A 50,291-nucleotide genomic window follows, 5' to 3' on the forward strand; every position below is an offset into this window, starting at 1 on the left:
GTTGGTTTACCAATCCCTTTATCCAAAGTAACACAGCAGTGGTGGATACTCTTCAAAACGACTTGGCAGCTGGCAATGCCGAAGGTTATGCAAGTTGTTGTGAAGCTTTGGCTAAAGCGGACCTGCGTGAACAGTTAAAAGAGATTACTGTTCCTGTTCTTATTGTGGCCGGAATCCAAGATCCTGTGACGACAGTAGCAGATGGTCAATTTATGTTAGATCGTATTCCAAATGCGAAGATGTTTGAAATTAATGCATCGCATATTTCAAATATCGAATGTCCAAATGAGTTTATACATGCTTTACATACTACTTTTAATTAGTTGAGTATTCCTCTTTAGATGCAATACTAGCGTATTGCATCTTTTTTAAGTATTAAATTTATATTTTAAAAGCATTATCAAATACAAAAAATAAGCAAAATATAGTAAATCATAAACGCCTATTTGCTGTAAATATTCAAAATACCGCCAATTTTAATGACATTTACTTTAAAACCATTTCAATCAAAATTAAAAGCTTTTTGATACTCTATCTTTTCAACGTGCTCCACACATTTTTCTAACCATTGCATTAAAGAATTTATTGGCAAATCCGCTGTCACGAATCAGCAATGCCGTTAAATCTGTGCATTTTTGCTTAACATCTTCACTGAGCGGAAAATCTTCCCCTCTCAAAGCATCTGCTTGGCATTGAATTTCAGCAGCACGCTGTACAGTCCACAGTAAAAAAAATGCTTTTTCAATACTGCTTTCTCCTACAGCAATTCCATGATTTCGCAAAACTAAAATATGCTTATCTGCAAGATGCTGAATCATCCGCTGTTTTTCTTCTTGAAACAAAGTGATGCCTTCGAAAGTATGATAAGCAACTCGGCCATATAACTGCGCGCCATAGAAGCTGTCATAAGTAAAGCCATTTTTTTTCTGTACCACTGCACTAATCGGTGTTGTATGGGTATGAATCAAACAGCGTATATCATGCCTAGCCCCATGAACAGCACTATGTAAAGCAAACCCTGCAGGGTTCGCATCATATTCAGAAGGTTCTACTTTATTTCCCTCTAAACCGACTTTCAATAAATTTTCTGGTGTCACTTCACTATAATTCAGCCCGAAAGGATTAACTAAATAATAGTTTTCTTCACCTGGCAACCTCGCGGAAATATGATTAAAAATTGTTTCAGTCCAGCCAAAATAATCGACTAAATGATAGCAATCCGCCAGCTTCACACGTAATTCCCATTCCTGCTGCCCGATATTCAAAGGTTGAATACTTGCGTTCATAAAAATCCTTTTTAAATCTTCAATGATTGTTCACTTAAATATGCCGTTAAATTACAAATATGCTTCGTAACTGGCATAGGACAATTAAATTGCTCGGCCAGTTCAAAAACAGCTTCTGCTATTCCTGTCATTTCTAAGGGCTGTTTCTTTTGGTAGTCATGCCACATCGATGTATGCACATTGCCCATATTTGTCCCTAGCTGTAAAAAAGTCACTGGATCAATAGTAATACGCGCACCATAACTGGCGGCCACTTGTCGGACTTCTTGGGTAATTTGCAACGCCATTTCATGTAAGCGCGGATGTGCATAGACATCTTTTAAAGTAGCGCCTGTTACAACAGAAAGTGGGTTCGAACTTAAATTGGCAATTACTTTGGTCCAAATCTGATCCCGAATCTGGTCGGTAACCCTTAACTCAATCCCTGTATCTACAAAAAGGCTTTGAATTGTTTCTAAGCGCTTCGTCACTTGATTATTTGGCTCACCTAAAATCAGCAAATATGGATTATCTGACTCTACTTTTCCATATCCCTTCAGTCTTGCTGTGATAAACACCACAGCGCCGATTAAATGTGCTAGAGGAAAGTGCTTAATCAATTGCCTATTTTCGTCTAAACATTGAATGGCCTGTATATCATCAGTGCTTTGCCCTTGATAAAAATACCAAAATGGAATGCCGTTCATGAGTGGAATAACCACAGTTTCAGCATGCAATACAGGCCGAATAAATGCGGCCACTTGATGAAGCGCATTTGATTTTGTCGCAATAAAAATAATATCTTGTGGCTCAAGTTCTGCGATATCTTGCACAACCTGATAGGGTATCAACTGATATTCGCCGGTTAAATCCTTCAGCTGAATACCTTTACTGGACAGCGCCTGATAATTTTCACCGCGTGCAATTAGGCTGACACATTCACAGCCTGACAAAATGAGTCTAGCGGCTAATGTACAGCCAATGGCTCCAGCGCCTAAAATAGCAATTTTGGCATTTTTTCCCATCATGCACTCCTGCTTAAATGCAACATTAAATAGAAAGAATGTCCTGATGCTTACTGTTAATCCCTAAATAACTTTCAATAATTCTTGGGTCTTCCACAAGATCTTGACCCGTCCCTTGCATAGACAATTCGCCCATTTCTAGCACATAGGCATAGTCAGCCAGCTTCAAGGCTGCGCGCGCATTTTGCTCTACCAATAAAATAGACACACCTTGACCACGTAGCTGATCAATAATTTTAAAAATCTCTCGGGTAATTAAAGGCGCTAAACCAAGACTCGGTTCATCTAGCATCAACAGTTTAGGCTTTGCCATAAGCGCACGCCCCACAGCCAGCATTTGCCGCTCGCCACCTGATAACGTGCCTGCTTCTTGAATCCGCCGTTCTTTTAAACGCGGGAAAATACTATAAACTTCATCCAGCGTTTCTTTTAAACTGCGGTCACCTTGCCTATAACGTTGAAATCCGCCCAGCATGAGATTATCTTCAATGCTCATGCTGCTGAACAATTCCCTTTTTTCAGGTACTAAGCCTAGTCCGCGTACGACCATTCGCTCTATCGGCGGACATTGCTCGACACTGCCGTCAAATTCAACATCCCCTTTTGAAGCAAGAACTCCCATAATTGCAGAAAGTAATGTGGTCTTCCCTGCACCATTTGGACCAACAACAGACACAATCTGCCCCTCATTCACCCTCATATTAAAATTCATCAACGCATCAACTTTGCCATAGGCAACGCTTAAATTACTGACTTCTAATAAGCATTTCCCTTGCGTATTTTCTATTATCACACTCACGCTGCGCCTCCTAAATAGGCTTCTAGAACAGCTTCGTTCTTTTGCACATCCTCTGGCAAGCCTTCTGCTATTTTTTCACCAAACTCCATCACTACCACTTGATCGACCAAATTCATCACAAAATCCATGTCGTGTTCTACCAATAACGTTGCCATGCCTTCTGCTTTCAGTTTCATTAATAGCTCAGTCAAAGCCTGCTTTTCTTTCAAACGCAGACCCGCAGCAGGTTCATCCAATAACAATAAGCTTGGCTGCGCACATAAAGCGCGAGCAATTTCAAGAATCCGCTGCTGTCCTAATGCCAAATTCCCAGCTTCGGTATAGAGATAATCTCCTAACCCGACTCGCTTTAATTGAAGCTTTGCTTCATTCAATAAATTATTTTCTTCTTCACGGTCTAACCTGAATAGCGAAGCCCAAACGCCTTTTTTACCGCGTAAATGCGCGCCAATTACTACATTTTCCAACACCGTCATTTCAGGTAAAATTTTGACGTGCTGAAAGGTTCGACTCAATCCTTTTTTAGCAATATCACGTGAGAGCATGCCATTGATTTTTTCACCTAAAAAGATCACTTCACCGCTGGTTGGAACATCAACACCGGACAGCTGATTAAACATGGTGCTCTTTCCTGCGCCATTCGGGCCAATAAGCGCCAGAATTTCACCTGCATGAATTTTTAGATTCATGTTGTTGTTGGCGACTAAACCGCCAAATTTTTTCGTCACATTTTTCGCTTCTAAAATCAGCGTACCTTTTGGGGGAAATTCCAGAGTAGGAAGCGTTTGAGTAGGTGCTGTTAATTCTGTATGCATATCATTTGCTCTAAACCGTGACGGTATGAGCTTAACAATCATTGGCCATAAACCAGATGGAGCTTTTTGCATCAACAAGACAATCATTAAGCCAAAAATAATGGTTTCATACTGACCATCATTGCCAAAAATAATCGGCATTAAGTCTTGCAGCCATTGGCGCAGCATCGTGAATATGCCTGCTCCAAATATTGCGCCCCAAATACTCCCAACACCTCCAAGCAAGGCCATGAACAAATAATCAATCCCCATTTGTAAACCAAAAGGTGTAGGATTAATAAATGATTGGTTATGCGCATATAACCAGCCTGAAATAGAGGCAAAAACTGAAGATATAACGAATACTACCATTTTGGATCTAAAGGTATTTACCCCCATAGACTCGGCCATGACTTGTCCGCCTTTTAACGCCCGTATCGCACGGCCTTCTCTAGAATTCAAAATATTTTTGGTCAAAATAATGGCCACAAATAAAATTAGCCAAATGAGATAAAACATTTTATTGCTAGTATCTAAAGCATATCCAGCAATAGAAATGCTCGGAATATTAGAAATACCAGAATGTCCGCCTAAACTTTCAATGGTTGAGAAAAAGTAATAGAGTGATATACCCCAAGCAATGGTCCCTAAAGGCAAGTAGTGTCCAGACAGTTTTAACGTCAAGCCTCCCACAATAAATGCCGAGAAAACTGTCAAAACAATCCCTAAAAGCAGCCCCGCCCATGGACTGCCGCCCGTCCACATTAAAAACTGTGGCAGCTGTTCTGTTACTGTTAAATAAGCTGTCGAATAAGCGCCAATTCCAACCAAAGCTGCTTGACCGAAACTGGTCATGCCGCCAACCCCAGTCAAAAGTACTAAGCCTAAAACGACTAGAGCATTCAGCCCGATATAATTAAGAAGGGTGACCTGATATGCAGGTAAAATGAACGGGCTAAGAACCATAAGTGCAGCAAAGCCTGCAAATAAATATTTAGACTTCATTCATGGTCCTCCTCAATGTGACGAGACGTTAAAGATTTCCAAAGCAAAAATGGAATAATGAGAGTAAAGACAATGATTTCTTTATAATCGCTGGCCCAAAACATAGAAAATGCTTCAATAATGCCAACGGCAATAGAACCTGCTGCCGCCACTGGAAAACTTGCTAAGCCACCAATAATTGCACCAACAAAACCTTTGAGGCTAATAATAAAACCAGAGTCATAATACAACGTGGTAATAGGCGCAATTAAAATACCCGCAAATGCCCCCATAAAAGCCGCCATTGCAAAGGTAATTTTGCCTGCAAAAATAGGAGAAATTCCCATTAACTGTGCCCCAACCCGATTCACCGCAGTAGCTCTTAATGCTTTGCCATAAAGTGTCTTTCCAAAGAAATACCACAGCACAAAAATCATGCTAAAAAATGCAGCAATAATATAAAGGGTTTGACTGCTGACAGCTAAGCTTCCAAATTGATATACAGCATCACTGAATGGCCTAGTCTGTGCACCATCTGGACCAAAAATTAACAAGCCAACACCAACTAAAGCCACATGTACAGCAATAGAAACAATGAGTAGCACTAATGATTTAGCAGCCACTAAAGGCTGAAAAAACAAACGATAAATTTGTGGCCCAAGCGGTGTAATGACAGCCAAAGCAAGTAAAACTTGAATAAACATTGGCAGGCTCGCCAATGGCAGCAAATACATTGCCCCAACAATTAGCGTAATGTAAACAGCCCAGAGACTGTGGCTTCTTAAATTAAATGGAATCTTATTTTTAAAACTTGCATAAAAATCCAGAAGTAACTGAACAGCAAAAAATATGACCAATAGCCAGACAATCCTGCTTGGTGTTCCGGCTTGAATAGACGCAAGTGTCAGTGCACCAAAAACACTGAATTCACCTAAAGGTATGAGTAAAATTCGGGTGACAGTAAAAACCAATAAGATGCATAAGGCGAGCAATGCATAAATTGCCCCACTCGTGATCCCATCCTGCCCAAGAATTAATGCGATATCTAAATCCATGACCGCCTGATCCTTGCTATTTTTCAGAAACAAATGCTCTCTAAGTGCAATTGCACTCTGAATTGAATAGCAGATTAATTAATTTAAAAATTTATTACTTCAACAATTTCCATTGCCCATTTTTTACAGTGACCATGACCCGACCACGCTTATCAAAACCGCTATGATCCATTGGCGTCATGTTATAAACACCTTGTGTCCCTGCTAATTCTTTGGTTTGTTCCAATGCTGTGCGCAATGCTTCGCGGAATTGAATACTTCCCGGTTTCGCCTGCTTTAACGCTACTGGAATCGCTTTTTCTAAAAGCAGCCCCGCATCATAGACATTCGCACCAAATGTCGCTGGGTATTCACCATACATTTTTTTGTAATTATTCATGTATTTCAAAGCAACTGGCTTAGAAGGATGCGTATTATCAATTTCATTAATGACAAGCATCAAGCTAGCAGCCAAAATAGTGTTATCCACTTTTTTCCCGCCCAATTTTAGAAACTGATCTAAAGCTGCACCATGAGTTTGATAAATTTGCCCACGATAGCCACGATCATATAAAGCAGCTTGTGGAGTAACTGCAGCACTTCCCGGAGCTGCAATTAAAATGGCTTGTGGTTTACTCGCAATAAGTTTCAGCGCTTGACCAGTTAATGATGTATCTTGACGCTGAAAAGATTCCTTCTGTGTAATTTTAATACCTTTGCTCGCTGCTAAATTAGCAACGACTTTACTCCAGTTCTCTCCATACGGATCGGCTGTACCAATAAATCCTAACGTCTTAATTTTACGTTTAACCATATCATCGACTAAAGCCTGAGCAATAAGATCATCATTTTGTGTGGTCTTAAATACCCATTTTTTTTGTGGATTCATCGGCAACACAACAGTGGATGTACCAACAGGTGCAAGCAAAGGAACTTGTGCTTTGGCAATTATTCCAATGACTGCACTGGCATTTGGTGATCCAGACGGGCCAATAATGGCATCTACATTGCTTTCACTGATCAATTTGTTAATTGCTTTTACGCTTGCTGTCGGATCACTCGCATCATCCAAGGAAATATAAGTGACTTTTTCACCGCCAATCGATTTAGGCAGCAACGCAACTGTATTTTTCTGCGGAATTCCCACCATTGCTACGGGGCCAGTAGATGAGGTGACAACACCTATACGCACTTCTGCATGAGCAGTTACAGAACCCGTTGCTAAAGCAGAAACAAGCAATATTTTATTGATTTCCATATGACAAACTCCATTTATCATTCATTAAAGAGTCTCACGACTGCATTTTTTATAACATAAATACATGTAATTTTCTTGTTAATTTTAAAAAATATCATTTATCTTAAAGTTAATTCTTCAGAATACATTCACTCAAAAATATCTAAACTAAAATGGTTTTTGCAGAAAAACCTTCTATAGCATTTATACACCTTAAATAAAAACAAATTATAATACAGAATCTTATGTTATTTAACACTATATTTTAATTCATAAATGAAGCATAAAAGTATTTTTAAATTAGAGAAAGTATAACTTTATACCTATTCAATAGTGGAAAATTACATGGATAAGTAATAATTTAAAATAATGAACAAGGCATGTTCATAGGTGAATTTAGCCACTTTGTATAAATGGCTACAGCTTAGTTGATTCACTTCTAAATTATAATGAAAGCAAGGATCTTTAAATTGAAAAATCATATGCTGAATGATCAGCCTCCTTATAGAAATATTTTAATTCGATACGGAATTTTAGGCTTAAGTTGTATACTTCTCGCAGGATGTAACTCCTCTTCAACTTTAGATCCAGCATCTGCTCCAAAACAGGTCACCATTAAGCGCGATAACTTTGGAACCCCGCATATCTATGCAGACAATACATTCGGACTGTTTTATGGATATGGATATGCTGTCGCCACAGATCGGCTATTTCAGATGGAAATGTCTAAACGGACAGGTAAAGGGACAGTAGCCGAAGTCTTAGGTCCAGACTACTTGCAATATGATATTGCGACTCATAGCCGATTTAACCCTGAAAACATTAAACAGCAGCTCGCTCAACTGTCTCCAGAAGACCGCGCAATTTTTGAAGGCTATGCAGCCGGCTTTAATAAAAGAATCAAAGAGATTCTAGAAAACCCCGAGCTCATGCCAAAAGAATTCATCGATTATGATTTCAAGCCATCAGCATGGCAACCCGAAGATATTGCAATGATTTGGGTGGGATTGATTTTGAACCGTTTTTTTGCATCTAGTTCAGAAATATCTAATTTAGATCTGCTCACTCAGTTGCAAAAAGAAAAGGGACAAGATGAGGGTTTAAAAGTTTATCAGCAATTACGCTGGCTGGATGATCCGAGTGCTCCGACAATTATTCAGTCAGGGCAAAAAACTCAGCTTTCAGCACACCAGAAGCAAGCCTTCACAAAAGTTCAGCCTATCTCAAAACAAGCAGCAGAAAATTATTTAACTCAAGCACGTATTGCTTTAGGCAAAGGGGTCATTGATGGTGTACCCACTGCAAGCAATGCATGGGTTCTAAAGGCTGATAAAACATTGGAGGGACAAGCTGTTTTATATAACGGCCCTCAGCAAGGATGGTATACCCCTGCTATTACCTACAGTATTGGCTTACATGGTGCCGGTTATAATTTAACAGGCATAACTCCTGTCGGCCTGCCTGCTATTTTATTTGGGACCAATGGCAAAATTGCATGGGGTTCAACTGTCGGCTCACTAGATACCAACGATTTTTACCAGCTAAAAATCAATCCAAATAATCCCAAAGAATACCTATACCAAGGAGCATACATTCCTTTTGAACATCATCAAGTCAAAATTAAAGTACGAGCACAAGCAGACTATGACTTAGATGTTTATAAGAGCAAACAAGGTTTTGTTAATGCTTGGGATGAAAAAAATCAAATTGCTTATGCGCAAAAACGTAGCTGGGAAGGTGTTGAGGTTGAAACATTATTGGGTTGGGCAAATGCAGCCAAAGCCACCAATTGGGAGGGATTTTTAAAACAAGCCAACCGTGTTGCAGCTTCCATCACGTGGTTCTACGCTGATACAGATAATAATATTGGTGTTGCTGCATTAGGCCGTTTGCCTATCCGTCCAGAAAATCAGCATCCTCAGCTTCCTGCTCAGGGCGATGGCTCAATGGAATGGCAAGGTTTCTATGATTTCACTCATAATCCGAAAGAATATAACCCTGAAAAAGGCTATATTGCCAGTTGGAACAATAAAGCTTATGCAGGTTTACGCTCAGACTCATCTAATTTTTCTCACGTAGACCGTGTCAATGAGTTATTAGAACCCCTCGAAAGTAAACAAAAGCTGAGTCAGCAAGAGATTTGGGACATTAATAAAACTGGCGCATGGGCTGATCTCAACGCACGCTACTTTATTCCTTCTATGATTAAAGCGACACAGAATCCGAAAGCATCTGAGGCTGCAAAAAAAATAGCACCTTTACTAGCCTCTTGGGATTACAAACTTCGTCCAGATCAAAATGCCAAATATTATGAAGGCGCAGCTCCTGCTATTATGCGTATGTGGCTTAATCAAATGATTGAGTTAGTACTAAAGCCCAATTTATCAGAAAGTATTTACAGTCGTTATACCGATACGCTTTATCCTGTTAATTTAGATCCGCGCAGTACTCAGCCCGCTGGTGCATCCAAATTAATTTGGAACGCACTTCAAGGAAAACAATCAGGTGTTCCTCAACAAATTGACTTCTTAAAGGGGCAATCTCCTGATGATGTTATTTTAAATGCTCTTGAAAATACATTAACAACACTATCTAAACAATACAAATCTGCAGATCCAAATGATTGGAAACTTCCTGTTGCGACCATGGGTTTCTCCAGCAAAAATTCAGTCGGCATTCCGTGGGCGGATCTGGCGCATCAGCAAAAATTGAGTACTTACGGAAATACAGGCAGTGCCTCTTTTAGAGTGGTACTAAATCCAAATCAAGTTAGTATGTGTTCAATTCTAGCACCTGGTCAAAGTGGATTTATTCATCGCAATGGAAAGACCGATGTACACTTTGCTGATCAGCTCCCATTATTTGAAAACTATCAATGTAAGGATGATGCGGTAAGCCAAAAGCAAATTGATCAAGTGACACAACAAAGTATGACTTTAACCTATTAATTTTTAGTTCTAAAACGCCCAATATATAGATATATTGGGCTGTTTAGATTTTAAAGTTTATCCAATCCATCATTTATCAAAATGATGTACATACCGGAAAATCATGCCGGTCCCTTGTGGTCGATTTTCTGCATCTTGTTCAAAATAAGCATTTGCAACAAGATGGTCATGGGGAGAAAAACTATACATCGCCCCTGGACCGATCGCCCAGACCTGTTCACGTCGTCCTTTGACATTTTCACCATCCACCTGTGTATCGGTGATTTGATTGAGCCAATATCCATTTATTCCTAACCGAAGCTGTGGTGTGACTGCATAACTACTTTCAAAGTTGGCATGTAATGCTTGCCCAGCCTGTATGTCTTCAGCATTCCCAAAACTATAATTTGGATCATTATTCTTAAAGTTATAAAGATAGTGTAAGCGTGTCGAAAGTGTCCATTTGGGATTCAGCCAATAGGTTGCAGCCCAGTATGGATCAAGTGACACTGCATTGGCACCAGGGTTTATATCCTTATTATGATCGTATTCACCTGTAGGTAAATTGATTTGAAATTCAAAACGATGGGGAAACTTAGGCCCGTCTTGCCCCATCACTGGATCAAATTGGATAAAAGGGCCGATAATAATGTCGCCCAATCCCTTATTTGCTTTAATGGCTTGATTATTGAGGCCATCATCCACATCTACATGTGCCAAGCACAGGAATCACCATATTTAAGCCAAGATTACCACTGCCCAATTTGATATCTGACATATAACTGATTTGCTGAACAATCGATTGATACTCAATCTCTGACTGAGGGAGTGCGATTTTGTTGCCATGTGTATCGCGAATACTATCCGCGCGATAATTCTGAAAATAGGTTTGTGCATACCAACCACTACCTGCTGGAACTGCACCGTCTACAAAACTCGATAGACCTAAATTCACAGTTGGCAGATCACTGGCAAAACTTGTATGCGTAATAAAAATCAGACCCAGTATTTTCTTATTCATCTTCAATATCCTTATTGTTGAGGTAAAATCCTCCTACAGGTAGCAATTGATGCTGCTACCTTTTTCTAACTAGATTTGCCTGTTTAAATAATATTGTGCATTTTTAATAACGGATCATCACTGACTTTAATTCAGTGTAATCCTCAATAAATGCGTCTGAAAATTCACGACCCAGACCAGATGCTTTGACTCCACCAAAAGGAACGGCAGGATCAAGGAATGTGTGCATATTCACCCAGACTGAGCCTGCTTCAATTTGCGGAATGAGTCGCAAAGCTTTCGCCAAATCATTGGTCCATATACTTGCAGTTAAACCAAAACGAGAATGATTCATCATTGAAATTAACTCTTCATCACTTTCAAAAGCAATCACATCCACCACAGGTCCAAATGTTTCCTCAATAAATAATGGATCATCCATACCCCGCACTGTTAATAAAGTTGGCTCTACAAAATAGCCTGTTCCTGCAACGACTTTACCACCACAAATGATTTGATTATTTTGATGAGCAAGATCCAGATAATGTTTAACCTTCTCAAAATGTGGCTTATTTGAAAGTGGACCAAACATAGAGGATTCATCCAGCGGTGAACCTATTTTAAATTGCTGAAGAGCTACGGCTGCTTTTTGAATAAACTCTTCATATTTAGAACGATGCACAAAAAAACGTTCTGGTGCTGCACACACTTGACCTTGATGGACAAAACTGGCTTGTAAAAGTGTTGGTAAAATTTCATCTATTTGAGTATCCGCTAAAATCGCAGCTGCATTTTTTCCGCCTAGTTCTAAGCTGACACGGGTTAAATCGTTATGCATCGCTTGTTTGCCAATCGCAATTCCTGTGGGTACAGAACCTGTAAACGAAACTTTTTTAATCTTTTTAGAGTCAATTAAATATTGGCCAGTTTCTCCTGTGCCTGTGACAATATTAATCACACCTGCGGGGATGCCTGCTTCTATTGCAAGCTCGGCTAAACGTAATAATGAAAGTGTTGTGAACTCACTAGGTTTAAGCACGATTGTACAACCCGTTGTCAATGCCGAACCAATCTTCCAACATCCGATCATCAAGGAAAAATTCCACGGCACGATCCCTGCCACAACCCCAACAGGTTGACGCACCGTATAAGCTGTATATTTTTCACCATTGGCTGAGGGAATAGAAGGTTGCATGGTTTGACCATGAATTTTGGTGGCCCAACCAGCAAAATATCTTAAAAACACGACAGTCTGAGCAACTTCTAAGTGTCGAGAAAGATTAATCAACTTGCCTGTAGTCAAAGTTTCTAGTTGTGCTAGTTCCTCCGTATGCTGTTCAACCAGATCAGCAAGCTTATTCAGCTTTTGCCCGCGCTCATAAGGTGATGTATTGGCCCAAACATTTAGAAAAGCATCTTGCGCACTGTTTACAGCGGCCTCAACATCGGATTTAGTCCCAATCGTAATACTTGAAACAGCCTGTTCCGTTGCTGGGTTAATCAGCTCAATTCGAGTACGCGTATCATCGAATTCAATATGTTGGCCATGAATAAAATGACCGTGTTGACGTTGCAAAAAAGTTTGGACACTCGCTAAAATTTGTACTTGGTTCATCTTATTATCCTGTGTTCTATATAAAAATCTTGGCAATTTAAGTTCAGCAATTTCTATGAGATTCAGTTATGCATTTAGAATAAAGTCAGCACCGCGCTCACCAATCATGATGGCAATGGCGTTGGTATTTCCACTTGGTACTTGTGGGCAAATGGAACAGTCAATCACGCGTAAATTTTGAAAACCATACACTTTAAGGGTTTGGTCAGTAACGGAGTCTTGTGAAAAATTGCCCATTTTACAGCTGCCTGCGGGATGGTAGACCGTTTTAATATTTTGACGCATCCACAGATCAATCGCAGCAATGTCATCGGGATCGATATTTGCTGGTTCAATAATGTCTTTGACTATAGATTTTAATACAGGCTGTTGTAGTAAACGCAGCCCTGCCTGAACCGCGCGGATATTGGCATCAATATCTTCTTGATGACCTAAATAGTTTGGATCAATGGTCGGCAAAGCATTTGGGTCTTTACTGCTTAAACGTAAACTGCCTCGTGCTTTGGGTTGTACATGTCCAACCTTAATGGTGAGACCATGTTCTTGTGCCACTGCTTTTTCACCTGGCGTATTATCAAAATTATCCAGTACTGGCAAGAAATGGAACTGTACATCAGGTCGGCCATGGTTATTGGTATCAATAAAGCCACCGCCTTCTAAAATATTAGACGTTAATAAACCAGAACGGGTAAAGCGCCATTGTAAAAAGTGCCGTAGTGCTTTTAAACCTTGATCTTCCCCAAGCAAGCTATTCTTGGTTTTAACAGTTGCATTCACTGACATATGTAAATGATCATGAAAATTCTCACCCACAGGTAAGTCTTGAATACATTCAATACCCAGTTCATTTAAATGCTGTTTTGGGCCAATCCCTGAGAGTAATAAAACTTTTGGACTACCAATTGCACCAGCACTGACAATAATTTCTTTGCTTGCGTGTACAGTAACAGCGGATTTTCCAGCAATGCTATAGGTTACGCCTGTCGCCCGACCGGCATGTGTTTCGATTTTATGAACCAGTGCATCGGTCACCACAGTAAGATCTGCAAGATGTTCAACCGCTTTTAAATAGGTCTTTGCAGTACTGGCTCTTTCACCACGCAAGGTTGTGGTTTGATAAAAGCCGACACCTGCTTGATCCCATCCATTGAGATCATTGACATATTTCATCCCCATTTGCTGACCTGCTTGAATACAGACAAGTGTTAAAGGATGACGATAACGATTTTCACTGACAGGTAAAATACCCTCTTGTCCGTGATACTCATCCGCAAGGCTTTCATTCTTTTCAGCTTTTTTAAAAAATGGAAGCACCTTTTGATAAGACCAATTGTTACAGCCCCATTCAGATGCCCATAGATCATAATCCTGACGTTGTCCACGACAGTACACCATGCCATTGACAGAGCTACCTCCGCCAAGAACTTTTCCTTGTGCAAGAATCATTTCACGGTGATTACAATGTTTTTGTGGAACCGTCATATACGGCCATGATTTTTGTTGAAACACTTTGATCACTGTTGCAGGGATCGTATGGAACATACTATTGTCCTTCGTCCCCGCCTCTAAAACCAGCACTCGTCCTGCTTTTGCTTGTAATAATCGTGCTGCGACCACACAGCCTGCCGACCCTGCCCCAATAATAATATAGTCATATTCTGCTTGCATCATGCTTGCCTACTCATTCAATTCCTTGAATAAGATTTCACCATGATTACAGCGGATGTTCTTGTTTAAACGTGACTCACTTTATGTGAAATTGTGACATTAACAGGAGATCTAAAAATTCATTCACTACACTTTTAAGCGATATTGTTTCGGTGAAAGCCCTATCATCTTACGAAATAATTTTGAGAAATGAGCACTGTCACCAAATCCCCACTTCAAAGCAATTTCAGTAATCGATAGACTTTTATTTTTGCCATCTTTTAATTCATACTGAATTTTTTCGATACGGTGCATTTGAATAAACTTGTGTACAGATTGCTGTTGATGTTCAAATAATCGGTGTAAATGCCGAAGTGAAATCCCTAAATGATTTGCGATCATTTGTGCATTCAAACTTTGCTGATTGAGATGTTCAAAAATAAATCGCTCTGCTTTTATTTTGAGATGACTGGAAATTTCAATATTTTTATAGTTAATTGTCGGTTTGATTAAAGCAATCAAGGCATCTTCAAAAGCATTGCCATCCTCTTTTGCATACCAAAGCTCAATCTTTTCAGGTGATAGATTTTGCAACATACTTTTCAGCAAATGCCCACTCATATTGGAAGTGTTTAATTTGCCAAAATGATCGACTGTAATGCCTTGCCTGAATAATTTCTCACGCGACAAATGCACTGAAACATGACTAAATAAACCTTGTGGATACATATCAATCGTTTCTTCAGGATCAAGTAAGGTAATGTCTCCTTCATTTAAATCAATATTTTGATCTTTATAAACAATCCGCATCTTACCTGTGTACTGAATCACCAAAAAACAGAAACGATCTTTCACTCGATCGGGCATACCACTTTTTCTACAAATATGACTGGCATTACTTTTTATAAAAGCAACCTCTGTCTCACCTAATAAAAAAAATTTTACTTCACCAATAAATAAATTATTATGCTTATGAAAGGTCGTTTCAAAGTCACCACAGATCTTTTGAATAGATTGCTTCCACTGCACAATTTCATTTTCTTTAGCTTGATTCATATCCATTCCCCTTGGACAGATCGATTCAATAGTTTGAGTAGCTTTGCTTTATCTTTTCCAACACCATTAAAAATTCTATCTCAATAAATCCAAATAACCGACAAATTCATCTAGATATTTGTCGGTCAGTTGATGTTTATGCAATCCCAGCAATATCCCGTAAAATTTTAATAAAACTGTCTTTTTCACTGTCCGAATATTTATTCAATACTTCATTTTGATGACTGTCTGCGATATCAAATAAATAATGCGCGGTTTTCTTACCCTTCTCTGTCAATTTATAGAAGCCGTTCGTCTCAATCAACAGGCCATCTTTTTCCAGAATTGCAGCAGATTGTTCTACTTCCTGCATTGGCATGGCAATATCACGCGGTAAATCCGCTTTGCTTGAAGCCGTACCACTACCTAAAACCAGTAGAAGCCGTGCTTCACTGGTACGGAAACCCGTTACCAACTGCTTAGGAATATAATCATTTTGATAGAATTTAAAGGCACGACTCATCAAATAGCAGACATTACCATGCAAATGTCCCTGATGCATCGCCCCTACATCTTCAACTTCAGCAGACTCTCTCACCTGCAATAAAGGATGCGGTGTCACACCTGAATAAGCCCCTTGATGGTAAACCAATGGACTACGGCCTTCATCATGAAAATTTACCACTTTGCCGATAATAATCCAGTGATCTCCACCTTCAATAATCTGATGGCGCTCACATTCAAAAACAGCCGAGCAGTGGTCTAAAACTGGTGCTAATCCTACTCCCTCCTGAAAACTAGTACCTTCATATTTATCGATATTACGGCGTGAAAACTTATTAGAAAGTTCAATTTGAGAACCTGATAAAATATTGACTGCAAAATGTGTTGCTTGCTCAAAAACATGAAAACTTGAAGAATTTTTATCAATACTCCACAAAATTAAAGCAGGGTCTAAAGAAACAGAATTAAAACTATTTGCTGTGACTCCTACCTTTTCGCCATGTTCATTTTGCGCAGTCATAATGGTGACGCCTGTAGCAAAATTGCCTAATGCGCGTCTAAATTTCATTGGATCAACTTTTACAGTATCTATTGTATGTAATGCGTTCATGCTTCTCTCCTGAATTTTACAGTCCTATTCCTGTGCGGACTCAATACTTTGCAATTCCAATTTGAATTGTAGTTACTTAAATATCTAAAACCAGACGGGCAGATTTAGATCGAGAACAACACACTAGTATTTGATCATTGCTGGCTTTCTCTTCATCGGTAAAATATACATCGCGGTGATCCGGCTCACCTTCAATCACATCGCACATGCATGTACCGCAAACGCCCTGCTCACATGACATTTCTATCTCAATGCCTTCACGTGCCAATGCCTGTAAAATAGTTTCCTCAGCATCGACTATAATGATTTTACCGCTGCGTTCAGCCACGACTTCAAAAGCATCACCACTCGTTTCCACATCTACTTGAAAATACTCTTTATGAATCTGATTTTCGGGAAAGTTCTGAGTCAGCGCTAGATTAATGATCCAATCCATAAATCCATTTGGACCACAAGTATAAATATGGCTATCTACATCAATATTTTGAATAGCTGATTGAAAAAAGTCACGATGATTCGCACCTTCTGATTTAAAATGAAGGGTTGTGAATTGAGCCAGTTCACCGTTTTTAATCTCGTCTACAAAGGCACAGCTCTCTGGACTTGCGCCGCAATAATGCAATTCAAAAGACTCACCTTGATGCGCCAACTGATATGCCATCGTAATCAGTGGAGTAATGCCAATCCCCCCACCAATCAACACAGAATGTTTAGCTTCCACCAAAGAAAAAAGATTTTTTGGCTCGCTGACTTGAATATGCATACCATCTTTTAAATCGTCGAAAGCAGATACAGAGCCACCTCTAGATTCAGGATCACGTAAAATTCCTAAACGGAAAATACCTGTTTCATCTGGATTTTGGCAAAGTGAATACTGGCGTACCATACCATTCGGCAGGTGCACATCAATATGTGCACCTGCGTCAATTTTAGGTAAGGCTGTAGATGTTGCGGATTCAAATTCCATGACTGCAACATTTTCGCCTTCTACATGGCGGTTTTTGACAACAACATTATAAAGTTCAGTCATAATGAATCTCCTCTTTATGCATTAAACCCAAGGCTTAACGCATAAATAATCCGCCGTTAATATCCCATGTTGCACCTGTCACGAAACTGGCATTTGGACTTGCCAATAACGCGCACGTTTCAGCAATAAACTCCATACTGCCCAAAGCTTTGACAGGGATATTCTGAATAAATTGTGCCATTTTTTCATCAGATACCACGCTATGCACAATCGGTGATTCCATTGGCCCTGGTGCAACTGCATTGACCGTGACACCTTTCGCAGCAAATTCTTTGGCAAAAATTTTGGTCAGGGTTACAATGGCACCTTTCGTTGCTGCATAGTGCGCGCCCGTTGCTGTTCCGCCATTTTGACCTGCTAAAGACGCCATATTGACAATACGGCCATAGCCTTTATCTGCCATATATTTACCAATAATCTGACACGACTGAAATGTACCGCGCTGATTGACTTGTGTGATCCAATCAAAATCAGCCGCGGTAATCTCTAAAACAGGCGTTGCTTTGGTGACCGTCGCGTTATTGATCAGTACATCAAGTTTTGAAAACTTCTCTTCAATCCACTGCACAGCGGCATGAAAATCTGCTTCAACAGAAATATCCAGCTTCAGAGAAAACATATTATTCGCATTTACACTGCGTACTTTAGCCGCTTCAGCTTTTTCCAGTGTGCTTGCAGATAAAATAACTTGATGACCTTGGCTAGCAAGGTATTCTGCAACCACATTGCCTAAACCTGATGCTGCACCAGTCACTAAAACAACCTGTTTCATTTTCTTCTCCTAAAGAATGTAACTGATACCCGCCAAAGTATCGGTAGAATTGACCAAGTTAATAATTTTACGATTGATTTTAAAACCTTGTTCAGCATCACGAATCAAGTGAAATGTGACATCCGCAGTATAATGTTTTAAATTTTCTTTACGGAATTCACGCAGATTTTGCGCACAGCGTAAAATAATTTCACCATCTTCATCTTTGATAATACGCACACGGGATACACTGCGTACTGTATTGGCTTTTGGAGATGTTGAAATGGCTTCACCGTTATCCAAACGATTCACACGCAATTGACGCATGTGATGATTGTCATAGGCATAATTCAAATTATTTTCATAATCCGTTAAAGCAGGATCAATCGGAATAATATATACACCCGTTTCATTCCAAAGTTTTAACCATGCTTCATGTTCGTAATGATCGAGCATGTCTGCTTCAGCCCAAATAAAAGCTGTCGCTTCATTCAATAAATTTAAATCGATTTTCATTGCTCTCTCCTTAAGCCGTCATCAACTTTTTCCACTGCTGATACGCAGCTCGCATGCCCGTTTCAGCACTTACATCACTTTTTAAGCCATCTTCAGTTTCCACTTCGCCTGGTAAACCGCGGTTGAGCATGATCCATAAATCATTGCCTGCATCTGCACCCTTTTGTACACGCTCCCAAGCTTCCGCATCATCTGGTGTACCAAAACCAAATGGGCCTTGGAAATGCTCATGCAAACGTAAGCGGTACTGATTGGCAATTTGAGGACCACCGTCCATGGTAATCACTGAGTGATGAATTTCTGTTTTATCTACAGAGATTGGCTGCATAACACGGAAGAATGCCATTGAACATGCAATATTCGGGAATAAGTTTAAGTTAAATCCCGAACCACCTACAGCGCGGACAATACGGCGTACTTCTAATTCTGCATGACCTTCATCACGCAATGCCTGAGCAAGATCTTCAAAACGTTCTTGAATTGGACGTTCCATCAATTCTTCTTCAAGATCGACAAGTTCTGGAATCATCACCATGACACTATGGCCATTGCCTAAGTCTTCGACATAACCAGGCTGATTATCAAAGTTAAATAATTCTTCAGTTTTTTCATCAACTGAGCTTAAGAATGATTTATGTACCAGCGGAAAGTGGTAGGCATCAGTGGTATTTTCCAACTGGATTTTCCAGTTGCCCGGGAACGTAAAGCGATGCTCACCCAAAACTTTCACTGGATAACCCGCACCCTGTTTCATGAATAGGTCAATCCATTTTTTCGCCGCACCAAGAAAATCTTCTAACGGTTCAACATGATGGTTAAAAGAGGCGAAAATCATACCGTTATATTCTTCAACACGCAGGCTAATTAAAGGAAGTTCAGATTTATCTAGGCATTCACCATAGCTTTCAGGAGATGGCACACCACGCAGGCTACCATCCAAAGCATAGCTCCAGCCATGATAAGGACATACAAAACTGTTGGTTTTGCCTTTTTTATGTTCACAGAGTGTTGCAGCACGGTGACGGCAACGGTTAAGCAGCACATGAACTTTCTTTTTACGGTCACGTACTACAACCACGGGCTGCTTTCCGATATTTATGGTTTTATAGTTACCGCCTTCTGGAATTTCGCTAGCATGCGCCACCCAGACCCAATTACTGTAATAAATTTTTTCCATTTCATCTTCAAATATTTTTTCATCTTTATACAAAGAAGTATGTGCACGGTCCGATTGCACTAGCTCATTGTAGTCAATATCAATATTTTGTATTGGGATGATACTGTTCATGTCAATTATCCTTTTAAATTTATCCTTGAGTTATTTCTGAGACGGTACTGGCAATTCCGCTGTACTGTTCCAATGAGAAACTGGACGGCTGAAAATATTTTCTGTTTGAAAATGCTTAATTTTCCAAGACCCGTCCTGCTGCTGTTTAAATGCCACTGTGAGTTTGGCTGCATTTAAATGGCTGCGACTATCTCTAAATGCTGAGGTTTGCAGCATCAGCCAAGAGGCTTTTGCTTGCGTATCCTCAACATAAATTTGTTCTGAACTCACAAAATGCGCATTCATCACAAAATGCGAATCTTTCTGGGTATACCCCTTAAACATGTCGTGAATCGCTTGCCGTGAGCTGAAGTGACCAAAAGACTGCGCATATTTCTCACCTATGCCCTCCCAAATACTGTCTTCATCAAATAAATTTATTAATTCATTCAAGTCAGTATTGGCATCTAAAGCATCACAAATTTCCATGTAGCGGTTAATGCAGTTTCGAATTGCAGCTTGCGCTTCCAGCCGTTCTAGACGCTGTAAAATTGCGCTGAAATCCATTTTGTCATTCATTCTTAATACTCGCGTATGAAATCAATCTGCTTATAAATAGCCCGGTGCCGGTTTTAAGCCAAAGCTGATTAAACCTGCATTCTGCAATGTTGCATCCCCCATAAAGGCATGCTGTGTCACCACATGGGTATCGTTCACAAAGCGGCTGAACACATTGTTGGTATAAATAGCTGTCATACCTGCCAGCATTTGCATTTTGCGGGCAACGCGGGCAGTAACTCTGGTAGCATGAGTACAAGACAGACGCATATCACTGATTTGTTCTGCTGTCGGTGTACGACCTGCAACCACTTCACTCCAAACGATATCCATCGTTTCATAAAACCATGTACGCGCTGCTTTAAACTCTGCTTCAGCTTGTGCAAATTCATATTGTGTCACTGGACGATTTGCAATTTCGGAACCACCAGTAATAGAAGCCTTGCCTGGAGCAAGTTTTTTGAACTCTTCTAAAGCTGCTGCAGCTACGCCTATGCCCACTACTGTCAAGACTTGTGTTGCAAGTGATAAAGAGGGATATTTAAAAAAAGGCTCTGAAAGCTTTGACGGCTCTCCACGTACAAATGTCCACTCTTTAGGGACCAAAACATCCTCAACGACTAAATCATGACTTCCCGTTCCTTTTAGGCCCACTGTATCCCAAGTCATTTCAATTTTTACTTTTTTTGCAGGCATGACTGCCATACGTGGCAAGCCTTGCGCTTCATTATCCTTTTGTGGTGCAATACCGACGCCAACAATATCTGCCCCCATGCAGCCGCTGGAAAATTTCCAGCGTCCTTTAACAACAACACCATCTTCAGTAATTTCTGCTGGCTGTGGAGGGAAAATACCGCCGGCAAAAACAATATCAGGAGAATCCTTGTAAAGTTCTTTGAGTGTTTCTTCTGGCAAGCTACCTAAATAAGCTGGGCTCATACCAAAACTTGCTACCCATCCCACTGAGCCATCTGCCATTGATAGTTTTTCAATCAGCTCACAAAATTCGCGTGGTGAAACTTCAGAACCACCAAAACGCTTCGGAACAAATGCCCGATATACACCTATTTTTTTTAATTTTTCAATAATATCCTGACTGACATATGCCTGATTATCAAATTCACCCGTACATGCGCGTTCACGGATTTCCTGATACAAGGCCTTCAAATCTACTGCTGTATTATCCATGACAAAATCCTTTGTAGATAAATCATTCATTTGTTAACTCCTTGTAACTTATTGCGCCGCCTTCACGACAAATTCAGCAATTGCACAAAGCTGTTCATCCGCATTTTTTTTGGCAACAATTTGCAATCCAACGGGTAAGCCCTGTTTTGTCTCTAATGGTACTGAGATTGCAGGATGCCCAGACAGATTAAATGGACGAACCAGCCCCGTTAAATTCAAAAATGCAACTGTATTTTCTGCATCTACAACTTGTGGCGGAATTTGTGGCAACGTTGGTAACAGCAATGCATCATATTGATTCAGTAAAGCATCTACTTCTTGGGTGAAACGTTCTTTCACATGTTCAGCTTCTGTAACCTGCTGGCATGTAGTTTCTGAGGCTTTCAGTAAACGTGCATTGACATCTGAGCCCAAAAGTCCCGTTTCAGTTAAAGCGCCATACGCCTGCCAATTCTCAAAATTGATAATTTGCATACCTGCATGGAATGCGTCATCAAAAGATGCAATGTCTACATGTGTCAAAACCAGCCCAGCTTTTTCAAAGTATTCATTAATACATTCATTTACTTCATCACTCGCCTGTACATTCAGCACTGCAAGCTTAGGCGCTTGCTCTAGAGCTTTTGCAGTATTAAAACTTGGATCAATAATCTGCATGGCTGTTTCAATCATGCTAACTGAATTTGCAAATGGTCCGATACAATCCAATGAACTGTTTTCAGGATGTACGCCTTCACGACTTACACGACCAAAAGTAGGCTTTAAGCCAAAAATTCCACAACAGGCAGCAGGCATGCGGATTGAACCGCCTGTGTCTGTTCCTAATGTAAAATCGGCTAGTTTGGCAGCAACAGCTGCAGCTGATCCGCTTGATGATCCGCCTGGAATCAGTGCAGGGTATTTAGGATTAAGCGCTGTACCGAATGCACGATTAATGCCTGTAATGCCAAAAGCCAATTCATGCAAATTTGTTTTTGCGGTAATTTGACAATCTGCAGCCAAAATACGCTCTACCACAAAGGCATTTTGTTCTGCGACAGGAATAGTCTCTAACGCTTTACTTCCTGTGAGGGTTTGAAAACCTTGAATATCGATAGAGTCTTTCACCATCACGATGAGTTTTCCTGACCCTAAATGAACATTCTTTGCCACAATATTCATTCACTTTTCCATGTATTTTTATTACTAATACTAATATCTGAAAAAGCAATGTAATTGTCAAGTATTTTCATTGCAGAGAGTAAAGAAAATATTTTTAATTTTTGTATAATAGGGTATCAATTTTTACAAAGTCATCACTTTGCCATGCTTACTCATTTAGAAAATTTTCTGCCTAACAATGAACCTAGCAGCCTACAAAGCTATCCTTTTTTTTGGATCTCCCAAGTCAATGGAAAATATACTCAAATAATTGAAAAATCTATAAAAAAATTAGGAATAGACAATACACGACGCAAAATCATTTTAAGCACCAACGCCTTGGGACAAGCCAGCATTACTGAAATTGCAAACCTATCAACACTCAAATTGACCACTGCAACCAAAGCTATTTACCGCTTAGTTGAAGATGAAATTGTTCAGGTTTTTTCTTCGGAATTTGACGAACGTATTTCTATGGTCAAGTTAACAAATAAAGGTAAAAAACTGGTAGAACAGATCAATCAGATCAGTCAAGTTACACTTTCAGGAATTCTGAATGCTTTTGAAGATGAAGAGTTAATTCAGCTAAATGCGCAGATGAAAAAAATATTTGAGCTAATGCCATCCAGCTAACCGCTTAAAATAGCAATTAAACAAAAAGCCCATACATGATGATGGGCTTTTTTTACTGGCTTTTTTTTAAACTATGGAAGAAACAATATTCAACTTAGGTTTTAAACCGGATGTCTCAATTCTATTCAAAAATGTTTGAAGTACTTGCTTCTTGTAAGCAGGAATATCCACTCCCTCATATTGATAAAAACCCTGCTGTTCTCTTAGACCATTTCGGCCATTTTGCATATTTTCTTTAATAATATCAGGCGTACTATACCTTTCGCCCAGCTCTCGCTCCAAATACTGTGATGCATAATACAGAATATCACCACCGCCCCAATCAATAAACTCAAGTAAACCTAAGACAGAGAAGCGTAAGCCAAAACCGGTGCGAATTGCAATATCAATATCTTCTGCAGATGCAACACCCTCTTCTACCATTCGGGCTGCTTCATTCATAGCCAATGCTTGAATTCTGGGTACGATATAGCCTGCTTTAGCATTACACACCACTGCGACTTTCCCGATACTGGTCAAAAATGATTTAAGCGCCAACACGTTTTTATCTGAAGTTTGCTCTGAGCGACTTAATTCGACTAATGGCATTAAATAAGCAGGGTTGAGCCAATGTGCATTCACCACTCGTTCAGGATGAGAAAGCATCTTGGCAATATCTGTCACTAAAAAGGTAGAGGTCGTAGAAGCGACTATACAATCTGATGCAACATGCTGATCCAGCCATGTAAAAATATCCTGCTTCACCTGTATTTTCTCAGGCACGCCTTCCAGAACTAAATCACATTGATTTAGATATTGAATAGAGGTAGATTTTGAAAGTACTTCTATATTGGCTTGAATTGATGAAATTTGCGCAGTTTGTATAAGTTGAATTTGGCTTAAGAGTAGCAATTCCTGCGTAATATCCTGTTCCACTTGTTGTTGATATTGCACAAAGTCTTCACATGAACGTTCTTTGGCATCAATCAATTTTACTTGCAGGCCAGCATAAGCAAAAGCAATAGCAATGGCTTTACCCATTCGCCCTGCCCCCACCACGGCTGTGTGCTGAATATTGGACATCTTAAACTCCATACTGCAAGATTTGTTGCAATTCCTGCTTTGATTTATCCGCTAAACCTAAGCTTTCTAATGTTCTTCCTTCAGCATATAAATCTTTTCCGGCAACGGCTGAGGCAATATTCAGTAAACCTTCAGCTACAGGGGTTTTAATGCCAGCCCAACGTCCCATAGAAACAATGAAAGATAAACCTAAACGGGTATCTTCAAGCATATAGCGATGTGACTGCAAATCAATATCCTCACGCCAGTCACCACTGTCTGTGAGCTTGCCATGAGCACCTCGCCCATACATCCACTCATCTCCTTCATCTGTTTTATTATAATGATCAGCCAAAGGGAAATGCGGTGCAGAATACCCTAAGGCTTCACGCAGATGCATACGTTCGGCATCCAATTGAGATGTGACACGGCGAATAGATGGCTGTGTGCCTTCATTATGAATATCCCATGCTTCGAAGTGTTCCAAAGGACCTGCATTCATTATAATCAACGGTGGATGAATAATTGGACCAGCATTCATCAACGCCCCACTTAAACTGTCTTCTATTGGTTCTACACTCGGATAGGCCTGCTGCAGAATCTTAAATGCATGTCCAGATAAATGACTTGGGAATACACCTGTAGGTAGGCGGGTCGCATAACCGCTCACGACAATGTGGTTTAGCCCATGCTTACGCACCAAGTATGGCAATGTACCCGTTTCAGCAAAAGCTACCTGCGCATGATTACCTGCATCTTTCATAGCTTTAGCAAAAACAAAGCTACCAAAGGTGCCTGGCGGTAAATAGACCACTTGTCCATCTTTAAAATAAGTCGCCGCTTGCTGCGCTAATTTTAGGTGCGTGGTGGCAGGCAAAGGAATAATAATCAGTTCAGCGCTGACGATCGCTTGCTCTAAAGATTCTTGTAAATTGATCTGACTATTGTCAAGGCCAACCGTTACTGAACGCTCACCCTGATAATCCAAAATAAACAGTTCACCGGTTTCTGCCAATTTTTTTAATGCGTTGGCATCTCTGCGCCATAACACTACATCATGACCTTTTTCCGCCATCTCCACTGCTGCCGCATAACATCCATGACCACCGCCAAGTACTGTAACTTTCATCTTGAATCCTCCTCATTAAGTAAATTAACCTTAGAAGATTAAAATGAAGTTCACCCCCCTATATACGAATAGTCTATTCAATATACGAATATTTTTCATATTTACATCACTTTTTTATACCACTTTCATTTTTAAAGTTTGTGATGGCAGGCAACCATAGCGTTTTTTATACATACTGGAAAAACGACCAAAACTTTGTATGCCATTTTGCAACAGAATATCTGTCACTGTATCACTGGAATGACTGTTCAATAATGCTTGATGCACCCATTGCATACGCTGATCCCGAATATATTCAATCGGTGTTTGCTGACAGTACTGATTAAAACCTTTTTGTAAAGTACGACTAGAAACGCCGCAAAAAATGCTTAGCTCTGCAAGTGAAATCTGCATTTGAAAATGCTGTTGAATATATTGCTGTGCTTTTCTCATGTAACTTGGCAATACTTTTTGTCTGCGTTCATTGAGCTGTTGGCTGTAATTACTGGAAACTTTTAACAAAATCAATTCAATTAAATACTGGTTGAAACTAGCTGAAATAAAGCTCCAGTTCTGAATATGATAATAAGCATGACAAAGATAATTCAGTGTTTCAATAATAGCGTTCAAACCTTCTGCGGTACATGATAGTCCATTATCAAATAATACAGGTTCAGCACTGGTATAGCCCAGCATTTTACACAGCTGTGTTTCCACATCCTGCTGTGTCAGTTTAAGAATAATATTACGGCAACAGTGATTGGTCATAATGCGGTTTTGAGTATACGGATGTGTCACCGTCATAATGCCATATGACTGTAACACCTGATTTTGCGCATGCTCAAATTTACATTGCCCTTCAAGATTAATACGAAACAGATAATACGGTGAGGTTTCATCTATAGTGATTGCGACGGCAGCACTATATTTCAAATCATATAAAGCTGAATTTCCAAAACTGAAACCATTTAAGCGAGTATTCAAACTCGAATCTGTATCCACATTAAACTCATGCGGGCACAAATAATGACTGATTTTATCTTTAATAGTCTGATAGTCATCTGAATTAAACAGTAAAAACTCATCCAGATAATGCAAATGGCTCAAATTTAAAAATTGACTCATGTCTGCACTCCGTTGATTTCGTTATTCTAAATTAGAATAACAGCAAAAGCCCATTAAATATAAATGAGCTTTTCCCGTATCTTGAATTTCTAAATAATTGGCTTAAACTGGATGTTCTTGCTGCATACTAGCACTAAATGCTTTGCATCCTTTCTTCAATAAAATAAAGGCTAATACACATGCGCAAGTACCCACAATAGACAGTGACATACCTACCATCTGTGGGTTTCCAAAAACTTTATCAGTAATTAAGGCCACTAGAGTCGTGCCAATTCCGACCGCGACTAAATTGCTGATCAGCAAAAAGACCGCTGAAATCTGTGCACGCAGCTGGTTAGGCGCAAGCATTTGCATTGCCGTTGTTGAAATTGGCATTGGAAAAGATGCAAAAAACATGGCTGGAACCAATAAAGCCACAGACAGCCAAAGTTCAGATACTTGGGTAAAAACAATCATCGGAATGATTAAACCTACAATACCAATCACACCTGTAATCATTGGTGCATCTGTTCGGCCTTTTTGAATAAACCAATCATTTAACCAACCTGCACAGAATACGCCTAATGTATTTGCCACAAGCATAACCGTACCCAGCATATACCCAGCTTCTGTCGGCGTCAGTCCATATTGACGCATATAAAATGCGGGTGTCCAACTAATAAGGCAATACAGCGCCATAGCATAGAAGGTAAAGCCGAAATAATGACAACCAAAAGTAGTACTGTGTTTTTTAATAAACTTAAATGCTTTTTTCATGCTGGTCTTTTCGACTTGACCTTGTGCATTCAAACGCTGGCCTTTCCGTTGTGGATCTCGTACTGTTAGAATAAACAGCAGGCCAATAAAAATACCTGGTAAACCAACTAGAATGAAAGCCATTTGCCAAGCTTTGATTGCCCCTAAAAGCGGTATCTCAATCAAGCTCATATTCTTCAATAAGCCAATCACATAGCCACCAACCAAAAAGGCAATACCACCTCCGACAAAGGATCCACTGGAATAAACTGCGACAGCACGCCCTAATTTTTCCTTAGTGAACATATCACTGAACATAGAGTAAGCAGCTGGAGATAATGCAGCTTCCCCAACACCAACTCCCATCCGGCTAAAGAAAAGCTGAAAGAAACTTTTGCTTAAACCACATAGAGCAGTTGCAATACTCCAAAAAACAATACCAACCGCAATAATTTTAGGACGCGAAAAACGATCAGCCAAATAAGCCAGAGGCAATCCCATAAAGGCATAAAATAGTGAAAAGGCCAAACCATGTAATAAGCTGAACTGAGTATCTGATAAATTTAAATCAGCTTTAATTGGCTCAATCATCAATGCTAAAATTTGGCGATCTATAAATGAAAAGATATAAGCTAGCATGCACAGAAGCACGACATACCATGCATATGCATTTGATTTTTTACTGACTGCTGGGGTTTGATCACTGATAGAACTATTCATGTCACTAAATCCTTGTATGACAACTTATTTTCCGTACAAATCCATATTTCTTACTTTGCATTGGGAAAATATTTCTTAACCAACCGCATCATAAATTGGTTATTGATTCCCCAAACTTACTTCCATACAAATTTATTTTTCGGTTAAATCATTCAAAATTATTACATCAAGAGTTTAATTATATTTACTTTTATATGTAATATTCCATATCTTTTTGAGTATAAAGTTATACCTTATAAAAATACTGCTTCTCCCCCTAAATAGCTTCATGCCTCACTAATTAGAACTATTCTTCTTAAAATATAAATTAATCAAATATATAGATCTTCATATGAATCTAAATATCAAAGATGATCGTAAAAAAACAGTCCTTTTCCAACTTTGGTTTCATAGTTACAATATCCATCTAAAAGTCCAACTCCTTAAAGCTAACAGACACGATTGCATTTACTGTCTTACATACCTGTGGTTTAGTTGCTCTATTAATTGGTCTATTTCAGATTTTACTGAATATGCGATCAAACTATGTACTAGGATCAACTAAATGCTAGTCTTTATTTTTATTTTCACGAATGGAGCCTAAGTGAAAATTTAGTTATCTGCTGCTCAGGTTTCCCCATCACAAAAAAGGATCAAAGCGAAAAAATATTGATTACTTCGATCTTTCTCTGTGGGTAAATTCAAAAACTTCAAACTGAAGCTGATGTATTTTAAATATGATTAAACAGCATCAGCTGATACTGTTTAAATAAATGGGATTGAAGCACTGTTATCCTGTAAATGTTTCCTGTAGAAAACGCCAAAACATTTTGCCTTGAATTTCCTCAATCAGTGCACAAGAACGGCGGATTAATACACCAGATTCTTTGATATGCTTCTCTGTATAAGTCAAAAAAATTGATTGTTCATTTTGTGAAATAATATCTTCATCATAGATCTCAATTTGGATATCCGGCATTTTCCCCTGATTATTCGCAAACAATTGTTTTACTTCTTCAAATTTAAACTTTTTACCCGCGGCACCAACCATTTCAAAATTTTCAGAAAAATGTGCAATCAATAATGCTAAGTCTTGCTTACTGTGAGTACCACTGAAAATTTTTGCAATCAGCACATGCATGGTATGAATGCTTTCTATTGCTTTATCTGCAGAAAGTGCCATATCTATTTCCTTATATTCAATGTTGAACCATACAATAAAACAAAATTACATGTAAAATTCAATATTATTTATTTTAATTTGAAAAATAATTTTCGAATTAATAGTGGCAGTCCAGTTAGTTAAAAGACAAAGCTCCTTATTGAATATTTATGCTTCTTTCGCCATTGATTGCATATCAATCACAAAACAATATTTCAAATCACTTTTTAACATACGCTGGCTTTGTTGCATAAAGCCTTAAAAGATAGAGTTTTCCTGAGTACCTTAAATTTAAGTGGTAACTTGGGTATGGGGTTGGCCTAACTCCGTAAATTTATTCAGAACTTGAGCAGTGCTACTGCGAAAGGTGCATGAGTTTTATTGATCTGACTATCAAAATTACGGGCAATGAGTTTATCTCCCAATGATTTAATACAATGCATCTTAGTTTCCACCAGACTGCGTCGATGATAACCAGACCACTTTTTTCAAATCGTTCTGCCCAAACGTTTGACTGTTCTTAATAATTCATTTCTTTCTAAAAAGCTCAATTTCTTATCTTTCCATGGCTTTGCATTTTTCCTAGATGGAATTACAGCATGTGCTTGATGAGCTGAAATCACCTGTCTGCAATATTTAGTGTTATAGGCTCCATTGGTATAGACTGAATCAATTCGCTCATCAAGCGGGATTTGATTCAGTAAATCACTAAGGACTTGTGAATCACTGATATTATTTGTTGTTAACTGCACAACCCTTATTTGAAAGGTCTTAGCATCAACGTCGATATGAAGTTTACGCCATTGGCGACGGTATTCAGGCTGATGTTTCTTACGCTTCCATTCACCTTCACCTAAAAACTTTAAGCCTGTTGAATCGACGAGTAGATGTAGTCCATTACAACTCTTTTCATAGCTAATTTGAATATCAATATGCTTTTATCTGCGGCTGAGAGTGGAGTAATCTGACGCTATCCAATCTAATCTGCAAAGTTTAATCAAGCTTTATACAAAGCCCGTGACCATACGTAAAGAGAGTCGAAATAAGGATTTAATCATTAAATGACATTGAATCGCTGTATCTGAGTAAGTTTGATTTCTTCCATGCTTACCTTGAGACTGAGCATACCACTGAGTTTTAGGATCAAACCAAATGGCAATATTTCCACGATTAATGAGAGCTCGATTATATGAGGACCAATTGGTTGTACGTTAAATTTTAGGTGCTGGCTTCTTCACTCGGAAATTATATTGCTAAAGATGGCTTTAAGAATAGGGTTGTACAACAAAGCCCAATTGAATCCAAAATTTTATGTGGGTTACAATGTGGGACCAAAATACAAGCAAGAAAAAAGCCCTTGTGATTACAAGGGCTTAAATCAATATTTGGCGGAAGCGGTGTCCGCATAACAGCAGTCCTATACAGTCCAAACAAATACTATAAAAACATATTATTCAATTAGATATAACACAACCAATCCAACGACATCTTGACCAATCCAGTCAATTCCAGTATTTTATGAGGGGTAGGTTGTGGGGTAAATTAATAGCATGCCAAAGAAATCTAAAGAGCTATCTGCACTCAGTGTAGCAAAAATTAAAGAGACTGGTCGATATTCCGTAGGTGGCGTTGATGGCTTATGTCTAAATATCGAAGGTAGTTCTCGGGTCTGGATTTTGCGTGCTGTTGTGGGCAAACGTCTGGATAAAGATGGGAAGTTAAAACCTCATCGCCGTGATATTGGTATTGGTCCCTACCCTGAAGTTTCTTTAGCTGAAGCTCGTGCTAAAGCCACTGAATTAAGATTACAAATACGAAATGGCATTGATCCGATTGCTCATAAACAAGTACAACTTGAAAAGCTACATATTCAGAAACTTCGGGATAGATCATTCCGTGAATGTGCAGAAGTGGTTATAGCAAATAAAACCCGTGAACTGAAGAATCAAAAACATATTGGTCAATGGGCCACAACACTAGAAACTTATATTTTTCCTATTTTAGGTGATCGTGTGATTAGCTCAATCACCAAAGTAGATATTGCTAAGATTTTAGAGCCAATTTGGACTACAAAAAATGAGACGGCTAAACGACTTCGTGGTCGCTTAGAGACTATTTTCGATTACGCCAAGGCTATGGAATATTTTGAAGGTGACAACCCTGCTGAATGGAAAGGTAATCTTGAACCTATTCTAGGTAATTTAAAACAAATATCACGCCCTCACCCTTCTTTACCTTACGATCAAGTAGCTGAATTTGTTCAACACCTTCGTCAGAAAGATGGTATTTCACCCAAAGCTCTAGAATTTTCAATTTTAACAGCATGTCGCTCTGGTGAAATCTTTGGAGCCAAATGGCAAGAGATCGATTTTGAATCTAAGGTATGGATTATTCCGAAAGAACGCATGAAAGCTGAAAAAGAACATCGAGTTCCACTTTCAGAACCAGCAATTCAATTATTGAAATCCATTCAGGTTCATACAGAATCACAAGGCTATATTTTTCCTGCACCTCGTGGTGGCGGCATGCTTTCAGATATGTCATTAACTGCTTTAATCAAGCGTATGCATGAACAGAAATTTAAGGAAAATGGCTTAGGCTATATTGACCCAAAACAAAATCGTGTTGTAACTACTCATGGCTTTCGTTCAACTTTCCGTGACTGGTCTGCTGATATGACCGATTATCCTCGTGAAGTTTGTGAGCATGTTCTTGCTCATAAACTCCCAGATGAAGTCGAAGCCGCTTATTTACGTGGAGCTTACCTTGAAAAACGTAAAGGATTAATGATTAAGTGGGCTAATTTTTGTCAGAATAATATCGATTAGGTCTATAATCCAATGTTTTATAATTAAAAGTGCAGGCATGATTCTAAAGGTCAACATTCTCCATTAGATTATGAAAGGACCCATCAAACGATGGTTAGGTGTGTCTAGAATTTTGGTGGCTATTCAATTTATTAGATTGTAAAGAAAGCCCATATGGGCCTTCTTTGGTAATTCTTTAATTAAATAGGAGTACGTCTAACAAATCTCTCATGCATTTCCTTGGTTCTTTGTTGCTCTAGACGTTTCCGTTTTATTTCATTGTCAGTTTTCTTATCTGCAATATCACGTTCTAAATCCCTATAGCTTTTAAACCTTAGCTCAGCCTCTAATAAATCTCTCAACTGTGCATCGTTAAAAGATGGATTTTCTCTTTTCACTTCTGCATACGCGTCTTTAGCAGCGGTCTCTGCTGCTTCGCGAAGTCCTTCGTTTATCTTGATTTCTATTTCTTGTTTTGCAATATCATTCCACATATCAGCTCTACTTTCAGGAGTTAATGGGGAGGCATTGTATTGAATTTCCATTACTCTTGTCATTTCTATGCCAGTGTTGGTGTCTACAAGAGATTGGGCGTTCATCTCTTTTAATTTTTTTTCCACTTTAGAATCAACACGTCTTTCTCTTAATAAGGATAAAATTGCTACCGCAGTCGAGCCTCCTGCAATAATTCCGCCCACTATTAAAAAAGCCAAATTTACAATCGTGGATTTATCCCACTCACTTTGTGAAGAATCTGAATCTTCTTGGTCTTCTTTTTTTTCAACGGCGCAAAAATTGATTTTTGAAATTTTATCTAAATCTGAGGTATATGTGCCTTTAATTAATCTATCTATTTTGGAATTTCTCTTTTGCGCTGAATCGACCTGCAAACTAAGACCAAACTCAAGGAGTAAATACTTCTTTTGAGACTCTATGTATATGAATAAGCCTGTAAATCCCCATCGTCCATATTTACCTTGCTCAAAAGCATTAATGTATTCATTGGTTACACTGGTTTCTTCACCGTTGATCTTAATCTTCGTATTATTATTTGTGGATTTTACTTCGAGGTGGACTTGTTCGAATTTTGAGTCTATTTCATTGTATAAGGCAACCAAGTATGTGCCATTAAAATATTCCAAGGCATTTTGTCTTAGTCTGATTGCATTAAAAATTGATTTATTATCTACGGCGTCCAATGCTGTTAAGGTTGCCCCTATGCAATCACCCGCAATATCTCCAAAAATAGAATATTTTAGCGTGCCTCTCACTACCTTTGCATGCCTAAAGGACTTTGCTTCATTTTCGGCAACTTGGAATGTAAGTTCACCGCCCTCCCATGTAACTTTGAAATTTTCTGGATCGTAGTCGTAATTGAAAATGGCAACACCATTAATATTTATGGAATCATCACTGACCACCATTAAGTAGTAGCTATTATTTACCCATAGGGTATATTCGCCTTTCCAAAAGGATAAAGAGTCCATAAACGTATTTACCGCATCGTCTAAGCTGACTTGAGCAACGGTATAGCCCTTTTCAGAAAACCAGTTGCGTTTCACATCATCACTGACATCTTCATCATCCCAGTTTATCCTTTGGAGTAGGTAATCTGACGCAATAAGTCTGCTAGAGGCTGTATCTGCTACAAATTGTTGTTCGCTGTTTAACATGTTTATTTCCCTTATCTATAAATGACTGGCAATTCGATAGCGATTTTTTTAATTAAGTCCGGGGAGAAGTTTAAATTCGCCCCATTTTCTTGGGAAACTTTAATTTCCCATTCCGCATATACCCCCATATCTCGATATTCAACTTGAAGTGGATCTTTGTCTGCAGTGTTCGCTGCGAGTGTATTCGCTGTCCGTAAAACTTCGTTATACAGTGGGAAGTCTATAGCTTGTATTAATTCAAATTTCAGTGCTTTGCCGCTTTTGTCATAAATAGTATCGAAGCGCTTATGACGAAGATGGGCTGAAACAGAAGCAACTTCACTTCCTGATTCCATTTCGATATGGAGTTTAATTCTTGAGATTTTTTGACTAATTCTTACATCATAAAACAGGGCGAGCTCTGGCAAGAAGTACTCGCCAAATTTCTGACATTCATGGTCTGAGCGTACGATTTTAAAAGGAAGCTTAAATACTTTGAACGATAAATCGTTATCCCCGAATTTTTCTTCTACGATAAAGCCAAAATTTGAATCCTCATTTTTCTTAAGATCTAGGAAAATACCCTTTCCATCTTGTGTTGCTGGAACCGGGGTTGGTGGGATGGTTTGGTCAACTAGAAAACTTCTGTATTTTTCCTCAAGCAAATTAACATACGATTTCATGTTCTGCGGTGATGACATGTATGTAACTGAACTATCTCCCCATAAAGAGATATTCAAATATCGATCTATTTCGACAGACGTTAGATCATTCAGAGAAATATACCGATAGGCTTTGATTAGTTCGAAAAGATGTTTCAAGCATAGGTCATTTAGGTCAGAGTACCTTTTCTTCATTGAAGCCATTATGTAATCGATCAACGGATCTTCACTGTCATTCAACTGATCGGCATTCTTGGCATCATCAGCTTTTATTTCTTTGATTTTATAGTCGCACAGATATATATCACTCAGTTTCTGATTGTATGAAAGGATCAATTCACTGCGACTTCGAATGATTTCAAACAAAGCGGTACTGGTTTTGTGCGCAGCTTTGGCTGATGGAATAGACTTAAAGTTATTGATAACTTCATCTAGGTTTTTTAAGTCTGCCAAAACCCTTGGTGTACCCTCACACACTTGAGTTATATCTAATGTGGTATTTGAGATGAAGTTTTTAAAATCTTCCTTAAAACTTCCATTGAATTGTGAAATATCATCCAAAACAAAAGTCTTATTTACGCTGATTCCATTGTCATCAATGACTTCATTAATTCCTTTATACAGCAAATTGAATCCTTCTACAGCGGCTAAAGGCTTGGCAAAGACAGTCATCGTCATTGCATTAACGAGTTGATCTATTGATGGAAACTGAAATGCGTTGACAGAATCTATAAAATCATCCACGTCATTAAGCAGCTTATATTTCAGCTCTATCATTTTTGTCGTGAGCGCACTTATTTCCTTAAACATTTCAGGAATTTCAGCAATATTTTTCTTTTTTTCATTATCTAAATTGTCAATTAGCATGCCATTTATCGCTTTCTTTTCGGAATAAAGCGCTTTACTTCTGCTAATAAAATTCGTCTCCTCTTTTAATTTGTTAAATATTATCTCTTGATCAGCTAGCCTTTGTACTAACTGATCTAAATATACTTTGACGCTATTAAAGCTAACGTTAGGGATTTTAGGAGCGAGAATATCACCTCCGAATGGTGAGATACCGCGTTTTAGATTTAATAACAGAGCCGATGCGAGTTTGTTTATATCTTGCAACTCTTCAAATTTTAGAGTTTGCTTAAACTTGTCATCACAACCATTCGTTTGACTGTAGTTTTCAACTAATTCTAGGGTATTCATTGCCCCTTGCATGATCTCTAAAAAACGATCTAAGGAGTTGTTTACAGGATCTACTTTTAGAATATTAAAAAAGATTTCTGACTTTGCGCTCTCAAACAACATATTTAAATAGGTCGTTGATATGAGGTCGTAGATTGGGGCCTCTCTTTTAAGTGTACCTTCAGGACCAGCGCTGCTTTCTTTTTGATTATTAGGAATAGGTGTCTTGTTTGGATTGTTAAGCAATTCAAGTTTTTTGTCTTCTTGATATTCTTTTCTGGTTTCCTTATCGCAATTGTATTTAACTCTTCGTGGCAATCTCTTCCCGTATGGATCACTAAAATCACTTTCAACGTCATCGAATGTGACCTTTAGTCCTTCAACTGCTTTAGCTTCAATTGTACTAAAACCATTATTCCCTAACTTCCCATCAATGCCTTTCGTACCAGATTTTCCTCCTTTGTAGTCAAACGATACATTTTCATTTATGTGAGGAGATACAAATACAATAGATCCTCCCTTTCCTCCGTTTCCACCTTGTCCACCTTCACCACCTCGCCCACCAACTCCCCCAAAGCCTAAATGATATAAGTAATTCGTCTTTTTAGAGAAAAAGCCACCACTTTTTTTAGTGAAAACTCGATAGAAGCCATCACCACCATCTCCTCCATCTTGACCTTGCTGTCCCTGTCCACCATCTCCACCATTTACATTGATGATTAAGCTTTTAGCCTGATTTATAAAGGATATTTTTTTTGCGTAAACTTGAACCGTACCGCCAACTCCCCCATCTCCACCTTGTTTAGCTATTTTTGGAGCATCATCACCGCTGTGACCATCCTGTTCTTCTTCCTTACATTTATTTGAGTCTCCAGATGCAAACTTCCAAAAGTCTAATCTGCTTTCATTACTATAACCATCTTTATGCCAATAGCTTTGGCTATGCTTACCATGCTTTGTATCCCTAGTCTGAGGCGCAATTCCAGCAGGCTCAACCTTATCTTCCCCTTTTTTTCCTAAACTTGTAATTTGAAATATATTGTCTCCTTCTTTCATTTTGCTTAACACTAATTCTTCCGTAAAAAGGAGCAAACTTATCTTAGAATCTAGAATTAAATTTTCATTTATTCTAATTTTAGGCGCATAGATATAATGGTTTTTATCTTTACTGAGTAATATTGAATTCCCTTTAATGGATGTGGTTTCAAAACTTATTTCAAGCTCAGAAAGAGTGGAGCAAATATAGACATTAGAACCTTGCTCAAATCTCTTGTACGGCACATTATTTGGTGTATTGTCTACAAGTGGCATTTTATTCTCCGTTATTAATTTATCGTTTGTATCGGTTACAATTGTTTAAACAACATACTCAAAATAGATTTATTTTGTTTTAATTTTTTTGTGAATACTACTCAGAAAACTGCTGAGACCTAAGAACCTGATTAAATAAATTGTCCAACTTCCTACCGTTGGCTATGTCTTCTTAATTACCTTTATTTTTTTCTATAATATATCGTATATACAATAGGCTTTGTTGCACAAAGCTGTTCTTAAAGGCTTCTTTAGCAATATAATTTCAATATGAAGAAGCCAGCATCGAAAACTTATCATACGACCAATTGGTCTTCTTATAACCGAGCATTAATAAATCGAGGAAATATCTCGATTTGGTTTGATCCTAGGACTCAATGGTATGCTCACCCACAAGGCAAACACGGACGAAATCAAACTTATTCTGACGCAGCCATCCAATGCTGCTTAATGATTAAATCTCTATTTAGATTGTCTTTGCGAATGGTCACTGGCTTTGTCCAAAGTCTGATTAAGCTTTGCGGATTAGATTGGATAGCGCCAGATTATTCCACACTGTGCAGAAGACAAAGGCATATCGATATTGTGATTGGCTATCAAAAAAGTAGTGATGGACTACATCTATTGGTAGACTCAACTGGCCTTAAGTTTTTAGGTGAAGGTGAATGGAAACGCAAGAAACATCAGCCTGAATATCGTCGCCAATGGCGTAAACTCCATATTGGTATAGATGCTGAAACCCTGCAAATACGAGCTGTTCAGCTCACGACGAACAATGTGAGTGATTCACAGGTACTTAGTGATTTACTTGATCAAATTTCACTTGATGAGCAAATAGACTCTGTCTATACCGATGGAGCTTATGACACAAAAAGATGCCGTCCAGTCATTGCGGATCGACAAGCGCATGCGGTGATTCCACTCAGAAAAAATGCAAGATCTTGGAAAGATACAAAAGCACATTCTCAGGAGCGAAATGAATTACTTTGAACAGTTAAACGTTTAGGCAGGACACTATGGAAAAAATGGTCAGGCTATCATCGTCGAAGCTTGGTTGAAACCAAGATGCATTGCATCAAATTATTGGGAGATAAATTAACATCAAGGAGTTTCCCTAGTCAGGTGAATGAGATTCATGCACGTGTAGCAGTCTTGAATAAATTCACGGAATTAGGTCGCCCTCATACCCAAGTTGTCACTTAAATTTGAGTCGCTTAGGGGAGTTCTACTTTTAAAATCTTTGTGCAACAAAGCCATTACTGATCTAAAGCATAGGCAATCACATAATCACCATGGTCAGGAGATTGGCGTGCACCACCCGCAGAAATAACAACATACTGTTTTCCAGTTTTAGGCGAAATATAACTCATAGGTGTACCTTGGCTACCAACAGGTAAGCGCGATTTCCAAAGTTCTTGACCATTTGAAGAGTTAAATGCTCTTAAGTAGTAATCTTGCGTTGCTGCAAAAAATACTAAACCACCTTGAGTTGCCATTGGGCCACCAATCGTTGGCATACCAATAGGTGCTTTCAAACCCATTTTTATTCCCATTGGACCCGTATCTTGTACTGTACCTAAAGGAACTTGCCATGCAATTTGACGCGTCGTCATATCAATTGCTGTCATTGTTCCAAATGGCGGTTTTTGACATGGAATACCCAAGACAGACATAAAACGGTTTTTGTTTACTTTATATGGCGTATCTTTCATGGGTACAGCACCCATACCTGTATTTACTTTTTCTCCACCATTGGCTTCAACTTGAAGGTCTTCTGGAGTCTGTTTAATCAGTTGTATCCACAAGCCTAAACGCATGTCATTAACAAACATATAACGGTGCGTTGGATCAAAGGCTATGCTACCCCAGTTCATACCCCCCAATGAGCCTGGAAAACTCAGTGAGATATCTTTACCGGGTGCTGTAAATAAACCATCATAGCGCATTGATTTAAAGTTAATACGACACATCAATTGATCAAATGGTGTCGTGCCCCACATATCAGATTCAGTTAAAGTTTGATTACCAATTTGTGGCATTTCAACTGAACGTGGTTGTGTCTTACTGTATTGTTCATCTGGAATATCTGCTGCTTTTACAGCTTGCTCAACAACTTTGGTTAATGGCTTTCCTGTCACACGGTCAAGTACAAAAAACTGCCCAGACTTTGTACCAATGACAACAGCTGGTTTTGTTGATCCATCTTTCATAGGAAAATCAACCAAGCTTGGCTGCATCGGTAAATCAAAGTCCCAAAGATCATTATGTACGGTTTGATAAACCCACTTTTCTTTACCTGTCGTCGCATCTAATGCAAGGACAGAAGTATTGTATTTGTGGTCAACTGGTTGACGGTTTCCACCCCACACATCGACAGAAGAACTACCCATTGGTAAAAAGACGGTATTCATTTGCGGATCATAAGACATTGCAGCCCAAGAGTTCGCAGAACTACGCTTGTAAATTTCGCCAGCTTTAAGGACATAGTTAGGATCTGGATTACGTGGATCAAATACCCAACGTAACTTACCTGTAATGACATCGTATGCACGAATAACACCACCCGGCATATCCGCAGCAACATTATCGGCAATACGGCTACCAATCACGATAGTTGTACCTGCAATAGTCGGTGCTGATGTCACCTCAAAGCGTGGTGCTTTGGTTCCATCCCCTAAGCCTAGAAGTAAATCTACAGTTCCATCGATACCAAAGTCTTTACAGCGTTCACCTGTATCCGCATTGACTGCAACTAAGCGTCCATCGGGTGTATTGGTATAGACTCGACGTGGACATGCCGTATTTGTCGCGACTGTTGTTACAGGAGTCGCACCCGCTAAAGTTGGTTGTACCAAGGGGTGCGTAGCATCAAAATATGCAACGCCACGGCAACGCTCCCATGCATCCGCTGTTGAATTAACTTCAGCTTTCCAAATTTGTTTACCCGTATCGGCATTCAGTGCAAAAATATTATTGTGTGGTGTACAAACAAATACCTTGTCACCTACTTGTAAAGGTGTGCTTTGATCTTCGGCTCCATTACCAGAACCTGTCGTCAAATCACCTGTTTGAAAACGCCAAACTTCTTTTAAATCTTTAACATTATTACGGTTAATTTGGTCTAATGCTGCAAAGCGACTACCACCCGTATCATTACCATAATGCTGCCAATTGACTTGCTGTTTATCTACATCGACTGGAATGAGCGGTAATTCTTGACCCGAAGCAGCCACAGTCGGATGAGGTTGAAACATCTGATAAAAAGCAATCAACATACCAATAACAACAACTGTTGCACCTGTATAGGCGGGTACAACCAAGCTACTTTGTGCTTGATAACGACGAATCGCGGGTAAAGTAAATAATAAAGCGGCAAAGGCAGCCGCAGGGAACATCAAGCGAGAAAATAAAGCCCAAAAATCCCAGCCTGCATCAAACCATGCCCAAATAAGGGTACCTACAAATACGAGCGTAAATAACCACACACCGAGTGATTTTTTTCTAAAAACAAAAATTGCTGATGCTGTAGTCAGCAATCCAGCAATAAAGAAATACCATGACCCCCCCAAACTAATGAGTTTTCCACCACCAATTAAATAAAATAAGCCCGTTAATAACAAGGCGAATCCAAGTATAAAACACCATATTTTGAATATGGGTTGAGGCTTAGAATGAGGTTGAGACATAGATCTTACTCCAAGTATTGTGAGCTTAAATGATCACTTCTTCTGCTTTGAGCATCATTTTCAATCACGGATAATGTGTTGCTTTCGCAATAGATTTGCTTGAGCAATTTAAAAAATGTTTAAATCCAAAGTGCTTTATTATTTGTATTTTAATCACTTTGAATTTTAGGTACTGTTAAAAATTGACGCGCATACTTAATCCTGCAACCCATGCATCATCGACTTCTTTAACACCCGCAGGTTGATGGATATATTGAAGATTTGGACGTAACATGACTGCTGGAGACCATTGGTAGGTATAGTTTAATTCAACGTTTAATTCATCTCGTTGAATGGGTATATAGTCGCTGGCAAATGCGTCATAGCGGTCATAACCTCGGCTTTGATTGGTGGCAATTTGTCGGTCTTGCATACGTTCATTCACCACATAATTCGCCAAACCAAAACCGACAGAATCATTTGGACGATTCTCTAATGGCCCCTTGTACCAAAGTGCGATTTGTTGAGTACTTTGGACTGTCGTGGTGGCTTTATCATTAATTACACCATTAAAGCTGACATATAAACCGCGTTTTGGATCTGTACCTTGTTGAGTTAATTGTTGCTGAGCATTTAGCCAAAAGCTTTGCTTACCGTCATGGACTTTACCTACTGTTTTGACATCTTTGGCTTCAGCTGTTGAATATAATGCACCGAGTTTATATTCCCCTGGTAAACCACCAAACAAGGTCAGTTTGGGTTTCCATGCCAGTTCGACTGGAATCGTGGCACCTTCAACATTATTCATATCAAGGTTAAAACCGTCGCTGTCTGATTGAGTTTTTACGTTGTCTGGATTGACTTCATAAACGCCTAATCCTAATGTCCATTCTGGTGCAAATTGATATTTCACATTTGCACCCCATAACCCGACAGGCCAGTTGTACCAAATTGAACCAATTGATTTACCTAACTGACCGCCACAAAGCAGTAAATTTTGAAATTCACACTGTGAACTATTGAAGTCATCAGACATGCCCATACGTCCAATTTTGAACTGAACCGTATTTTCCGCAAATCCTGTTTTGACCCAAGCCTGTGTTAAACGCCAAATTTTTCCACGCCCATAAATTTCTTGGCTATTGCCTAATGCACTTGAACGTGGATCCTTAATTCGCTCTAAGGTTAAGGCATTGCCATCACGCTTGGTGATCATAATTGCTGCAGTCGTGTTTTCCAACCCCGCAATTTTGTTCAAGTCAAAAGTCGCACCAAGCGTTAACTGCCCTGCATTTTCCAAAGTATTGTCATCGTTATAACCACCTGCCAAATTGGTTGCAGCCTGACTCATAATGGATGCCGTAAATTTATAACCCTGATCTTCAAGTTGCTTACGCTCACCATTCCAGTCACCGAGTAACCACTGACGATCTTGTGACCAAAATTCATTTGCACTGGCAAATTGACTCCCCAACAGAGCGACAGACAAAAGGCTTAATTTAAAAAAGTGTTGCATAACGAAATATCCCTTTCTGTTTGGAAAACTCACACCATATGAGTTTTCCACGTTTTAATTGTTTTATTTAATGCGTACTGCCGGACTCAATTCAGAAGTTGCACCTAAGTGATTGGTCAAAGTCGCAGTCATTGTTGCTAAGCCAGTAACAGGCTTCCAAGATGCCTGCGCTTTTCCTTCAGCATTGGTGGTAATTACTTGTGAGCCAAGATATTGTTCAGCTTCTTGAGCATTCGATTGGCTGTTCGCAAAGAATTCTAATTGATAGCGTTGGTTCGGCTGAGCCTTGATCTCTGCAATCACTTGTCCCTGACTGAAACTTAATATAGGAGCTTGTATCGCTTGATTTGGAATGGCATTGCAGCCTTGTTCATTGGGTTGAGTACAAGTTTTTTGCAGTTTTTCTGCTTCAATGACTACACCACCACCACGAGAACCGACAAAGTCCGCATGTTCAAGTGCAGGAACCCCAAAAATGATTGCACCTAAGCGCTGATTCGGCACACAAGAACCACCTGCCTCACAACGTTTAATATCTTTGCCATTATTCCAAATTAAATTTTTGGTTAATGTCGTACGTGCATTGGCATCTTTTTCGGAACGAATCGCAATACCAATGCGATTGCCGTGTACTTTATTACTATCAAAAATATTACCATCACCAGTTAAGTTAAAACCGAGCGAATTATTAGTCAGTTCGTTATAGGCAATGTAATTACGTTTACCCCAATTAATTTGCAAACCATCTGAATAATTTTCAAATTTATTACCCACAACTGCATTGTCGTTGCCCCATAAAATTTCAATGCCTTGTGAGGGTTCTGGATTGGCTTTCGTTGAGGTAAAAAGATTATTTGCAACCAGATTAAATGCAGCACCACGTGTTAGTTCTAAACCATCACCATTATCAATAAAAATATTATTCAGCACTTTATTGTTGTTGGTCGTGGTTGATGTTGGATTACCTTTACCATCGTCACCCGTCAGCATGACGCCTGAACCACCATAGTTATTACTAATACGGTTATGCTGAATTAGGTTGTTGCTTGAACGATTAACAAGAACACCAATACAGAAGCGGTGAATATCCAAACCTTTTAAGGTCACACCATTAACGTCTTGTAGTACCAAACCCGGTAAAGTCGTAGTACGTACATTGGTTCCATACTGCTCAGGGTTTGCCCCTGGACAAGCTTTAGCACCTTCGCCTTTAATATAATTTGAACCATCAATGGCAATAAACTCACCTGTTTTGTCCCATTCTGTGCCGATAATTTTGACCGATGATTTAATAGGTGGTAATGGCTTGTCTGCCTTAATAATGTATGGTGCTTTACCCACAGCTTGAATTAAGATTTCATTTTCTTGCGCTGCATTGGCATTTGACTGTTCAATTGCCCAACGTAATGAACCTTTGGTGCTATCATCTTGATAACGATCGACAATATAGGTTTCTGCGGCTGCAAATCCAGAACTTACCAATCCTAAAGTCAGTGCTGTTAAACGTCGTGAAGCTAATTTCATGGCGATATCCTTGTCCAAAAATTAAGGGGTCGGTTGAACTATTTTTAAAAATTGTTTTAACTGTGCGACATCAATTTGACCGGGTGCAGAGGCTTCACCAATCATGCCAAAACTCATACTGCCGCCCATATTTGCTGTTGCAATACGAGAAATCGTGCCTAAGCGTCCCATCGACATGGTCAATAAAGGCTTTTTACTTTTCTGACTGACATTGAGTGTTGCATTCATTAGGGTAAGTACATCTTGTTTAGACTTCGGCATCACTGCAATTTTGAGGATGTCTGCACCCATTTGATCTTGTTTTAATAAACGTTGTTCAATATCTTGTTGAGTTGGGGTTTTATCAAAATCGTGATTTGACATAATCACCAAGACATTTTTTTGATGTGCGCGTTGGGTGAGTTGTTCTACGCGCGCTTGATCACGAAACATTTCTATATCTAAAAACTGCATAAATGGTTGCTTTAAATATTCGGTATAGGTGCTCTCATAATCTGCATCAGATATTTTCAGTTGCCCACCTTCATTGGCTGTTCGAATTGTGGCAATTAATGGTTTATTTTTTAGAACTTGATTGAGTTCTTTACCTAGCTTGATCACAGCTTTAGTGTCTGATGCAAAATCCAGTAAATCAATACGAAATTCAGCCATATCTGCATTTGGATTTTCAGCAATAATTTTTGCTTGTTCTAAGGCTTGTTGTTTAGTTTTTGCAGTAATCGGTACAATCGTTTTGACGGGTAATTCGCCAATATTCAAATTTTTAACATGATAAATTGCAGGAGAAAGCTCTTTACTTAAGGGCTCTGCCTGTGCCACCGAAAAAACCCATGAAATAGAAACGGCTAAACATAATTGTTTTACAAACTGATTTAAATTCATCATTATTCTTCCCTGTGATTCGGCAGTGTTCATACATGGACTGCCGAATATCATGAATATATGTTCTAAATTAGATATCTAGAAAAACTGTCTCTTTATCGCCTTGAATATAAATATCAAAACGATAAATCACTTCACCATCACGCTCTTCACGTTTGGCAATTAATGTTTGACGACGTGGCTCCCATTCAATGCTGTTGAGTACTGGGTCATTCGCATTCGCCTTACTTTCATCTTCAAAATACACACGGGTGTTTAAACCGGTGTTAATACCACGAGCGAAAATAATCAAGTTAATGTGTGGTGCTTGAGTGGATGCCTTACGACCCGGAACCGTACCCGGTTTAATGGTGTCAAAATGCCAAATTCCAGTCTTAAAATCAGCACCTGTACGCCCCCAACCATGGAAATTAACATCTGCGACTTTGTCTTGGAAATCCGCTTGGCTTGGGTAAATGCCATTGGCATCGGCTTGCCAAATTTCAACTAAAACATCACGTAAAGGCACGCCAATACCATCAAAAACTTGACCTTCTAAACGAATACGCTGACCTTGTGGGTTGTTTTTAACCAGATCGTTATTAAAGTTATTTTCAAAAACGTCAATCCCTGCCTGTTTAGGCAATAAACCAATATGTACATAAGGCCCACCTGTTTGTGATGGTGTCTCATGTAATTCTTCAAAATTCCAACCTTTCATTTTTTATACTCCATCCATTAATGTAGTTCGTTTTCGAAGTAAGTCGCTCGACGACCACGTAAGGTAATGTCAAAACGATAACAGCGACTATCTGCCTCAATAAAATTGCTTTTATCTTCTAAAGCAATGAGTGCGCGACGTTGTTCTTCTGATGGAATGGTTTTCAAGATTGGACATGAATCAATTAGAGTGTCACCTTCAAAATAGAACTGTGAAATTAAGCGTTGTGCCCAACCATCAGCTATCAGTGAAAAGTGAATATGTGCAGGTCGCCATTCATTAATACGGTTACGCCAAGGATACGGTCCAGGCTTAATTGTACGGAAAATATAAAATCCATTCTCATCAGTCATCATGCGACCACAACCACCAAAATTAGGATCTAATGAACCGACATATTGGTCATTAGGATGGCGATAACGTCCTGAAGCATTGGCTTGCCACACCTCGAGTAATGCATTTTTAACAGGGCGACCAAACTGATCACGAACATAACCATGTACGATTACACGCTCGCCTACAGGCAAACCTTCTTTAGCACAGTTTAAAATTAAATCATTATCTTTCGGCCCAAATTGGTCAGCCGAAAAATGTGGTGCAGTGACTTCTGAAACGGTTTCACCTATTGCAATAAGTGCATTTTTCGGTGAACGTAACACACTGGTTTTATAGCCTGGCGCATATGCTGGCGGATGGTCGTCGGTATTACGCTGTGCGTAAGCTCCCCATAAAATTTGAGACATTCGATCTCTCCCTTAAATACCTTATTGGTCTTCTACAAGTTTTCTAGGCACAATACCCATTTCTTCAAAAATCTCTTCAGCCATATGCATGGCCGCATTGGCAGCAGGTAAACCTGCATATAAAGAAGAATGAATAAAGAGTTCTTTTAAATCGTCTTTGGTCACGCCATTGTTGAAACATGCACGTATATGCATACGTAATTCATCGTTACGCCCAAGTGCGAGTAAAATAGCAATCGTCACTAAACTACGGGTATGACGTGGCATACCTGGGCGTGACCAGACTTCACCCCAAGCAAAACGACTAATAAAATTTTGAAAATCTTCATTAAAATCATTTAAATTTTCTAAAGATCGCCCGACATGTTTTTCGCCTAATACTTCAGTCCGAACTTGTATACCTTGTGTATAACGTTCTTCGTCATTCATGATGAATACCTCTTAAGTTGCGTCTGTATGGGCAACAAATGATTTAATAAGAATGGCCAATGCAGCAGCTGTCGCTGGAATCAGGAGCATGCTTAAAATAGAGCTGAACGACCAGTTGTTACCTAGCAGTACTGCACCAATCCAAGCACCGAAGACAGCACCAAAACGGCCTATACCAGACATCCATGCCACGCCTGTTGCACGGCATTGCGTTGGATAAAAACGTGTACTCAGCACTGGCATTGCAGATTGCGCACCGTTTACAGCCATACCCGCACATAGAATAAAGATGGCTAGCAAAGTTGGACTACCTAAACTTTGGCTAACAATAAAAGCAAAAATACCTGCTGCAAAATAGAATCCAGCAATCACTCGGTTTGGATTAAAACGATCCATTGCCCAACCCACAAATAATGCGCTAAGCACACCACCGAATTGGAATAACCCACCAATAAATGCAGCGCGTTCCATTGTGGCACCAGTTTCACGCATCAACGTTGGTAACCAACTGGTGAGTAAATAAATAATGACTAGACCCATAAAATAGGTAAACCACAATAAGAAGGTTCCTTTGGCATACTGTTTTGAAAATAGGATGCCAAACACACCTTTTTTAGCCGTAGTTTCGTTCTTTTCTTCGGGTACATAAAATTCTGTTATATGTGCGGCTTGCTCAGGCGCAATACGCATTAGAATATTTTTAACTTGGGTTGCTTTATTGCCTTTTAAAATAAGGTAACGGTACGATTCGGGTAAAAAGAAAACCACGACCAACATTAAAATAAGTGGTGCCCATCCGCCAACTAAAAATAGGCTATGCCAACCATAGTTTGGAATTAGCCAACTACTGAAAAAACCACCCACAGCCATGCCTAAGTTATAACCACAAAACATACAGGTCACTAACAATGAACGGCTACGTGCAGGACAATATTCAGAAAATAAAGTGGTTGCATTTGGCATTGCAGCACCTAAGCCAATCCCTGTTAAAAAGCGAAAAATAACTAAGCTATCTAAATCACTTGCATAAGCACAGGCTAAGGTAAAACCACCAAAAATTAGCATCGAAATTGCTAAGATAATTTTTCGCCCAAAACGATCAGCCATTGGACCTGAAAATAAGGCACCGAAGATCATCCCGCCTAAAGCTGCACTCATCACTGGACCTAGCTGTGAACGATCGATGCCCCAATCTTGAGCAAGTGCAGGTGCAATAAAACCCATTGCTGCTGTATCAATACCATCGACAAAAACAATCAGAAAACAGACTGCTGCAATAAGCCATTGATATTTGCTTATTGGCGCTTGATTAATTAATGCTTGCGCATCCATTCCTGATTTATGCGTATAACTATCCTGAGACGCCATTGTTGCCTCCTTAAGGCCAAATCCTTTTTATCAATTACTTTATTGATTTTTCTCGATAAATACTTCTAGCATTTGGTTAAATTCATCGGAGCATTCAATATTCGATAAATGAGATGCTGCTAAAATTGCAATCTCACCCTTCAGTATATGTTCTTTAATGAATTCACCATCTTCCACTGTCGTTACAGGGTCTTTCGAACCACAAATAATTAAAGTTGGAATTTTCAGTTGAGGTAATTCATATAGAACATCTGCATCTGCTAAAGCTCGACAAGCATTTGCATATCCTTTTGCTTCGGTGGTCGCTAGGCTTTGAATCGTTTTTTGCGCCAAAGCATTATGCTGATAATCAAATGTGTCACTAAACCAGCGGCTATGTGTTATTTTAACTAAATCAGCTAAGCCATTTTTTTCAACGATATCCGCACGGCTAATCCATGCATCAGCTTGGCCAATTTTTGCAGCAGAATTTGCAACTGTAATGCTATTAAAACGATGAGCCGCATTTAAACCTAACCACAGCGCCGTGATTCCTCCCATAGAAATGCCACAAAAATGGGCTTTTTCTATATTTAAAGCATCCATAATATCGATCACATCTTCGCCTAAATTAGCTAGCGTCGTGTCATCCATCACATCACTTTTGCCATGACCACGCGTGTCATAACGTACAACTTTGTATTTATCTTTAAAGTATGTTGCTTGCGGATCCCACATCCCTTTATCTGTACCTAAAGAATTAGATAAAATAATGACAGGCAAATTTTCAGATCCATCAACTTGTATAGATAAAGTTTTTCCTTGTCGGTTGATAATAGTGTTATTCACTTTGCCTCTCCTTTTGCTTCTTTAAGCACAGCATCGATCTGATCCTGAATATTGCCTAAATAAGATTCAGGTTTAAAAATCAGTCGTAATTCTTCCAAATTAAAATACTGTTGCACTTCATCCACTTCACTGACTACATCATATAAATGGCACTGTTCAGCTACAGCTTGTTTACAGGCTTTTTCAACCAAATGATGTGCATTTAAACGCCCCATTTTCGGTGCAAGAGCCATCATGACGGCTTCGGCCATAATTAAGCCGTTCGTGCATTCAATATTGCGCTGTATATTCTTACTATTGACTTCTAAACCTTGCAGTACTTCAACTGTACGTTGTAATGCGCCTGCACAAAGCTGAAAAATCTCAGGTAAAGCCAACCATTCTGCATGCCAAGAACCGAGACTACGTTCATGTTCTTGCACCATACTTTGATAGATACTCGACATCAGTGCGGGCACACGATTTGCTGCTGCTAGAATAGATGCTGCGGCCACTGGATTACGTTTATGTGGCATCGTGGACGAACCACCACGACCTTTTGCATTTGGTTCAAACACTTCTGCAATTTCAGTTTGCATCATCAGCGACCAATCACGTGCCATTTTCCCCGTATTCCCTACCACAATGGCCAGAAAGCCTGCAATCTCGATAATACGATCTCGTTCTGCATGCCAAGTACAGGTTGGAACACTCAGGTTTAGTTGTGCAGCATAAGCTTCAACAACCTTAGACCCTTGATCCAGCAGCGATGCCAATGAACCCACTGCACCACCTAATTGGACTGTAAGTACACGTGCTTTCATTTGTTCTAATCGGTCTAAATCACGTTTAAAACTACTTGCCCAACGAGCCGCTTTATGACCAAAAGTAATCGGTAATGCTTGTTGTAACCAAGTACGCCCTATCATCACTTCAGCGCGATATTTTTCTGTAAGCTCAAGTGATGCTACATATGCTTGTCGCAATTGAAATTCCACAATATCTAAAGCATCTCGAGCTTGTAAAATACACGCTGTATCAAGAATATCTTGACTGGTTGCCCCCCAATGCACATAACGGGAAGCATCTTCATCAACGGCTTTTACTGCTGCTGTAAACTGCTTTACAAATGGAATTGCGATATTTCCAGCAAGCCCTGTCGCTACTGCAAGGTTTTCAAAATCAATCGCTTGAATACCTTGAGTATTTGCAACATTTGCAATGATTGTGGCAGCAGACTCAGGAATTACACCAATCTGAGCTTGTGCTTTCGCCAAAGCCACTTCAGCCTGAATCATGTACTTGAGCAAAGCATGATCACTGAAAATTTCAGTCATATCGGTTTGGTAAAATAAACTCGCATATAAGTGACTCATAAGACGACAATCCTTTGACTTAAACCCGTTGAATAATGATTGCGATCCCTTGCCCGACACCGATACACATTGAGCAAAGGGCATATTCTCCACCTGTTGCTTCAAGTTGATTCAGTGCCGTGGTAATCAGACGTGCACCCGATGCACCCAGTGGATGACCAATCGCAATCGCACCACCATTGGGATTGACTTTTTCGCTGCCATCCGCAATACCTAAATCACGTGTCACTGCCAAAGCTTGTGC

The 50,291-nt window shown here is 39.3% G+C and carries 37 protein-coding genes and 5 pseudogenes; 5 read left to right on the forward strand and 37 right to left on the reverse strand.

Going from position 1 to position 50,291, the window contains the following annotated elements; translation table 11 throughout:
• Nucleotides 1-323, forward strand: a pseudogene (locus tag B9T35_RS16775) (3-oxoadipate enol-lactonase); the annotation flags it as partial.
• A 216-nt stretch (nt 324-539) separates the two neighbouring features.
• On the opposite strand, the gene B9T35_RS16780 reads toward B9T35_RS16775, so the two are convergent.
• From B9T35_RS16780 to B9T35_RS16805, 6 genes are all read right to left on the reverse strand, one after another.
• Nucleotides 540-1,286 (reverse strand): class II aldolase/adducin family protein, encoded by a 747-nt coding sequence (locus B9T35_RS16780; protein WP_086192274.1) that lies wholly within the window; start codon nt 1,284-1,286, stop codon nt 540-542.
• An 11-nt stretch (nt 1,287-1,297) separates the two neighbouring features.
• Complete coding sequence (locus tag B9T35_RS16785; protein WP_086192275.1) at nt 1,298-2,290, reverse strand: ketopantoate reductase family protein; 993 nt, start codon at nt 2,288-2,290, stop codon at nt 1,298-1,300.
• A gap of 25 nt (nt 2,291-2,315) precedes the next feature.
• A complete protein-coding gene (locus tag B9T35_RS16790) occupies nt 2,316-3,002 on the reverse strand; it encodes an ABC transporter ATP-binding protein (protein WP_086192331.1) in 687 nt (228 codons plus the stop codon).
• 83 nt (nt 3,003-3,085) lie between these two features.
• The gene (locus B9T35_RS16795) at nt 3,086-4,888 is read right to left on the reverse strand and encodes an ABC transporter permease subunit (protein WP_086192277.1); all 1,803 of its coding nucleotides are present in this window, start codon (nt 4,886-4,888) and stop codon (nt 3,086-3,088) included.
• Nucleotides 4,885-5,922 (reverse strand): branched-chain amino acid ABC transporter permease, encoded by a 1,038-nt coding sequence (locus B9T35_RS16800; protein ID WP_086192279.1) that lies wholly within the window; start codon nt 5,920-5,922, stop codon nt 4,885-4,887. Before B9T35_RS16800 ends, B9T35_RS16795 begins: the two co-directional genes overlap by 4 nt.
• A 94-nt stretch (nt 5,923-6,016) precedes the next feature.
• On the reverse strand, nt 6,017-7,159 hold the full coding sequence (locus tag B9T35_RS16805) for an ABC transporter substrate-binding protein (RefSeq protein WP_086192280.1): 1,143 nt from the start codon (nt 7,157-7,159) through the stop codon (nt 6,017-6,019).
• A 461-nt stretch (nt 7,160-7,620) separates the two neighbouring features.
• On the opposite strand from B9T35_RS16805, the gene B9T35_RS16810 reads away from it, so the two are divergent.
• Nucleotides 7,621-10,086 (forward strand): penicillin acylase family protein, encoded by a 2,466-nt coding sequence (locus B9T35_RS16810; RefSeq protein WP_086192282.1) that lies wholly within the window; start codon nt 7,621-7,623, stop codon nt 10,084-10,086.
• 69 nt (nt 10,087-10,155) lie between these two features.
• Here B9T35_RS16810 and B9T35_RS16815 read toward each other — a convergent pair.
• From B9T35_RS16815 to B9T35_RS16870, 12 genes and pseudogenes are all read right to left on the reverse strand, one after another.
• Nucleotides 10,156-11,086: pseudogene (locus B9T35_RS16815) on the reverse strand (transporter).
• A 103-nt stretch (nt 11,087-11,189) separates the two neighbouring features.
• A complete protein-coding gene (locus B9T35_RS16820; RefSeq protein ID WP_086192283.1) occupies nt 11,190-12,680 on the reverse strand; it encodes an aldehyde dehydrogenase family protein in 1,491 nt (496 codons plus the stop codon).
• A gap of 66 nt (nt 12,681-12,746) precedes the next feature.
• On the reverse strand, nt 12,747-14,348 hold the full coding sequence (locus tag B9T35_RS16825) for a GMC family oxidoreductase (RefSeq protein ID WP_086192333.1): 1,602 nt from the start codon (nt 14,346-14,348) through the stop codon (nt 12,747-12,749).
• 126 nt (nt 14,349-14,474) lie between these two features.
• The gene (gene feaR, locus B9T35_RS16830) at nt 14,475-15,383 is read right to left on the reverse strand and encodes a transcriptional regulator FeaR (RefSeq protein WP_086192285.1); all 909 of its coding nucleotides are present in this window, start codon (nt 15,381-15,383) and stop codon (nt 14,475-14,477) included.
• Nucleotides 15,384-15,519: 136 nt separating this feature from the next.
• The gene (locus B9T35_RS16835; RefSeq protein ID WP_086192287.1) at nt 15,520-16,476 is read right to left on the reverse strand and encodes a p-hydroxyphenylacetate 3-hydroxylase reductase component; all 957 of its coding nucleotides are present in this window, start codon (nt 16,474-16,476) and stop codon (nt 15,520-15,522) included.
• Between the two features lie 76 nt (nt 16,477-16,552).
• Entirely contained in the window at nt 16,553-17,506 is a 954-nt protein-coding gene (locus tag B9T35_RS16840) for a PDR/VanB family oxidoreductase (RefSeq protein WP_086192288.1), read from the reverse strand.
• Between the two features lie 34 nt (nt 17,507-17,540).
• The gene (locus B9T35_RS16845; protein ID WP_086192290.1) at nt 17,541-18,278 is read right to left on the reverse strand and encodes an SDR family NAD(P)-dependent oxidoreductase; all 738 of its coding nucleotides are present in this window, start codon (nt 18,276-18,278) and stop codon (nt 17,541-17,543) included.
• Between the two features lie 9 nt (nt 18,279-18,287).
• The gene (locus B9T35_RS16850) at nt 18,288-18,773 is read right to left on the reverse strand and encodes an aromatic-ring-hydroxylating dioxygenase subunit beta (RefSeq protein ID WP_086192292.1); all 486 of its coding nucleotides are present in this window, start codon (nt 18,771-18,773) and stop codon (nt 18,288-18,290) included.
• Between the two features lie 10 nt (nt 18,774-18,783).
• On the reverse strand, nt 18,784-20,061 hold the full coding sequence (locus tag B9T35_RS16855) for an aromatic ring-hydroxylating oxygenase subunit alpha (RefSeq protein ID WP_086192293.1): 1,278 nt from the start codon (nt 20,059-20,061) through the stop codon (nt 18,784-18,786).
• Nucleotides 20,062-20,091: 30 nt separating this feature from the next.
• Nucleotides 20,092-20,619 (reverse strand): nuclear transport factor 2 family protein, encoded by a 528-nt coding sequence (locus B9T35_RS16860; protein WP_086192295.1) that lies wholly within the window; start codon nt 20,617-20,619, stop codon nt 20,092-20,094.
• A gap of 30 nt (nt 20,620-20,649) precedes the next feature.
• Nucleotides 20,650-21,816 (reverse strand): acyl-CoA dehydrogenase family protein, encoded by a 1,167-nt coding sequence (locus B9T35_RS16865; protein ID WP_086192297.1) that lies wholly within the window; start codon nt 21,814-21,816, stop codon nt 20,650-20,652.
• Nucleotides 21,817-21,834: 18 nt separating this feature from the next.
• Nucleotides 21,835-22,947: an amidase gene (locus B9T35_RS16870; RefSeq protein WP_086192299.1), complete on the reverse strand. Its 1,113-nt coding sequence runs from the start codon at nt 22,945-22,947 to the stop codon at nt 21,835-21,837.
• Nucleotides 22,948-23,091: 144 nt separating this feature from the next.
• On the opposite strand from B9T35_RS16870, the gene B9T35_RS16875 reads away from it, so the two are divergent.
• A complete protein-coding gene (locus B9T35_RS16875) occupies nt 23,092-23,559 on the forward strand; it encodes a MarR family winged helix-turn-helix transcriptional regulator (protein ID WP_086192300.1) in 468 nt (155 codons plus the stop codon).
• A gap of 66 nt (nt 23,560-23,625) precedes the next feature.
• Here B9T35_RS16875 and B9T35_RS16880 read toward each other — a convergent pair whose 3' ends face one another.
• From B9T35_RS16880 to B9T35_RS16905, 6 genes and pseudogenes are all read right to left on the reverse strand, one after another.
• Entirely contained in the window at nt 23,626-24,621 is a 996-nt protein-coding gene (locus B9T35_RS16880; protein WP_086192302.1) for a 3-hydroxybutyryl-CoA dehydrogenase, read from the reverse strand.
• A gap of 1 nt (nt 24,622) precedes the next feature.
• Nucleotides 24,623-25,729 (reverse strand): NAD/NADP-dependent octopine/nopaline dehydrogenase family protein, encoded by a 1,107-nt coding sequence (locus B9T35_RS16885; RefSeq protein ID WP_086192304.1) that lies wholly within the window; start codon nt 25,727-25,729, stop codon nt 24,623-24,625.
• 114 nt (nt 25,730-25,843) lie between these two features.
• Complete coding sequence (locus tag B9T35_RS16890; protein WP_086192305.1) at nt 25,844-26,833, reverse strand: AraC family transcriptional regulator; 990 nt, start codon at nt 26,831-26,833, stop codon at nt 25,844-25,846.
• A gap of 102 nt (nt 26,834-26,935) precedes the next feature.
• Nucleotides 26,936-28,288 (reverse strand): spinster family MFS transporter, encoded by a 1,353-nt coding sequence (locus B9T35_RS16895; RefSeq protein ID WP_086192307.1) that lies wholly within the window; start codon nt 28,286-28,288, stop codon nt 26,936-26,938.
• Nucleotides 28,289-29,057: 769 nt separating this feature from the next.
• On the reverse strand, nt 29,058-29,450 hold the full coding sequence (locus B9T35_RS16900) for a DUF4440 domain-containing protein (RefSeq protein WP_086192308.1): 393 nt from the start codon (nt 29,448-29,450) through the stop codon (nt 29,058-29,060).
• A 270-nt stretch (nt 29,451-29,720) separates the two neighbouring features.
• A pseudogene (locus B9T35_RS16905) lies at nt 29,721-30,667 on the reverse strand (IS5 family transposase).
• Between the two features lie 312 nt (nt 30,668-30,979).
• Between B9T35_RS16905 and B9T35_RS16910 the strand changes: the two are divergent.
• Nucleotides 30,980-32,257 (forward strand): tyrosine-type recombinase/integrase, encoded by a 1,278-nt coding sequence (locus tag B9T35_RS16910; protein WP_086192310.1) that lies wholly within the window; start codon nt 30,980-30,982, stop codon nt 32,255-32,257.
• A 179-nt stretch (nt 32,258-32,436) separates the two neighbouring features.
• Here B9T35_RS16910 and B9T35_RS16915 read toward each other — a convergent pair whose 3' ends face one another.
• Entirely contained in the window at nt 32,437-33,909 is a 1,473-nt protein-coding gene (locus B9T35_RS16915) for a hypothetical protein (protein WP_086192312.1), read from the reverse strand.
• 11 nt (nt 33,910-33,920) lie between these two features.
• Entirely contained in the window at nt 33,921-37,037 is a 3,117-nt protein-coding gene (locus tag B9T35_RS16920) for a hypothetical protein (RefSeq protein ID WP_086192314.1), read from the reverse strand.
• A 270-nt stretch (nt 37,038-37,307) separates the two neighbouring features.
• Between B9T35_RS16920 and B9T35_RS16925 the strand changes: the two are divergent.
• Nucleotides 37,308-38,240: pseudogene (locus B9T35_RS16925) on the forward strand (IS5 family transposase).
• Nucleotides 38,241-38,293: 53 nt separating this feature from the next.
• Here the strand turns inward: B9T35_RS16925 and B9T35_RS16930 are convergent.
• The 11 genes and pseudogenes from B9T35_RS16930 to B9T35_RS16980 form a co-directional block, all read right to left on the reverse strand.
• Nucleotides 38,294-40,723 (reverse strand): glucose/quinate/shikimate family membrane-bound PQQ-dependent dehydrogenase, encoded by a 2,430-nt coding sequence (locus tag B9T35_RS16930; RefSeq protein ID WP_086192315.1) that lies wholly within the window; start codon nt 40,721-40,723, stop codon nt 38,294-38,296.
• A 175-nt stretch (nt 40,724-40,898) separates the two neighbouring features.
• A complete protein-coding gene (locus tag B9T35_RS16935; protein WP_086192317.1) occupies nt 40,899-42,218 on the reverse strand; it encodes a carbohydrate porin in 1,320 nt (439 codons plus the stop codon).
• Between the two features lie 63 nt (nt 42,219-42,281).
• Nucleotides 42,282-43,742 (reverse strand): right-handed parallel beta-helix repeat-containing protein, encoded by a 1,461-nt coding sequence (locus tag B9T35_RS16940; RefSeq protein ID WP_086192318.1) that lies wholly within the window; start codon nt 43,740-43,742, stop codon nt 42,282-42,284.
• A gap of 21 nt (nt 43,743-43,763) precedes the next feature.
• Nucleotides 43,764-44,627: a type I 3-dehydroquinate dehydratase gene (gene aroD / locus B9T35_RS16945; RefSeq protein WP_086192320.1), complete on the reverse strand. Its 864-nt coding sequence runs from the start codon at nt 44,625-44,627 to the stop codon at nt 43,764-43,766.
• A gap of 67 nt (nt 44,628-44,694) precedes the next feature.
• Nucleotides 44,695-45,324, reverse strand: a complete 630-nt coding sequence (pcaG, locus tag B9T35_RS16950; protein WP_086192322.1) for a protocatechuate 3,4-dioxygenase subunit alpha — start codon at nt 45,322-45,324, stop codon at nt 44,695-44,697.
• 17 nt (nt 45,325-45,341) lie between these two features.
• Entirely contained in the window at nt 45,342-46,067 is a 726-nt protein-coding gene (pcaH, locus tag B9T35_RS16955) for a protocatechuate 3,4-dioxygenase subunit beta (RefSeq protein ID WP_086192323.1), read from the reverse strand.
• A 21-nt stretch (nt 46,068-46,088) separates the two neighbouring features.
• A complete protein-coding gene (pcaC, locus tag B9T35_RS16960) occupies nt 46,089-46,496 on the reverse strand; it encodes a 4-carboxymuconolactone decarboxylase (RefSeq protein ID WP_086192325.1) in 408 nt (135 codons plus the stop codon).
• 12 nt (nt 46,497-46,508) lie between these two features.
• Nucleotides 46,509-47,864, reverse strand: coding sequence for an MFS transporter (locus B9T35_RS16965; RefSeq protein WP_086192326.1), 1,356 nt, complete (start codon nt 47,862-47,864; stop codon nt 46,509-46,511).
• Nucleotides 47,865-47,903: 39 nt separating this feature from the next.
• Nucleotides 47,904-48,692 (reverse strand): alpha/beta fold hydrolase, encoded by a 789-nt coding sequence (locus B9T35_RS16970; protein ID WP_086192328.1) that lies wholly within the window; start codon nt 48,690-48,692, stop codon nt 47,904-47,906.
• A complete protein-coding gene (gene pcaB / locus B9T35_RS16975; protein ID WP_086192329.1) occupies nt 48,689-50,047 on the reverse strand; it encodes a 3-carboxy-cis,cis-muconate cycloisomerase in 1,359 nt (452 codons plus the stop codon). Before pcaB ends, B9T35_RS16970 begins: the two co-directional genes overlap by 4 nt.
• 19 nt (nt 50,048-50,066) lie before the next feature.
• Nucleotides 50,067-50,291: pseudogene (locus B9T35_RS16980) on the reverse strand (acetyl-CoA C-acyltransferase); the annotation flags it as partial.

The sequence above is a fragment of the Acinetobacter sp. ANC 3832 genome (genome assembly GCF_002135415.1).
Classification (GTDB): domain Bacteria; phylum Pseudomonadota; class Gammaproteobacteria; order Pseudomonadales; family Moraxellaceae; genus Acinetobacter.

Coding starts and splice junctions, on each gene's coding strand:
- B9T35_RS16780 (WP_086192274.1), bottom strand. CDS start 1,286: ATGAACGCAAGTATTCAACCTTTGAATATCGGGCAGCAGGAATGGGAA.
- B9T35_RS16785 (WP_086192275.1), bottom strand. CDS start 2,290: ATGGGAAAAAATGCCAAAATTGCTATTTTAGGCGCTGGAGCCATTGGC.
- B9T35_RS16790 (WP_086192331.1), bottom strand. CDS start 3,002: ATGAATTTTAATATGAGGGTGAATGAGGGGCAGATTGTGTCTGTTGTT.
- B9T35_RS16795 (WP_086192277.1), bottom strand. CDS start 4,888: ATGAAGTCTAAATATTTATTTGCAGGCTTTGCTGCACTTATGGTTCTT.
- B9T35_RS16800 (WP_086192279.1), bottom strand. CDS start 5,922: ATGGATTTAGATATCGCATTAATTCTTGGGCAGGATGGGATCACGAGT.
- B9T35_RS16805 (WP_086192280.1), bottom strand. CDS start 7,159: ATGGAAATCAATAAAATATTGCTTGTTTCTGCTTTAGCAACGGGTTCT.
- B9T35_RS16810 (WP_086192282.1), top strand. CDS start 7,621: ATGCTGAATGATCAGCCTCCTTATAGAAATATTTTAATTCGATACGGA.
- B9T35_RS16820 (WP_086192283.1), bottom strand. CDS start 12,680: ATGAACCAAGTACAAATTTTAGCGAGTGTCCAAACTTTTTTGCAACGT.
- B9T35_RS16825 (WP_086192333.1), bottom strand. CDS start 14,348: ATGCAAGCAGAATATGACTATATTATTATTGGGGCAGGGTCGGCAGGC.
- feaR (WP_086192285.1), bottom strand. CDS start 15,383: ATGAATCAAGCTAAAGAAAATGAAATTGTGCAGTGGAAGCAATCTATT.
- B9T35_RS16835 (WP_086192287.1), bottom strand. CDS start 16,476: ATGAACGCATTACATACAATAGATACTGTAAAAGTTGATCCAATGAAA.
- B9T35_RS16840 (WP_086192288.1), bottom strand. CDS start 17,506: ATGACTGAACTTTATAATGTTGTTGTCAAAAACCGCCATGTAGAAGGC.
- B9T35_RS16845 (WP_086192290.1), bottom strand. CDS start 18,278: ATGAAACAGGTTGTTTTAGTGACTGGTGCAGCATCAGGTTTAGGCAAT.
- B9T35_RS16850 (WP_086192292.1), bottom strand. CDS start 18,773: ATGAAAATCGATTTAAATTTATTGAATGAAGCGACAGCTTTTATTTGG.
- B9T35_RS16855 (WP_086192293.1), bottom strand. CDS start 20,061: ATGAACAGTATCATCCCAATACAAAATATTGATATTGACTACAATGAG.
- B9T35_RS16860 (WP_086192295.1), bottom strand. CDS start 20,619: ATGAATGACAAAATGGATTTCAGCGCAATTTTACAGCGTCTAGAACGG.
- B9T35_RS16865 (WP_086192297.1), bottom strand. CDS start 21,816: ATGAATGATTTATCTACAAAGGATTTTGTCATGGATAATACAGCAGTA.
- B9T35_RS16870 (WP_086192299.1), bottom strand. CDS start 22,947: ATGAATATTGTGGCAAAGAATGTTCATTTAGGGTCAGGAAAACTCATC.
- B9T35_RS16875 (WP_086192300.1), top strand. CDS start 23,092: ATGCTTACTCATTTAGAAAATTTTCTGCCTAACAATGAACCTAGCAGC.
- B9T35_RS16880 (WP_086192302.1), bottom strand. CDS start 24,621: ATGTCCAATATTCAGCACACAGCCGTGGTGGGGGCAGGGCGAATGGGT.
- B9T35_RS16885 (WP_086192304.1), bottom strand. CDS start 25,729: ATGAAAGTTACAGTACTTGGCGGTGGTCATGGATGTTATGCGGCAGCA.
- B9T35_RS16890 (WP_086192305.1), bottom strand. CDS start 26,833: ATGAGTCAATTTTTAAATTTGAGCCATTTGCATTATCTGGATGAGTTT.
- B9T35_RS16895 (WP_086192307.1), bottom strand. CDS start 28,288: ATGAATAGTTCTATCAGTGATCAAACCCCAGCAGTCAGTAAAAAATCA.
- B9T35_RS16900 (WP_086192308.1), bottom strand. CDS start 29,450: ATGGCACTTTCTGCAGATAAAGCAATAGAAAGCATTCATACCATGCAT.
- B9T35_RS16910 (WP_086192310.1), top strand. CDS start 30,980: ATGCCAAAGAAATCTAAAGAGCTATCTGCACTCAGTGTAGCAAAAATT.
- B9T35_RS16915 (WP_086192312.1), bottom strand. CDS start 33,909: ATGTTAAACAGCGAACAACAATTTGTAGCAGATACAGCCTCTAGCAGA.
- B9T35_RS16920 (WP_086192314.1), bottom strand. CDS start 37,037: ATGCCACTTGTAGACAATACACCAAATAATGTGCCGTACAAGAGATTT.
- B9T35_RS16930 (WP_086192315.1), bottom strand. CDS start 40,723: ATGTCTCAACCTCATTCTAAGCCTCAACCCATATTCAAAATATGGTGT.
- B9T35_RS16935 (WP_086192317.1), bottom strand. CDS start 42,218: ATGCAACACTTTTTTAAATTAAGCCTTTTGTCTGTCGCTCTGTTGGGG.
- B9T35_RS16940 (WP_086192318.1), bottom strand. CDS start 43,742: ATGAAATTAGCTTCACGACGTTTAACAGCACTGACTTTAGGATTGGTA.
- aroD (WP_086192320.1), bottom strand. CDS start 44,627: ATGATGAATTTAAATCAGTTTGTAAAACAATTATGTTTAGCCGTTTCT.
- pcaG (WP_086192322.1), bottom strand. CDS start 45,324: ATGAAAGGTTGGAATTTTGAAGAATTACATGAGACACCATCACAAACA.
- pcaH (WP_086192323.1), bottom strand. CDS start 46,067: ATGTCTCAAATTTTATGGGGAGCTTACGCACAGCGTAATACCGACGAC.
- pcaC (WP_086192325.1), bottom strand. CDS start 46,496: ATGAATGACGAAGAACGTTATACACAAGGTATACAAGTTCGGACTGAA.
- B9T35_RS16965 (WP_086192326.1), bottom strand. CDS start 47,864: ATGGCGTCTCAGGATAGTTATACGCATAAATCAGGAATGGATGCGCAA.
- pcaB (WP_086192329.1), bottom strand. CDS start 50,047: ATGAGTCACTTATATGCGAGTTTATTTTACCAAACCGATATGACTGAA.